This is a genomic window from Flavobacterium sp. AK-301 (genome assembly GCF_058310215.1).
The window spans coordinates 1-57671 of sequence record NZ_JBZEES010000011.1; the positions used below are offsets into that span (position 1 = coordinate 1).

Below are 57671 nucleotides of genomic sequence, written 5' to 3' on the forward strand. Positions count from 1 at the left end.
TGCGTCAGGATTTCCTGATGGATTTCCAGATCAGAATAATTCACTGGTTTGTTATACATAGGGATACGTATAACTACCTTTTTTTCAATATTTTTTTTTAAAGTTGCAATCATACTGTAGTATTATAAATTAAAGAAACAGAACCAGAGATTTATTTTTTGTTTATTCCAGAGACCAGTCTCTTTGATGTGTGGCTCCTGAAAAATCAATATCTTTAGCTGTGATCTTCATTTCTGTTATCATAGGTGTTTCTGTAGTGCTTCTAAAGCTTTCTTTGTAATAAATGCAATAGCCTTTTGTGAATCGTAATTCCTTCATTTTACTCATCGCATCACGTCTAAAGAAAATTACAGTTCCGTCTTTTGTTTCGGAACTGTTGGTCATCCAGTTCATAAAATCGGTTTTACGATCTGATTCGACAACAATTCTGAAATTTCCTCCGCGGGCGATATCATCAGGTTTTTCGATACTGTCTGTTTTTTGAATGAAATCAATGTCAAACTCTAACACATTGAATTCCTGTCCGTCTATTGCTAATTTTGCTAAAAAACTCATGATTTGTAGGTTTAATTATTTAAAAAAAGTAGTTAAAAAGGAGGTATAAAAGTACACCTCCTTTTGTAGTACAAAAAGGATTTGTGATCAAAACGGAATTCTGAACTTACTAGTCTGCTGTCAATAACAACAGATATGAATTAAAATACCGTCTTAAGAGAATAATAATTTTGTTGAATTACACCCAACTGTTTTCGAAATCACCACCACCCATCTGAATCTTTTTAGAAGAGATCGTGAATGTTTCTGTTAAAGGGTTTTTTCCAATGGAGTCAAAAGTTTCTTTGTACTTTACCATGTAAGCTTCTGTGAATTTTAATTCTTTCAGAGTAGCATCGGTATCACGTTTGCTGTAAACAATGGATCCGTCTTTTCTCTCGAAATTGTTGGTCATCCATTCAAACAATTCTGTACCGCCTGTAGATTCTACCTCAATTATAATTCTACCTCCTCTTGTTACAGAAGAAGGTCTTCCTGTAGGGTCTGTTTCCTGTGCTAGGTCATAACTTACATTTAGAATAGTGTAATCTTTACCGCCTACTTTTAATTTTGCTAAAAAACTCATAATTTTATTTATTTAAATATTTATTTATATTCCAATATTATAATATAATTATGATAAAAACAAATATAATTTATGTTTTTTTTGACTAAAAAATCTTTTGTTAGGTTAATAATGTTTAAAAATATAATTTCATTAATGTTTTATTTTGTGTTTTTGATATAAAGTGGTTTTGTTTTATTTTTTAATTAAAAAACATGTTAATAGAGTTTTAAAATCTTAAAAATGTATTGTTTGATGAGAGGGGGGAATTTGGTAGATTTTTATTTTAAATAAAAATTCCTTTCAGATGTCTGAAAGGAATTTTATATACCGTATATAACAAAGATGCCTACAAGGTCAAAAAAGATCTTGCAGAATAAATCGTATATCTGGTGTTATACTTCGTATATTCATACATGTCTTGTTTCTTGACCCTTGTTTCTTTTCTCTAAACCATTTTAGTAATAGGAGATTATGGGTGAATTTGCTGGTTTTCTTTTTTCCAGGAAATAATACCGCCTTCCAGATCATAGATTGTATTAAATCCGGCTTCTGAGAGTATTTTAGAAGCTTTTCCGCTTCTGTTTCCACTTTTACAATAGATATAAACAGGTTTATTTTTATCTAAAGTTTTTATCTTTTCCGTAAAATCGTCTGCCAGAAAGTCTATATTTTCTGCATTACCAATATGACCCTCTTTATATTCTTTAGGTGTTCGTACATCGATTAACTGTACTTCAGTCAGTTTAATACCTTTTTTGAATTCACTGACACCTATTTTATGATCGTTATTACTGTTTTGTGATTTACATCCCAGAATAGCAAACGAAAGAAGCAGAGTTAATAAAATACGTTTCATAAGTGATAATTTTATCTTTGATAAATAATATAGTTATAAGGATTTTAAAGGTATAAAATTTGTTTCTGTCTCGTCCTTAAATATTTTATAAAAAAAATGCAAATCTTAAGAAATTAAGATTTGCATTTTGATATATTGTTATCCATATATAGCTATTTCAAAAGCTCTAAAATGCAGGAAGGGAATAATGCAATGATAATATTAAAAGCAATAGCCAGAACGGCTACTATTGTATATAAATAAGGAACTGCTTGTTTTTCTGTAATAACAGCTTCTTTATTATACATGGCAATTATTACTTTAAAGTAGTACCCTACACTTATAATAGAGTTGATGATACCTACAATTACTAATGATAAATATCCTGCCTGTAAAGTTTGATTCAGTAAGAAAAATTTAGCGAAGAAACCGGAGAATATAGGAATACCTGCCATAGATAATAATGCTCCTGTTAATACAGCCGCCATTAAAGGATTTGTTTTTCCTAATCCGTTAAAGTTTTCGATATTTTCATTGTCTTTATTAGTTGTAACATATAATATTACGGCAAATGCTGCAATCCCGGCAAGAGAATAAGCTGCTGCATAGTATAATAATATTCCTGCAGAATTACATAAACTTAATAAGGTCATTAGCATAAATCCGGCATGAGAAATACCAGAGTAAGCTAACATACGTTTAATGTTATTTTGTCTCAGAGCCATTATATTACCTACTGTCATAGAAAGCATAGAAATGGCTACAATAACCGTTTCATATTCTATTGTCAGTATAGCATTCATACCGCTTAAAAGTTTGTAAAAAGTCGCCATAGCAGCTACTTTGACTAAAGTACTCATTGCCGCAGTAGTCAGAGCAGGAGAACCTTCATAAACATCCGGAGCCCAGAAGTGAAAAGGTACAGCTGCAATTTTAAATAACATACCTATACTTAGTAATGCAATTCCGATGTAAAACCATGAAAGTACAGCAGGAGTAGTGGCGTGAATAATTGCAATATCGAAAGTACCGGTTGCACCATAGATCATGCAGATACCGAATAAAACGATTCCAGAAGCAAAAGCTCCCATTAAGAAGTATTTCATTCCTGCTTCATTACTTTTTACACTGGTGCGGTTACTTGCCGCTAATATATAAAGAGCAATAGATAATATTTCAAGACCAAGGAAGAACATAGAAAGATTCCCAAAAGAAACCATAGCTACAGCTCCTAACAAAAGGAATAATTTTATGGCAACAAAGTCTGATATTTTATTGATTTGTTTTGCATGAAAGTCAGGACTCATCGCAATTAAAAAGATAGTCAGTATAATAAACAGACTTGAGAATGCAGTAGAAAATGAATCTGCAACAATCATATCTTTATAATGTGCTGAACTACTATCAGATTCACATATTGTCAAGGCTAATGTGCCTATTAAACCAGCAATGGTAACAGGAACAATGGCTTTTCTCCAGTTTAATATTTCAGCTAAAAGGCATAAAATACCTAATCCAGCAATCGCTATTAATGTATTCATTTTTTATTTGACTTAATTAAATCTGTTTATGTGAACTACTATATCCTGAAGTGCCGGTGTTACTAAATCAATAATAGGTTTTGGGTATAACCCAAAAAAGATTAGGAATGCAATAATCAGGACAAAAACAAAACCTTCACTGAAGGTAACATCAGAAAATATTTTGGAGTTTGTTTCTCCTAACATTACCTGCTGGAACATTCTAAGCATGTAGAAAGCACCTAAAATAATGGTTGTACCTCCAATGATTGCAAAGGCAAGATTAGTCTGAAACAAACTGTATAATAATGTGAATTCTCCAACAAAGTTAAATGTTGAAGGTAAAGCGACAGAAGCTAAAACCAGTATGATGAACATAGAGGTAAACTTCGGAGCTTGTGAGCGGATACCCCCCATGTCAACAATTAATCTTGTTTCATATCTTCTGTAGATAATTTCAGCAGCAAAGAACAGACCAACAACAACAAAACCGTGAGCGATCATTTGTAATGTAGCACCTGTTAAACCATCTAATGTCAGTGTATAAGCTCCCGCAGCAATTAGACCAACGTGTGCTAATGATGAATAGGCTAGTAATTTTTTAAGATCCTGTTGTTTTAATGCTACAATAGATCCGTAAATAACGCCTGCAATACTTAATCCTACAAAGAAATTAAGATACTCTTTTGCTGCTAGTGGAGCAATAGGTAACTGCCATCTTATGATACTGTATAATCCCATTTTAAGCATGATGCCAGATAAAAGCATAGTACCAACAGTAGGTGCTTTTTGATATACTTTTGCCTGCCAGGTATGAAATGGTATAATTGGAATTTTAATAGCATAAGCCAGGAAGAACGCCAGGAATATCCAGAATTGTTCATCAGCAGTTAAACGTAGTTTATATAAATCTTCTATTTGGAAACTACCCGCTTTTTGGTATAAATAGATAAAAGCAACCAGCATAAATAGAGATCCGGCAAAGGTGTAGATGAAGAATTTAACAACTGCATTTTTTCTTGTTTCCGCATTACCATTACCCCAGATCAATGCAATAAAGTAAATAGGAATAAGAGAAAGTTCCCAGAATATATAGTAAACAAAGCCATTTGTACTTAAAAATGTTCCTGCCATTGCAAAAGTCATAAACAGAACCAGAGCATAAAAGCTTTTCGATTTTTGGTAGGTGTTACCAAAAGAGGAAATAATAATAATAACAGAAAGTGCCGTTGTCAGTAACAACATTGCTAAAGAAAGTCCATCTGCTTTAAATGTTAATGCAATATTAGGCTGTTTAATCCATGTGCTGTAGAAGTCAATATTTTCACCGAGGTTATACTGATTTAACAGATATAAGGAAGCGATCAGAGATACTGCGCTAAAAAGCAAAGCTACCTTAGAAGCTAGTTTATCTCCTGAGAAATAAGTCGCTACTGCTCCAAATAGTAGTATAATTAATATAAAAGATATGTCCATCATGTATAAATTATTGTCCTAAAAATAAATAGATTAATATCGCACTCAGTCCTAATACAAAAGCGAATAAATAGAATCCGACACTTCCGTTCTGTAATTTTTTTCCCTGATCTGCAACTCCCAATATTATAGAAGTTATACCAAATAGTATATTAGCCAGTAAGGGCTCTATAACACCTTTAAAGAAAGTAGAAAGGTAATATAAAGGAAGTACAAATAAAGCGTTGTATATCTGATCTATATAATATTTGTTATAGATTACTTTTGCAACCCCTTGTATTTCGTAATCTTCTTTAGGAATGGAAGATTGTTTGATATATTTTATATAAGCAATGCCAATACCGATAAGTCCACCTATAATAGCTAATCCCATCAACATATATTCCGTTGATCCAAAATGATGTGCTTCCGTCTCACCTCCAATGAAAATCGGAGCCAGATAATTGTTTAACCAGCTATTTCCTGGTAAACTGATTAAACCACCTATTAAAGATAATACAGCCAGAACAATTAAAGGAAAGGTAATTAAACTCGGTGATTCATGTAAGTGTTCTTTTTGCTCTTTAGTTCCTCTGAAATTTTTGAAGAAAGTAAGGTAAAGCAATCTGAACATATAGAAAGCGGTCATTATAGAAGCTAACGAAGCGATGATCCAAAGTGTTTTATTATGTTGGAAAGCGACCATTAAAATTTCATCTTTTGAGAAAAAACCGGAGAAAGGAGGGATTCCGGAAATCGCTAATGATGCGATTAAGAAAGTGATAAATGTTATTTTCATAACATTTTTAAGCCCACCCATTCTGCGCATATCCTGTTCTCCGTGTAAAGCATGGATAACAGATCCTGAACCAAGGAATAGACAGGCTTTAAAGAAAGCATGTGTAATAACATGGAATACAGCAATATTATAAGCCCCTAATCCAAGAGCTAAGAACATTAGTCCCAACTGAGATACGGTTGAATAAGCTAATACTTTTTTAATATCATTCTGAACTAATCCGATTGTAGCAGCAAACAGAGAAGTGACAGCTCCTATGATTGCAATAATATTCTGAACATCCGGAGTCAGATCAAACATATAATTTAAACGGGTAATCATAAAGATACCTGCTGTTACCATTGTTGCAGCGTGGATCAATGCCGAAACAGGAGTAGGTCCTGCCATAGCATCCGGTAACCAGGTGTATAAAGGTATTTGTGCACTTTTACCGGCAGCACCAATAAATAAACTGAATGTGGCAATACCTAACCAGTATAACGTATCATCAGATAAACCGCCTGTTATTATTGTTTCTTTTAATGTATTGAAATCTAATGTGTTGAAAACATATCCGATGATGAAGATCCCAACTAAAAAACCTAAATCTCCGATTCTGTTCATGATAAATGCTTTTTTAGCAGCATCATTGAAATCCTGATTCTTATACCAGAATCCGATTAGTAAATAAGAACATAATCCAACACCTTCCCAACCAATGAACATAACTAGCAAGTTGCTGCTCACTACTAATGTTATCATGAAAAAGATGAATAAGTTAAGGTAGGCAAAATATTTGTCTACATTTTCATCATCATGCATATAACTGATAGAATAGATATGGATTAAAGCTCCGATACCGGTTACAAAAAGTAACCATAGTAAGGATAACTGATCCAGTAAAATTCCAAAACTTACATTGAAATTAGATAGTTTTATCCAGTCAAACAGATTTACTTCGATTGGTTGTTTTGAACCCAATATACTTCCAAAGAAATAAAGAGTTATTGCAAATGATATAGTTACAGATACTGTAGCAATAACACTTGCCATTGTTTTACTCACTTTTTTTCCGAAAAAAGCATTGAATAAAAACCCAACTAATGGGGCTAATAATAATAGTAATACTAAGCTTGTCTCCATTAGAAACTATCCTTTTAAATTTTTTAATTTATCTATGTCGATTGAGTTCAGATTTCTAAAAACTGAAACCAGTATGGCAAGACCTATTGCTACCTCTGCAGCAGCTACTGCCATTGAAAAAATCACGAATACTTGTCCTGAGGCATCCTGATGATAGTTTGAAAAAACCACTAATAACAGATTCACTGCATTTAACATAATCTCAATAGACATTAATACAACAATTGCATTTCGTCTGTATATAACTCCAAATATTCCGATGGAGAAAAGAATTGCTGACAGGTAAATATAGGATTCAATACCAATTTCCTGAAGTATATTTTGTATCATATTTGGCTATTTTTTTCTTTTTTAGACAATAATACAGCTCCAATCATTGATAACAATAATAATAGGGAAGCAAACTCGAACGGAACAGCATAATCATTAATTAATACCTGTCCCAGTATACGAATAGATTGAAAATCTTGCCCACTAGATCTGTACTGTTCTATAATTGGTTGCGCTTTTAAGAATACAGCTAGTAGAACGATTGCTATCAGACAAAAAGACAATACTGCGGCAATTTTTGTTACTGCTGATTTATGTGGCTCCTCTTTAGAACTCAGATTCATTAACATCAAAGTAAATAATAAAAGAACCATAATGGCACCTGAATATACGATGATGTGTACAATTGCTAAAAACTGAGCGTTGAACATCAGGTAATGTCCTGCGATAGAGAAAAAACAGATAATTAAATAAATAGCACTATGAATCGCATTTTTGCTGATTATCGTCATAAATGCTGAAGCTAATGTTATCGCAGATAAAATATAAAATAAAATCGTTATCATAGTTTAATTAGCTGTTTGTGTTTTACTGTTTTTTAATGCCATTTCTAAAGGCATTACCAATTTGTCTTTACCAAATATGAAACTTTCTCTTTCATAACCGGCTTGAGATATTACTTTTGATTTTGTTAAGTAAATTGCTTCTTTTGGACAGGCTTCTTCGCATAGTCCGCAGAAGATACAACGCAACATATTAATCTCATAGATCGATGCATATTTTTCTTCACGATAAAGATGTTCTTCTCCTTTTTGACGTTCGCTTGCTTTCATTGTGATTGCTTCAGCAGGACAGGAAAGGGCACAAAGTCCACAGGCAGTACATCTTTCTCTTCCTTCGTCGTCACGCATTAACATATGCTGACCACGATAAGCAGGAGGGATATAGGCTCTTACCTGTTCCGGGAATTGAAGGGTCACTTTCTTTTTGAATAAGTGTTTAAATGTAATTCTTAATCCTTTAGCAATTGCTACAAGATATATACTCTCCAAAAAAGTCATTTTTTTATTGGAAACTTCTTTCTTTTTTCCAGATAATGATATCGTTTCTATTGCCATTTTATTTTATTTTATTGGAAAACTAAAATCATAATTCCAGTGATAATAATATTTGCTATAGAAAGTGGAATTAAAACTTTCCAGCCTAAGGTCATTAATTGGTCATATCTAAATCGAGGCAGTGTCCATCTTACCCACATATAGAAGAAAATAAAGAAACAAAGTTTAGCAAAAAGAACAAATATGCTAATTACGTTTGCGATATTAACTCCCCAGTTTTCTACAGCCCATTCCATTCCTGGATAATTATAGCCTCCAAAATATAAAACAGCTAATAATGTAGATGAAATGAATAAACTGGCATATTCGGCAAATAAATAGAACCCCATTTTCATAGAAGAATATTCTACGTGATATCCTCCAATAAGTTCCGTTTCACATTCCGCTAAATCGAAAGGTGCACGATTGGTCTCAGCAAAAGAACAGATCAGGAATATTAAAAACCCAAGAGGTTGATAAAATACATTCCAGTTCATTCCGGATTGCGCTGCTGATATTTCTTTTAAGCTCAGTGTTCCTGTTACCATTACTAATGCGATCATCGAAAGTCCCATTGCAACCTCATAAGAAATCATCTGTGATGAAGCACGAACAGCACTCATCAAAGAGAATTTATTGTTAGAAGCCCATGCTCCGATAATAATACCGTATACACCACAGGAAACAACTGCAAAAACATATAGTAAAGCAACATCAATATCAGTTGCTTGTAATATAATATCTCTTCCAAAAAGATGAAGTTTATCACCCCATGGAATAACAGCACTGGTAATCAATGCCATGCTCATTGCAATAATAGGACCGAGAACGAATAAAAACTTATTTGGGGTATTAGGCAAAAATTCCTCTTTCGAAAATAATTTCATACCATCCGCGAGAGGTTGCAGTATACCATATTTACCGGCTCTGTTAGGTCCGATACGATCTTGTAAAAAAGCAGCTATTTTTCTTTCCGCAAGCGTACAATACATTGCCATAACCATTGTGATCGCAAATACAACCAAAATAATGACTCCTTTTTCTATAATAAATGTAGTGTCCATTTCGCCACTTAAGATTTAAGATTATTGTTTGTATGTATTTCTTCGTCCAGTGGAATCGCAGACATACTTATTTTTTTGCGATCTTCATCTCTACCAAGTAAAATGTTTTTTTCAGTATTGATTACTACTGGTTTTAATTCTTCGGTGTAATTGTTCTGATTGATTACAGAGAATTTCTCGAATTTTCTTGGTCCTTCAATTACCCAGTCAGCAGTATCTTTATGGTCAAAACGACATTCGTTGCAGATAAATTCATCTACTTCATGATATTCGTCTTTTCTTCCTGTTACTCTTTGTATTTCGTCTCCAAACATCCAAACCGTAGTTTTCCCAGAACATTTAGTACAGTTTCTATGAGCATTGTATGGTTTACTGAACCATACTCTTGATTTAAATCGGAATGTTTTATCTGTTAATGCTCCTACAGGACATACATCGATCATATTTCCTGAGAATTCATTGTCTATTGCTTTAGAGATACAGGTAGAGATTTGAGAATGATCTCCACGATTCATTACTCCGTGAACTCTGTTGTCGGTTAACTGATCTGCAACCAAAACACAACGATAGCATAAAATACAACGGTTCATGTGTAACTGAATCTTATCACCAATATTTTCAGGCTCAAAAGTTCTTTTTTCTTCAATAAAACGAGTTTTAGCAGTTCCATTATTAAAACTCAGGTTTTGTAAGTCACATTCACCAGCCTGATCACATACCGGACAATCCAGAGGGTGATTGATTAATAAGAATTCTGTTACTGCTTGTCTTGCTTCTATAGCTCTTTCAGAAGTAATACTTTTTATTTCCATACCATCCATACACCCTGTAAGGCAGGAAGGCATTAATTTTGGCATTGGTCTCGGATCAGCTTCACTTCCTTTAGAAACTTCCACTAAGCAGGCACGACATTTTCCACCACTTCCTTTTAATTTAGAATAATAGCACATGGCAGGAGGAACAGATTCCCCGCCTATTAGTCTGGCAGCCTGTAGGATAGTTGTTCCCGGCTCTACTTCTATATCTTGTCCGTCGATTGTTACTTTCATTATCTAATACTACTTGACGTTATACGATTACTTTAGAAACCAGATGTTTTACCTTTTCAAAAGGTTCTGCAACATAATGATCTCTGTTTTTTATTTTTTCAGGGAAACGAATATGATATTCAAACTCATCTCTAAAGTGACGAATAGCGGCAGCAACAGGCCAGGCAGCAGCGTCACCTAATGGACAAATGGTATTTCCTTCGATTTTACTCTGAATACTCCAAAGTAAATCAATATCTTCTTCACGACCCTGTCCGTTTTCAATACGGTATAATACTTTTTCAAGCCATCCTGTACCTTCACGACAAGGAGAACATTGTCCACAACTTTCATGATGGTAAAAACGGGAAAAATTCCAAGTATTTCTAACAATACAGGAAGTGTCATTGTATACAATAAACCCACCGGAACCTAAAGAAGATCCTGTAGCAAATCCACCGTCTGCTAATGATTCATATGTCATTAAACGGTCTTCATTATTGGCTGTTTTATAAATTAGGTTCGTTGGTAATATCGGAACAGAAGAGCCTCCAGGAATAAATGCTTTAAGAGGTCGGTCATCTATCATACCACCTAAATATTCATCTGAGTTCATGAATTCATAAACCGTAAGTCCCATTTCGATTTCATAAACTCCCGGATTTTTAATATGTCCCGAAGCAGAAATTAATTTTGTTCCTGTTGATCTTCCTACGCCTATTTTAGCGTATTCTTCTCCTGTGTTATTAATGATCCATGGCACTGTAGCAATAGATTCAACATTATTTACAACCGTTGGATTCGCCCATAAACCACTAACCGCAGGGAATGGTGGTTTAATACGAGGGTTTCCTCTTTTTCCTTCTAATGATTCTATTAATGCTGTTTCTTCTCCGCAAATATAAGCTCCCGCACCGCAGTGTACATATAAATCCAGATCAAAACCGGAACCTAATATATTTTTGCCCAGCCATCCATTAGCGTAGGCTTCTTTAATAGCATGTTCAAGGATTTTATAGATCCACATATATTCCCCTCTAATATAGATATAGGATAAATTCGCACCCAACGCAAAACTGGAAGCGATCATTCCTTCGATCAATAGGTGAGGGATGTATTCCATCAGGAAACGGTCTTTAAAAGTACCCGGTTCTGATTCATCGGCATTACAAACCAAATGTCTTGGTTTTCCTGATTTTTTATCAATAAAACTCCACTTCATTCCCACAGGGAAACCAGCGCCACCTCTTCCTCGTAATCCGGACGTTTTAACGTCTTCTACGATCTCATCAGGAGTCATTGTTTTTATCGCTTTTTCTACAGATCGGTAGCCACCATTTGCACGGTATACTTCATAGGTTTTAATTCCCGGAATATGTGCGTTCTCTAATAATATTTTTCTACTCATGATTTCCTATTATTAGTGTAAACTAATTTTATTATCCTTGCAATCAGCAATGAGCTGATTGATCTTTTCTTTATTAAGATGTTCGTGATAAAAATCACCAATTTGCATCATCGGAGCATAACCACATGCACCTAAACATTCAACACCGGCAACGGTAAACATTCCGTCAGCAGTAGTTTCACCTTCTTTGATTCCTAGTTTTTCACAGGTATAGTCAACAAGATCTTCTGTTCCTTTTAAACAACATGGGGAAGTTTTACAAAACTCAAACATGTATTTTCCAACTGGTTTTTGATTGAACATGGTATAAAAAGAGACTACTTCATATACTTCAATTGGTTTGATCTCCAGTATTTCGGCAACTTTATCCATTAATTCAATGCTCAGCCAGTTTTCGTGAGCATCCTGTACTTCATGAAGTACGGGTAATAGAGCTGATTTTCTTTTATCAGCCGGATAATGACTTATTAACTCGTTGATGCGCTCCATCAGAGTAGCATCTATATTGATTTGTTGTTTTATATTGGTATGTTCCATAATCCTTTAGGCGTCTAATTCGCCCGCTATAACATTAAGACTAGACAAAGTAATGATTGCATCAGAAAGCATTTGCCCTCTTACCATTTCGTTAAATGCTTGATAGTAAATAAAACAAGGTCTTCTGAAATGTAATCGGTAAGGTGTTCTGCTTCCGTCAGTGATAAGGTAAAATCCTAATTCTCCGTTAGCTCCTTCTACTGCATGGTATACTTCTGTTACCGGAACAGGAATTTCACCCATTACGATTTTGAAATGATAAATTAATGCTTCCATATTATGATACACTTCATCTTTTGGAGGGAGGTAATAATCAGGAACATCAGCATGGAAAGGACCTTCAGGTAATTTAGCAAGAGCTTGTCTGATGATGCTTAAACTTTCCCATACTTCTCCGTTTCTTACACAGAAACGATCATAAGTATCTCCAGATTTTCCAACAGGAATACTAAATTCAAAATCTTCATAAGAGGAGTAAGGTTGCATGATTCGGACATCATAATCAACACCGGTAGCACGTAGATTAGGACCTGTAAATCCGTAGCTAATTGCTCTTTCTGCAGAGATAGAACCGATATTTATGGTTCTGTCCATAAAAATTCTGTTTCTGGATAATAAGTCTTCGAATTCTCTCCAAATATCAGGGAATTCATTCAGAAAATCATTTATTTTTTTGAAAGCAGTAGGACTCCATTCTCTTTCGAATCCGCCTATTCTGCCCATATTGGTTGTTAAACGAGCTCCGCAAATTTCTTCGTAGATTTCGTATATTTTTTCTCTATACTGAAAAACATATAAGAATCCGGTAAGCGCTCCGGTATCAACACCCATTACTGAGTTACAAATGATGTGGTCAGCAATACGTGCCAATTCCATTATAATAACACGTAAATATTGTACTCTTTTTGGTATTTCAATACCCAATGCTTTCTCTATTGTCATCCACCATCCCATATTATTAATAGGAGCAGAGCAGTAGTTCATTCTGTCTGTTAAAGGTGTAATTTGATAGAAAGGTCTGTTTTCCGATATTTTTTCAAATGCACGGTGGATGTATCCAACAGTTCCTTCTCCATCAATAATTTTCTCTCCATCCATTAGCAGAACATTCTGGAAAATACCATGTGTTGCCGGATGCGTAGGTCCTAAATTCAAAACTGAGTATTCGTGTCCTTCTCCGTTTTCATTTTGTCCGCTACGTTCTATTAATTTAGCATATCTATGCTCTGGTGTTAATAACAGGTCTGACATTTTAATCGAAATTATTTCAGGTTCATTATTAGCAATTTTCTGGAGTTCTTCCAAAAAATCTATCATCTTTATCTGTTCTTCCGCCGTCTTCTAAAGGATATTCTTTTCGCATAGGGAAAGAAACCATTTCATCCATGTTGAGAATTCTCTTCAGTTGTGGATGTCCTTTAAATATAATACCGAAAAAATCGTATGTTTCTCTTTCCTGCCAGTTAGCACTTAAAAACAGATTGGATACAGTGCTGATTTCAGGTTTGTTACCATTCAGGTAACATTTGATTCGTATACGAACATTATCATACCAGTTGTGCATATGATACACAACGGCAAATTGTCGGTTGACTTCTGAATCTGGATAATGAACGCCACATACATCGGTAAGGAAATTGAAACGTAGTGTTTCATCTTCTTTAAGGAACTGCATTACTTTTTCTATTGATTCCGAAGAAACTTCAAAAGTGAATATATCTTTATGCTGAGCAAAATCGGATACTTTTGAACCGAAGGTCTCAGTTAATTTGTTTTCTATTACAAGGTTTTCTAAAGCCATTTTATTACTTTAAGAAAGGTTATAAGAAGCCAGTAAATCTTTATAGACTTCAGAACCTCTTCTTTTAACAGATTCCGATTTTACCAGTTCTTGCAATTTTAAAATTCCGTCTAAAATTTGTTCTGGACGGGGAGGGCATCCCGGTACATAGACATCAACAGGGATTACTTTGTCAATTCCCTGAAGAACAGAGTAAGTATCGAATATACCACCTGAGGAAGCACATGCACCAACAGCGATAACCCATTTAGGCTCTGCCATTTGCTCATATACCTGACGTAAAACAGGAGCTAATTTCTTAGAAATAGTTCCCATTACTAAAAGCATATCTGCCTGACGAGGAGAGAAACTCATACGTTCTGATCCAAAACGGGCTACATCATAATTAGCAGCCATAGTTGCCATAAATTCAATACCACAACATGAAGTGGCAAAAGGTAATGGCCATAATGAATTGGCACGAGCAAGCCCTACTACAGTATCTAGTTTTGTAGCAAAAAATCCGGCACCTTCAAATCCTTCAGGTGCATCTACCATATTTATTTTTGATGAATCGCTCATAAATTACTTAATAATTAATTTTCCCATTCTAATCCTTTTTTCTTGATAATATAGAAGAATCCAACTAAAAGTATCATCATAAATATTACCATTTTGATCATTCCTTCAACCCCAAGAGCTCTGAAATTAACAGCCCAAGGATACATGAAAATAACTTCAACATCAAACAGAACGAATAATATAGCGATAAGGAAATATTTAACAGAAAACGGAATGCGGGTTTTTCCAATGGATTCGACTCCACATTCAAAGTTTTTATCTTTATTTGGGTAGGATACTTTTGGTCCTAATAAACCTGATATAATAACGGTTAGAGCAACAAAACCAAATGCAAAAACAACTTGCATTATAATTGGTATCAGGTCTGTTTGAGTTGACTGCATGACTAAAATATTTATTAAATAATAAAGACTACGAAGATATAAATATTAGCTCAGAATACAGGTGTTAAAATTTAATTTAGAATCATTTTACTTAAATTATGTAAAATAGAATTTTGTTTTCTCGAAAATTAGATTATATGGTATAAAAAAACCGCACAACAGAATGTTGTGCGGTTAGTCTTTTTAGGTGGACTAAAAATATAGGCTATTTTTAGTCTTCAAGAACTGCTACCTGAGCAGCTACTTTACCTTTTCTTCCTTCCTCTTCTTCATAACTTACTCTGTCACCTTCGCGTAATTCTTCCGCTCTGATTCCTGAAGCATGAACAAAAATGTCTTTTCCTGTTTCTTCGTCTGTAATAAATCCGTAACCTTTAGATTCATTGAAAAATTTAACTGTGCCTGTTCGCATTGTAATAATAAAAATAATTAATAATAAACAAATGTACTCTTTATTATTATACCAAAGACAGATTTTATGTTTTTTTTTAGTAAATAAGATTGATTTTCAGAGTTTTGGTCTGTTTCATAGGTGTTTAATCGGTTTTAATATTAACACTTTTTAGCCTTTATTTTGTAAATTTAGTTGAATATGTAATTCTTTTAGCTGTATTTCATCTATAATTGCAGGTGCATCGATCATTACATCTCTTCCTGAATTGTTTTTTGGAAAAGCAATAAAATCTCTGATGGTTTCTTGTCCGCCCAAAATAGCAACCAGTCTATCCAGACCAAAAGCTAAACCTCCGTGTGGTGGAGCTCCGAACTGGAAAGCATCCATTAAGAAACCAAACTGTGCTTTTGCCTGTTCTTCTGTGAAGCCAAGATATTTGAACATTAACTGTTGTGTTTCTTTATCATGTATACGGATAGAACCGCCTCCGATCTCATTTCCGTTTAAAACCATATCATAGGCATTTGCTCTTACTTCTGCCGGATTGGTCTCTAATAGAGAGATGTCTTCCGGTTTAGGAGATGTAAACGGGTGGTGCATGGCGTGGAAACGTTCTGATTCTTCGTCCCATTCCAGTAAAGGGAAATCTACAACCCATAATGGAGCGAAGACTTTAGGGTCACGTAATCCTAAACGAGTTGCCAGTTCCATACGTAAAGCACTTAACTGAGCACGTGTTTTATTTGCTGTTCCGGATAAAACAAAAATCATATCGCCTGCTTTTGCTCCTGTTTTATCTGCCCATTTTGCCAAGTCATCCTGATCGTAAAATTTATCTACAGAAGATTTAAAAGTACCATCTTCATTACATTTTACATATACCATTCCGCTGGCGCCTACTTGTGGACGTTTTACCCATTCGATTAAAGCGTCTATTTCTTTTCTAGTGTATTCTCCAGCTCCCGGAACGGCAATCCCGACTACTAATTCTGAATTGTTAAATACAGAGAATTCTTTATGTTGGGCAATTTCATTCAGCTCGCCAAATTCCATTCCGAAACGAATATCCGGTTTGTCATTACCATATTTTCTCATCGCATCCGCATAGGTCATTCTCGGGAACTTATCTACTTCAACTCCGTTGATCTCTTTTAACAGATGACGTGTCAGTCCCTCAAAAACATTCAGAATATCTTCTTGCTCTACAAAAGCCATTTCACAGTCAATTTGTGTAAATTCAGGCTGACGGTCTGCTCTCAGATCTTCATCACGGAAACATTTTACGATTTGGAAGTATTTATCCATACCACCAACCATAAGTAGTTGTTTGAAGGTTTGAGGAGACTGTGGTAAAGCATAGAATTGTCCTTCATTCATACGGGAAGGGACTACAAAGTCACGAGCTCCTTCGGGAGTGGATTTGATTAAATAAGGAGTTTCTATTTCTACAAATTCTTGTGCAGAGAGATAGTTTCTTACTGCCATTGCTACTTTATGACGGAACAGTAAGCTATTTTTTACCGGATTTCTACGAATATCCAGATAACGGTATTTCATTCTGATATCTTCACCACCATCTGTTTCATCCTCAATAGTGAAAGGGGGAGTTAAAGAACCGTTTAGAATATTTAATTCTGATACTAGAATTTCAATATCGCCAGTTAACATATTAGGATTTTTGGAAACTCTTTCGATAACAGTTCCTTTAATTTGAATTACAAATTCACGTCCCAGTGTTTTAGCTAGTTCAAAAACATTTGATTTTGTTCTTTCAGAGTCAAAAATAAGCTGAGTGATTCCATATCGATCTCTTAGGTCTACCCAGGTCATAAAACCTTTATCGCGGGATTTTTGTACCCAGCCTGATAATGTAACTTCTTTATTGATGTGTGAAATTCTTAGTTCTCCACAATTATGACTTCTATACATTGTATCAAAATTTTAGGTTGCAAATTTAATAACTAATTACGAAATAAGGACTTTAAAAAATGAAAAGGAAAATTTTCTTTTGAAGTTGCAGAGATACAAAGGTTTAAAAGGGTTTTCTTGTAAGCTTTTTTTGATTTTAAGGGTTTTTGTAACGCAGGGTTAGGGGACGTCTTGTCGATTAAATCAAATAGTTTTTAAATCTGTTAGATCTTGTAGATTTATATTTATTTTTTATTATAGAATGAAGGAAAACAACCTTATTTATATTTAATCAAGGTTGTAATCCTTATTTTTTATTTTTACTGATCTCTTTAAAGGAGAGAAGTATTGCATCCATTTGTCCATTATGTTTTTCTTTCTGATCCTTGAGTGTCCATGTGATAACCTGATAAAAAGTACTATTACCTTCAATAAATGCAAACTTCCAGTAAAAATCATTATTGTTTACCGGTGCTGAAAGTGAGATTGTTCTTGTATTCAGACCGTTTATAGTTTTTTCTTCAAATGCGGATAGTACAGTAACCGGAATAGTTGCTTTAAAATTTTCTATTAAAAAATCAGAATAGTTTTTTAGATTGGCATCACCCATATTGCTTTTCTCCATTGCTTCTTTAAAGCCGGCTTTACTTTCTTTAATAACAACAACATAGAATTCTTCGTTTGTATTCTGATATTGTAAAGAAGCATTTTTGTTCAGTTGATTTGTTTTAGATAAAAATGCAGGCAAATCAATAGTGTACTGATTGTCTGTTCGTACCGTTTCCGTTTTAGTATCTGATTTGCATGAACTGATAAGGAGAGAAAGAACAAGTATGGATATTATTTTTTTCATTTTTTTAGAATTGGAAATTAATCATACAAAATAAGGAATAAAAATAGATTTAACTTCTCTTTTTGGTTTTCTTTTTACGTCCCCACCAGATAATAAAACCGGTTATGGGTAAACTGGCTGCAATAAGGCTGACCGTAAAAGCAATTATCTTTCCGGGTAAATTTAATATTTGCCCTGTATGGATACCATAACTCATTTCGACCAGTTGCATTCCTGTGCTTTTCTCATCATTTGATTCGCTTTTTATAAGTGCTCCGCTGGATGGGTGAAAATAATAATTACTCTGATGATCGTAACGAAGGGAATATAGATAAGCTCCCGAAAGAATAGGTTGGCTTTTGTCAAAAGAAGCTCTGACAAAGAACATTTCTGCTTCGGGTTCTTTCTTTAAGGTTTCAAATAAGGCGATATCCAGTGCTTTATCAGAACTGGATTGAAACAGTGTGGTGTCAATAGTCGGTTCTATAGCTTCTTTTTCTCTGTCACCTCCCAGATTAGCAGTATAATAAATAGAATCTTTGACCCATTCATATGAAAAAGTTAATCCGGTGATGGCAATAATTATTGCGATTAATCCAATATAAAAACCAAGAATATTATGCAAATCATAATTTTTCCTTTTCCATTGTGTTGTTTTTTTCCACTGAAAAGAAAAACGTTGTTGTCTGGCGTTTTTGTTTTTAGGCCACCAGAGAATTATTCCACTGATTGTCATCAGAATAAATATAATAGTTGAAATACCCACTACATGTCTGCCTATTTCTGGAGGTAATAGTAAATAAAGATGGATGTTTTCTACAATTAAGAAGAAATCTTCTGTGAGGCTTTCCGTTTGCAAATAATCTCCCGAATAAGGGTTAAAATGAACATAATAATAATGTTCTTTATCTACAGGGGTATATACATAGGCAGAACGATCACGTCCGGAATAGATAACCATAGAAGGGCTACCTTTTGGTATTTTTTCTTTTGCTTTTTCTAGTAAAAGAGTTGGGGAAACATAAGTTTTGTTCTGATATTCTACTTTCCTCCAACTACGGGTCACATCTTTTATTTCATCATGGAAACAAAAGATGCAGCCTGTAATACTGACTATGAAAACGATGATTCCGGAAGTAAATCCCAGCCAACGGTGTATGCTTTTTATAGGTTTTCTAAAATTCATTTTTAGAATTTATAAGAAAAATTGGCACTGATAGTTCTTGGTCTTTGCGGATTGATCGTAGACCATCCTGTATAGTATTCTTTGTTGGTTATATTGTCTAATTTTAAGGATAAAATATATTTTTCTGTGCTGTAAAATACAGAAGAATTGATTACAGTATATGAAGGAAGGGTGAATGTTCCTGCAAGATTTCTATTCATGATATAGTTTTCACTGGCATAATTTCCTCCAAAACCAAGACCAAAACCATTCAGAGTGCCTGTGCTAAATTTATAACTTGCCCATAAATTAAACAGATTTCTCGGTCCCGCATTTTCCGGTCTTCTGCCGAGGAAATCAGTTGCATCAGATTTGGTTAGTCTGCTGTCATTATAGCTATATCCTGCAATAATATTTAAACCTTCGATAGGACTAGTAGTAATTTCTGCTTCAAAGCCTTTACTGGTGCTTTTTCCATCTTGCACAAAATAATAATTATTGGCATCTGTGTCAATTCGTATTGTTTTATCAGAAACTTTAATGTCATAGTAGCTGAAAGTTGCAGCTAGTTTATTGTTCAGTAAGTTGAGTTTGATACCGGTTTCAAATTGGTTTGCCTGTTCCGGTTTAAAAGTTTTAATGGATGGCGCGCCATTCGTGCGTATTTCAGAAGGAGCCACATTTGTAAAGCCATTCATGTAGTTGGCAAAAAGAGAAACTTTATCGAGTATAGGTTGGTAGATCAAGCCGAATTTTGGAGAAACAGCTGTTTGATTATAGTCATCACTTTTTGTAGTAATATCTCCATCATTAATGAAACGGTCTATACGCACACTCATCATAGCGGATAAAGCTGGTGTGAAATTTAAAACATCAGAAATATAAGCACTATATACTTCTTCTTTGGTTTTGATATTGCTTGTTGGGGCATTTGCCAGTAATGTGTTTGCGGCAGGAAGAGACAGATTACCACTGTCATAAACATTTGCAGGGATATATTTTGTAGGGTCTGTGATTCCGAAAACAGTTTCGTTTACATTTTGTAAACTTGCATTACCAATATATATTGAGCCATTAGGTACATAACCGCTACCATTGTTGGTTGTAGTTCTGTTGAAGTAATCCACACCAGCTACAACGCGGTTTCTCATGCTTCCGATCTTAAAATCTCCAATAAAATTTTGTTGAATATCAGTTGTTAAAGTGTTGGTGTTCTGACGATTCATATAACGCGTAAAAACGACTCCTTCTGTTAGGTTTTTATAACTATCAGAATTAGTGCTTTCATATAAATAGGTGTAAATGCCTCTTGATTTAGATGAACTTCTTGAAATAACGGTTTGTGAAGTCCATTCTTTTGACAATTTATAATTCATCTGACCCTGGAGGTTAAAGGTAGGTGTTTCTAGAGCAAGATCGTTACTAGTATAGGAACGTTTGTTGTTATAACTCAGTTGACCAATAGTGTTGACTCTCAGTTTGGAACTACGATCTAAAAACAGCATGGTGGGATTTGTACTTTCTGCATTCATGATCTCTGTATTAATAAGGAAAGATAATTGATCATTTACTTCATAGGATAAGGAAGGGGCTATAAAAAAGGATTTTTTAAAGCCGGCATCCTGAAAACTGTCTTCTGAGTGATAAGCAGTATTCACTCTGAAATTAATAGTGTTTTCTTTGTTCAGAGAAGTATTAACGTCAGCGGTTACTCGGTTTAATCCGTAACTTCCTGTTATGTAGGATAATTCACCGCCAAATCCCCGATAAGGTCTTTTTGTCGTTATATTAATCAGTCCTCCGTAAGAGATTAGACTACTTCCAAATAAAGTTCCGGAAGGTCCTTTGATTACTTCTATTCTTTCAATATTTGCAGGGTCTAATCCTCCGTTGGTTAATCCCGGAAGACCATTAATCATTGTGGGCTGTACCGCAAATCCTCTTAGAGAAAAATAGCCTGCTCCATCGCTACCACGTCCGGTCGATTCCCATAATTTCACAAGTCCCGGAGCATTTTTTAAAGCATCATCGATATTGGTAACGATTTGTTCTTTTAGAAGATCACTTGTGATAGTGGTATAAACTTGTGCGTTTTCAATATTTTTAAGAGGCATTTTTGAGACTTGTGTGCTTTCTGGTCGAATATATTTACTATGTTGGTTATGAATAATTATTTCTTCAAGTTGTTCCAGTTCTTCTGTTAAAGTAAAATTGATACTAAGAATTTCACTATCAGTAATAATTATTTTTTTTTCCTGTGTGACAAATCCAATTCCGGATGCTTTCAGAGTGTAGTTTCCGGCTTTTAAATTCTTAAATTGATAAATACCGAAATTATTTGTTGTGGTTAATTTGTTTTGGTTTTTTAATTTTATTGTGATGTTTTCTATAGGATTTCCGTTTGCAGATTTCACTTTTCCTGTGATTTCTGAGTTTTCCTGTGCCCATAGATTAATGTTGCTAAATAGTAGCATAGGGGTAACTACCATTAGTATTAGATACTTTTTCATGTTTGGGATTTTTAGATTTTTAGCAAAAGTATTACAAGGGAATTTCACACACAAGTTATTTTTAATTATTCTAAATAAAATTAAAAAGATTATTAAATTATTAAAAATGGAGATCCGGTTCTTTTTGTAGTTTGTAAAATGGGACTATTGGCGTATTTTAGCCGAAATTTTATTTTTATGCATTCAATTGATCAGTATCAGGAATTATTTTCTTCCTATTTAGAGTCTCTTTCTCTTCACAAAGAACCTAAAAATCTATATGACCCGATTCGTTATATTTTATCTTTGGGGGGTAAACGTATTCGCCCTGTATTGACTCTGATGGCAGCGGAAGTGTTTAATTCAGATTATAAAAAAGCATTGTCTGCAGCTATGGCAGTTGAGGTTTTTCATAATTTTTCATTAGTACATGATGATATAATGGATGCAGCTCCTTTGAGGAGAGGAAATGAAACGGTTCATGAAAAATGGAATACCAATACTGGAATTCTTGCTGGAGATGCGATGTTGATAATAGCGTATCAGTATTTTGAACAATATCAACCGAGTGTTTTTCTGCAACTAGCAAAATTGTTTAGTAAAACAGCTCTTGAAGTTTGTGAAGGACAGCAATGGGATATTGATTTTGAGAGCCGTGATAATGTTACTATTCCGGAATATATTAAGATGATCGAATATAAAACAGCCGTTTTAGTGGGGGCAGCTATGCAGATGGGGGCTATTGTTGCGGAAACGTCTAAAGAGAATGGTCAGCTGATCTATGATTTCGGGTTGAATTTAGGAATTGCTTTTCAGTTGCAAGATGATTATTTAGATGCTTTTGGTAATCCGGAAACTTTTGGAAAACAGATAGGAGGAGATATTATTGAAAATAAAAAAACGTATCTGTATCTGATCGCCTTACAGAATGCGGATAAGGAAGATAGAACACAGTTAATGCATTTGTATTCCATTCAGCCAAGCGATAATACAGATAAAATTAACTCAATAAAAGAACTTTTTAATACTACAGGGGCTTCAGATGCCACACAAAAAACGATTCAGGAATATACTTTTAAAGCTTTTGATACTTTAGAGAAAATGGACATTGAAAAGGATAAAAAAGAATTATTAAGAACTTTTGGTAAAAACTTAATGAGCAGAGATGTATAGAACATATGTAGCTCCGTTAACAACAGATTTGTTGCTAACGGAGGCGGAACAGGAAAATTTGTATGAGAAACTGATTGAGCAGATCAATAAGGACTTTGGTCTTGCCAATGAATCTGTAGATTTTCCACAGACGATAACTCCGTTGGAGTTAAAGATCCAGATTCATGAAAAAATATATCAGCTAATACAGTATAAGTTTGCTGAATATTTAAACCTGCTTTATATTATTGATGTTTCGGAAGAACAGGTTAAAAGTCTGGATGGTTCAGATCTTCTTGAGCTTTCTGAACAGGTTAGTTTTCTTGTCTTAAAAAGGGAGTGGCAGAAAGTTTGGTTTAGAAATAAACTCTGATAAAAGGCATTATAGCGTCATCATAAACATTCTTTTTATTGTCATGTAACACATTGTATTTTGCACCAACGGTTACATTCTGAGTTCTGAAACCGGCTCCTAAGAATAATGCTGTTGTCCAGAAATTATCTGTTACCTGACTAAAACCGGGTATACGTTCATAATCTACATTGACATTTAATTGTTCTAATTCAGCAGAAAGCTGGATTTCATTTATAGGGTTTACAAGTAATATGGCACTTCCTCCATATATATAGGAGGTGTATTCATTTTTTTGGCTTACATAACTTCCTTGAAGACCTAATCCTACTGAAAAAATTTGATCAATATCATAAATTGCACTTGGAGATATTGTACCACTAAAGTACCCTGAATTGAATCCCAGACCTAGTCCTCCTCCAAATCTCACTTTTTGCCAAAAATCAGTTTGTTCTTGTGCAATTCCATTATTTGTTGACAATAAAATAAACATGGCAACAAAAAATTTTGTTAAAAAATTAAAAAGACTTGATTTCATGATTGGTTTTATAAATAAATTGTGATATAAATGTATGAAAAACATTAATAGATTATGACAATTATTGTACTTTTGTAAAAAATTATTTAACAAAATCGGTCAGTAGACAGTATTTATGGATAGGTTTTCATTTTTAAACGCGGCACATACTGCATTTTTTGCAGATTTATATGATCAATATTTAGAAAATCCGGACAGCGTAGAGCCAAGCTGGAGAAGTTTTTTTCAAGGCTTTGACTTTGGTAGCGCTAGTTACGGAGAAGAAGGGTCGATAGCTCAGTATGCATCTGGAGATGTAGATGTAAGTAAGATTTCTGAGAAACTGCAGAAAGAATTTAATGTCCTGAATTTAATTGAAGGTTATCGTACTAGAGGGCACTTGTTTACAAAAACAAACCCTGTTCGAGAGAGAAGGATATTTGCACCACCCTTAAAATTAGAGAATTTTGGATTGACAGATGCAGATTTAAATACTGTTTTTGATGCTGCCAAAGTTATTAATTTACAACCCACAACTTTACAGAATATAGTAAACCATTTACGTACGGTATACTGTCAGCATATCGGGGTAGAATATATGTATATTCGGGATCCGGAAGTAAGAACCTGGATTCAGAAAAGACTAGGAGTAAATCAGAATCTTCCCTCTTTTTCAAATGAACAGAAAAAAAATATTCTTTCTAAACTGAATGAGGCTGTTTCTTTTGAAAGTTTTCTACATACAAAATATGTAGGTCAGAAACGATTTTCATTAGAAGGAGGAGAGTCTATCATTCCGGGACTTGATGCACTGATTGAATCAGCAGCTGAAAAAGGAGTCGAGCAATTTGTGATGGGAATGGCACATAGGGGGCGTCTGAATGTATTAGCAAATATCTTTGGAAAATCGACTCAGGATATTTTCTCTGAATTTGATGGTAAAGATTATGATGATGATGTTCTTTTTGATGGTGACGTAAAATATCACTTAGGATTAACTTCTGAAAGAAAAACAAGCTCTGGTAAAAGTATTAATATCAACTTAGCACCAAACCCTTCACACCTTGAAACGGTAGGTCCTGTTGTAGAAGGTATTACAAGAGCAAAACAAGATAAACATTTTGCTGACGATTTCTCAAAAGTATTACCGATCATTGTTCATGGTGATGCTGCAATTTCCGGACAGGGAGTTGTATATGAAGTAGTTCAGATGGCACAGTTGGACGGATATAAAACAGGTGGTACAATCCATTTGGTTATTAATAATCAGGTAGGTTTTACAACAAACTATCTTGATGGACGTTCTTCTACATATTGTACAGATGTAGCTAAAGTTACTTTATCTCCGGTATTACATGTAAATGCAGATGATACGGAAGCTGTTGTTCATGCAATGCTATTTGCTTTAGATTACAGAATGCAGTTTGGAAGTGATGTTTTTGTTGATTTGTTAGGATATAGAAAATATGGTCATAATGAAGGTGATGAGCCTCGTTTTACACAACCGAAATTATATAAAATTATTGCAAAACATGAGAACCCAAGAGATCTTTATGCTAATAAATTATTAGCAGAAGGTATTATTGATAATCAGTATGTAAAGCAATTAGAACAAAAATATAAAGCAGGTCTAGAAGAAAATCTGGAAGCTTCACGTAAAAAAGATCTTACTATAATTACTCCTTTCATGCAGAATGAATGGGAAGGATTTGTTCAGGTTGATGATGTTGAAATGCTTCAGAAAGTAGATACTACTTTCCCTAAAGATAAATTAACAGATATTGCCAACGTAATTACGCAATTACCGTCAGATAAAAAGTTCATTAATAAAATAGTGAAACTGATTAATGATCGTAAGAATATGTTCTTTGAAACAGATAAGTTAGACTGGGCTATGGCTGAATTATTAGCTTATGGCTCTTTATTAACAGAAGGGTATGATGTTAGAATGTCAGGTCAGGATGTAGAAAGAGGAACATTCTCTCATCGTCATGCTGTAATTAAAGTGGAGGATTCTGAAGAAGAAGTAATTCTTTTACAACATCTGAAAGATCAGAAAGGAAAATTCAATATCTTCAACTCTTTATTGTCTGAATACGGAGTAGTAGGATTTGATTACGGTTATGCTTTAGCGAATCCGAAAACATTAACGATTTGGGAAGCACAGTTTGGAGATTTCAGTAATGGAGCGCAAATTATGATTGACCAGTATATTTCTGCGGCAGAAGATAAATGGAATAATCAAAACGGTTTGGTAATGTTATTACCTCACGGTTATGAAGGACAGGGAGCAGAACATTCTTCTGCAAGAATGGAAAGATACTTACAAATGTGTGCAAGTCACAATATGTATGTGGCAGACTGTACTACGCCTGCTAACTTCTTTCACTTATTGAGAAGACAGATGAAAACAACGTTTAGAAAACCTCTGATCGTGTTTACTCCAAAAAGTTTATTACGTCATCCGTTAGTGGTTTCTTCTGTTGAAGAATTTGCAAATGGAAGTTTTCAGGAAACAATAGATGATACTACAGTAGATAAAAAGGATGTTAAATCGTTAGTATTCTGTACTGGTAAATTCTATTATGACCTGTTAGCCGAAAGAGAGAACCTAGGAAGAAAAGATGTTGCTCTGGTAAGAATAGAACAATTGTTCCCTCTTCCAGTAGAGCAATTAAAAGCTATTATAGCTCAATATCCAAATGCAAAAGATTATGTTTGGGCACAGGAAGAACCTAGAAATATGGGAGCTTATAGTTATATGCTGATGAACTTTACTGAAGTGAAATTTAGGGTAGCATCATTAAAAGCATATAGTGCTCCTGCAGCAGGAAGTAGTACCCGTGCTAAAAAACGTCATGCGGTAGCAATTGCAATGGTCTTTGATAAGAATTTATTCAATTAATATTGTATTTTTGGTAATCATATAAATAAACAACACATCATTAAAATTATATACGGATGATCTTAGAAATGAAAGTCCCTTCACCAGGGGAATCAATTACCGAAGTTGAAATTGCAACTTGGTTAGTAAAAGACGGAGATTATGTTGAAAAAGACCAGGCAATTGCTGAGGTTGATTCAGATAAAGCAACATTAGAATTGCCAGCTGAAGCTAGTGGTGTAATTACACTAAAAGCAGAAGAAGGTGATGCCGTTGCTGTAGGTCAGGTAGTTTGTTTGATTGATACAGATGCAGCAAAACCTAGCGGAAGTGCTAGTGCTCCTGGTGCAGAAGCTACTAAAAAAGAAGAAGTTAAGAAAACAGAAGCTCCAAAAGCAGCTCCTGCTCCTGTAGTTGAGAAAACATACGCTTCAGGAACACCTTCTCCTGCAGCGAAAAAGATATTAGATGAGAAAAACATCAATCCGGCTGAAATTTCAGGAACCGGTAAAGGTGGAAGAGTAACAAAAGATGATGCTGTAAATGCAGTACCGTCAATGGGAACACCAACAGGTGGTAACCGTGGTTCTGAGCGTACAAAATTATCTATGTTACGCAGAAAAGTAGCAGAGCGTTTAGTAGCTGCTAAAAATGAAACAGCGATGTTGACTACCTTTAATGAGGTAAATATGACGCCTATCAATCTTTTGCGTAATGAATATAAAGAGGCTTTCAAAGCAAAACATGGTGGTCTTGGTTTAGGTTACATGTCTTTCTTTACAAAAGCAGTAACAAGAGCATTACAATTGTATCCGGATGTAAATTCAATGATTGACGGAGATTATAAGATAGCTTATGATTTTTGTGATATATCAGTTGCCGTTTCAGGACCAAAAGGATTAATGGTTCCTGTTGTTCGTAATGCTGAAAATCTTACTTTCCGTGGTGTTGAAGCTGAAATTAAACGTCTTGCAATTCGTGCACGTGACGGGCAGATCACAGTTGATGATATGACAGGAGGAACATTTACGATTTCTAATGGGGGTGTTTTTGGAAGTATGTTATCTACTCCGATTATTAACCCTCCGCAATCTGGTATTCTTGGAATGCACAATATTATTGAGCGTCCGATTGCTGTAAACGGAAAAGTAGAAATTCACCCGATGATGTATGTTGCGTTATCATATGACCACAGAATCATCGATGGACGTGAATCAGTTGGTTTCTTAGTAGCGATTAAAGAAGCTCTGGAGAACCCTGCAGAATTATTAATGGATAATAACCCTAAAAAAGCTTTAGAGCTTTAATATAGGGGATTTATATAGATAAAAAAGCGGTTCAACAATAAGTCGAATCGCTTTTTTATTGTTCTTTTAAATAAAGATAACAATCTGAATAATCAATGATGGCTTTTCCTTTTAAAAGAGTGTCTGCACCAATAATGCCATGAACAGGTTTTGCTTTATACTGTTCCAGAGCGAGATTAACATGGGAGAGGTCAAAAATCACTAAGGAAAACTTTTTATCTGTCCAGTGACCCAATTTCAGAATATTGTTTTCGGATAATTTTGTTTCCATTCCGGTGGCTCCTGCTCCTGCAGCTTTCGTTTTAGAATGATTTGCGGTCAGCAGAAAATAATCTATACTTTCAAAACTTACACAACTATTAGAAGCTCCGGTGTCTAAAATGAAATCTCCCTGAATTCCGTTAATTTTGGCTTTAACAAGTAAATGTTGTGTTTTAGATACTTTGAATTTTATTTTTTTATATTTTTTCCCCTTTAGGAATTGCTGTAAGTCTTTCATATGTTTTTGATAGAGTAACAAATTTAAACTATTTTTTTAGTCTAAAGTTATTTTAACTGCTAAGACCGCAAAGGTTATAATAGTTGATAGTTTTTAATTGATAGTTGATAGTTTGTGTATCGCTGAGAACTGAGACTGAAAACTGTTTACTAATCATCACGTTAAGACTTTTGACTAAGTTACTGGAAACTGAATATTTTGAACTGAATACTTTTTACATTTTACAAATAACATTTTGCAAAACTACCAACTACTATTCTAAACTTTGTAACTTTGTTTTTTGAAATTGATATACATGATAATTACAGATACACATACCCATCTTTATAGTGAAGAATTTGATCAGGACAGAGCTGAAATGATGCAGCGGGCAATGAATAACGGCGTGACTCGTTTTTTTGTTCCTGCGATTGATTCAAAAGCTGTTCCGTCAATGTATGATCTGGAACAGCAATATCCTGATAATGTATTTTTAATGAGCGGACTACATCCCACTTATGTAAAAGAGAATTATTTGGAAGAACTGGCTTATGTTAAACAACAGCTAACAGAACGAAAATTTGTTGCTATAGGAGAAATAGGAATTGATTTGTATTGGGATAAAACATATTTAAAAGAGCAGCAGATAGCTTTTAAAATACAAATTCAGTTGGCAAAACAATATCAGTTGCCAATTGTAATTCACTGTCGTGAAGCATTTGATGAGATATTTGAAGTTCTGGAATCTGAAAAAGGGGAAGATTTGTTTGGGATCTTTCATTGTTTTTCCGGAAACTACGAGCAGGCTTTACAAGCTATTTCATACAATATGAAACTGGGAATTGGAGGAGTAGTTACCTTTAAAAACGGAAAAATAGATCAGTTTTTAAATCAGATTGATATAAAACATATTGTTCTTGAAACAGATTCGCCTTATCTTGCACCAGTACCTTTTAGAGGAAAGCGCAATGAAAGCAGTTATATTGTAAACGTTGTTGATAAACTGGCGGAAATATATGCCGTTTCGGCAACAGAAATAGCAGAAATAACAACTGAGAATTCTAAAATGATTTTTTTGGTTTAACAAATAATGAACATTGATTTCAATAAATTTTTGTTCATTTGTACTTTTAAAATAAAAATATATATTTAAATGTCAAAATTTGATCATATTAGGCCATTTTATGATAGTGAAGTAAATGAGGCGATTTGTGGAGTTGCTCATAATCCTATGATGAAAGCATTGATGAGTTTTGCTTTTCCTGATGTTGAAGAGGCAATCTGGTTAGAGCAATTGAAGAAAACACATTCCATTCGTGATTTTCAGGTGAACTTTATTTATGATTCTATGCTAAAGATTCTGGAAAAAAGTTCAGATGGATTAACTACTTCCGGGTTTGAAAAACTAGATAACCACACTCCTTATCTTTTTGTGTCAAATCACAGAGATATTATATTAGATACTTCTTTGCTGAATGTTTGTTTATATGAGCATGGATTAATCATGACTGCATCAGCAATTGGAGATAATCTGGTAAAAAAATCATTTTTATATACTTTATCAAAGCTGAACAGAAATTTTCTGGTACAGAGAGGTTTGTCTCCTAGAGAATTACTTCAGAGTTCAAAACTAATGTCTGAATATATTTATCAGTTACTTTCAAAAGAGAATCGTTCTGTTTGGATTGCTCAGAGAGAAGGAAGAACAAAAGATGGTAATGATGCTACACATCCGGGTGTTTTGAAAATGCTTGCAATGGCTTCGGATGAAGAAAACCTGATGCATTATTTTAAGAAATTAAAGATCGTTCCGGTTTCTATTTCCTATGAGTATGATCCTACAGATGCTTTAAAGATGCCACAGTTACTAGCAGAAGCAAAAGATTTGACCTATATTAAAGATAAAAATGAAGATTTTGTTACTTTATTAAGTGGAATAATGGGACAGAAAAAACGTATCCATATTCATGTGGGAGATGTTTTGGATCAGGAATTGGATGAGATAGCAGGTGAGTTTGATAACTCGAATAAACAGATTCAGGCATTAGCACAAACAATTGACAGAGCTGTTTTGTCGAATTACAGATTGTGGCCAACGAATTATATCGCACTTGATCTTTTAAATAAAACGGATGAATATGCTTCTTTTTATACCGAGAAAGAGAAAATGTTATTTGAGAGAAGAATGGATAAAAGAATAGATAAAAATGACGGAGTCAGCTATAAGGGTTTTCTTTCTATGTATGCTAATCCGGTTCTGAATAAATTAAAATTTGAAGATGCAATCTAGAGCAAAGATATTGCTGATCTATACAGGAGGCACTATCGGTATGATCAAAGATTTTGATACAGGGGCTTTAAAAGCATTTAATTTTAAGAAACTTTTACAGAGAATTCCGGAATTAAAACAACTGGATTGTGATATAGAGACTTTCTCTTTTGAAGTGCCTATAGATTCTTCTAATATGAATCCGGAAGAGTGGGTTAATATTGCTACAGTTATTGAGGAAAAATATGATCAGTTTGACGGGTTTGTACTTTTACATGGTTCAGACACCATGTCTTACAGTGCTTCTGCGTTGAGTTTTATGTTGGAAAACTTATCAAAACCGGTAATTTTTACAGGTTCACAGTTACCGATTGGTGATCTGAGAACAGATGCCAAAGAAAATCTGATCACAGCAATACAAATTGCTTCTTTACAGGAAAAAGGACAGCCGGTCGTTCAGGAAGTCTGTCTTTATTTTGAATATAAATTGTACAGAGGAAACAGAACTACCAAGATTAATGCGGAACATTTCAATGCTTTTAATTCACTGAATTATCCTGCATTAGCTGAATCCGGTGTGCATCTGAAAGTAGAAAAAGAGCTGTTACTGCTAAAGGTAGGTAAGAAAGAATTTAAAGTAAATAAAGTATTAGATAATAATGTTGTAATCATTAAAATCTTTCCGGGGATTAATGAAGCGGTACTATCTGCTGTTTTATCTATTCCTACTTTAAAAGGAGTTGTTTTAGAGACGTACGGATCCGGAAATGCACCAACAGATGAATGGTTTGTAGAACTGCTTAAAAACGCAGTAAAAAGAGGTCTTCCGATTGTTAATGTTACCCAGTGTTCAGGAGGTAGCGTTAATATGGGGCAGTATGAAACCAGTACGATGCTAAAAGAGATAGGAATTATTTCAGGAAAAGATTGTACTACGGAAGCTGCCATTACAAAACTAATGTATTTATTAGGTCAGAAAGTAGCGCCAAAAGTGTTTAAAACTGTTTTTGAAACTTCGATAAGAGGGGAACTGACATAAAATTCTATTTTAATTTTTTTAATACTATTTTTTTTGTTTCTTTGCAACCTTAATAAAATAAGGAGAGTTGTCCGAGTGGTTTAAGGAGCACGCCTGGAAAGTGTGTATAGGTCAAAAGCTTATCGAGGGTTCGAATCCCTCACTCTCCGCTGAGAGGGACTTCATTATGAAGTCCCTCTTTTTTGTATAGTAAGTGTTAGAGTATCCCATTAGCAATTTGCCAATTTAGCTCTGTTATTAAATATTCATACACCGCCTTTATGTAATTATGTTCAGCAGTAATTAAAGATTTTTCTGTATCCAGTAAGTCACTGTATTGAAAAGCACCAATTGTAATCTGTTTGTTTTGATTGTCATATATCTTTAAGGAAAGTTCATAATTGCTTTTTGTGATCCGTGTATTATCCCAGGCATTTTCAAACTCGGTACGAGTAGTTAAAATTTCATTTTTTATATTTGCTTCTATCTGCTTTTCCTGTAATTCATTTTGTGTGATTTTAAGCTTATTTTCTTTTATGTTTACATGGTTTGTAAAGAGAGAAGATAAAGGCATGTTTAGGTTTATACTAACATAACTGAAAGGAGTCCACCAATCTCCTTTTGAATAATTATAATTGTCATACAAAAATTGTTGGGAGTAGTTACCAATAAGGGTTACAGTTGGTATGCTATTCTGTTTGGCTTTTCTTAAGGACAATTTGTCAAATTCTTGTTGTAATTTCAATTGTTTTATTTCTGTTCTGTTTTTTCCGTCTCCCTGAAAAAATATGGCTTCTGCATTGTTAAAATCCAGTGAATCTGTAAGTTTAATAACAGTAGTAATAGGAATATTCATCTCATGTTTTAGAGAACTGAAAGCAAGTTCCATATTTTGCATCGCTGTTTTAGTTTGTACCTTTTTATTTTCTAAATCAAGTTTTACTCGTAAATAGTCATTTTCAATCAATTGTCCATGTTGGTATTTACCTTCAGCAATAGCATGATAAGAATTATAACGTAATTCTTCATTTTTGGAAAATTGATGTTCCAGTTTTTTCAGTAAAACATTTAGATATGCTCTGCTGATTTGTTCTTTTATTTTGATTTCATCGGCGTATTTTTTCTCGTTCTGTAATTTTTTTTCATTTTTGGCTAATTTGATGTCATTGTAAGTAGCCGGATCAATCAGTCTTTGATTTAAATTAAGTCCCACTTTTGTAACATTTTTTGACTCAAAAGCGAATAAAGAAGGATCTGGATTATTATCAAAACCACCCGGAATATACATTGCTTCTAATTGTGAATTATAACGTACACTTCCATCCAGAGTTATTGTAGGCACCCATTTACTTTTAGCTTTTGCTATAGCATTATCTGCTAATAGTACATTATATTGAGAGGTTTGGATATCAAATCTGTTTTTCAGTCCTAATTCTATTGCTTGTTGTTTACTAATAACAATTGTAGTTTCTGTTTGTGCCTTTCCGGAAAGAGAAAACAGCAATAAAATAATAGGTAATATTTCCTTTTTCATTTGAATTAATATTTTAAAATTATTATAGTACAGATAGATCGTAATGAGGTTGTATTTATTATATATCTGTTATCTGTAAGTTATTTTCCTGATGTTGGTTGTTTACGTTTAATCATTAATACTATAGGAATACAACATACTACCAGAATAGAAAAAAGCATAAACCCTTGATTATAACTAATAATTGTCTGTTGTTGAATTAGCGCATTATCTAATATTGTATAGGCTGCTGCTTCTGCATTATTCGTTGCATATCCCACATCAAAAAGTTGTTTTGTTAGACCAGTTATTCTTTCTGAAACCAATGGGTTATATTCAGTAATATGACCGATTATATTTTTTCTTACAAAGGCATTTGTATTTGTAGTATAGATGCTTACTATGGCGACTCCAATTCCTGAACCTAATTGTCGAAACATTGTACTTAATCCTGTTGCCTGAGCAAGGTCTTTACCTCTTAAATCACCAACTGCAAGTGCTGTCATCTGAGGAATTATAACGGATGCTCCGATACTTCGAAGAACATAACCTAATAATAATGTATGTTGATTAGATTCCGGAGAGGATAATGATAACATAAATAAACCCGGAATGACAATTGCTATTCCTCCAAGCATCATCTCTTTTGGGCTTGCTGAAGGAAATAAAGTTTTACTATATTTCATGGCTAATGCTCCCGCTATACCTCCTATAATTAGAAACTCACCTGTTTGAGTAGCTGTCCAGCCTAATGAAATTTGCGCAAGTAATGGAAATATATATTGTGTTCCCATAAGCATCATGCTGATAATGAAACTTATAATGTTTCCAAAACCAAGACTAATATTCTGATATAATCTGATATTAACAGCAGGTTCTTCCACCGTTAGTTCTCGCCATGTAAATGCAATAAATGCACCGATTGAGGTAATTGTAAGAATCAGAATTTCCAGATTCTGAAACCAGTCTTTTATAGAGCCTTCTTCCAGAACATATACTAATGTGCTTAATGCAATTATTATAAAAAAAATACCTGACCAGTCTATTTTTTTTGGTTTTTTTGCGCCGATCAGATCTGGTACATATTTCCATGATAAATAGCTTGCTATAATGCCTATTGGGAAGTTAATAAAGAATACCCAGTGCCAGGAATAATGATCTGTGATATATCCTCCAAGGAAGGGTCCCATTATGGGTCCTAACATTAGGCCCATTGCAAAATAGGTAAATCCGGTTCTTGCTTCTTTTGGTGGGAAAGCGCCTATAACTATAGATCCGGCAGTTGAAAGTAGCCCTCCACCGGCAAGCCCTTGTATAAATCGCCACAATATGAGTCCCCACAGATTTGAAGAAAATCCACACATTAGAGATGCGATTGTAAATAGAACAACGGAACCTGTAAAATATCGTTTACGACCAAAAAGATTGGATAACATCCCGGATAAAGGAATGATAATAGCATTTGCTATACTATATGAGGTAGTTACCCAACTGATTTCTGTAATTGAGGCTCCTATATTTCCACTAATTTCCCTTAGCGATACCGTAACAATGGTAGAATCGATTAATTCCAGAACAGCACAGGCAATTGCAGTGGAAATAAGTATCCACTTCGTTATACCGGTTGGATAGATGGTTTCCTTTTCTGTGTTTTCAGACATATTACTGTGTTTTAACTTTTGCAACTACACTTAAACCGGGGAAAAGCACCTCTGTTTTGCTAGATTTAGTCTGTGTTTGATTTACTGCTATCCGTACAGGTAAACGTTGGACTATTTTAATAAAATTGCCAGTGGCGTTATCTGGTGGGATAATTGAAAACTTCGCTCCGGTTGCACCTCCCCACGAATCTACTATTCCTATGAGTTGTATATCGGGATAGGCATCAACTTCTATTATTACCTCCTGCCCAATCTGGATTTTATCCAGCTGTGTTTCTTTAAAGTTAGCGGTGATCCAGATATTCTCATTATTAATCAGTGCACCTAAAGCCTGACCAGCTGATACAAACTGTCCTTGCTGAATAGAACGTTTAGTGAAAATACCATTAAACGGAGCTATCACAAAAGCCCGACCCAGATGTTCCAGAGCCTGATTTAGTTCTGCTTCTCGTTGTTGTATTAAGGCCATACCTACGGTAATCTGGCTTTTTTCTGCTTTGGCCTGTGTTTTAAATCCTTCTGAACTGCTTAATGATGATTGTTGAACCTGAATTGCTTTGCTATATTCCGCCTCAGCGATTTGTAATTTATTCTGAGCGGCTTCAAGCTGTTCTTGTGTTGCGGCTTTAATAGTAAGTAATTCATTAATCCTGTTGTAGTCTTTCCATGCTTTAGTAAGATTCGATTGGGCGGCGGCAATGAGTTCTTTATTGGTGCTGGAAGTAAGTACAGATGCATTAGCATTTTCAATACTTGCTAATGCTCGTATATCTGAAACCTTTACTGTGGCTTTTGCATTCTCCAATGCTGCTTCTGCTTGTTTTACAGAAGCTAATAGTTCTTCTGTTTTAAAGAGGATAAGGGTATCACCTTTTTTTACCCATTGATTGTCTTTAACATATATAATTTCTACATAGCCTGTAATTCCTGCTCTTAATGAAAGCATATCTCCATCAATCTGAGCATTATCGGTGGTGGTGAAATTGCGGTTGGATAACCAATAATCAATACCAAAAATTATGGTAATAAGGGCTATCAGTCCGATAATAATATATCGAACAGGTTTTTTCTTTTTTACTTCTTTTTCCATATATCTGTTATACTTATTTAACAGTACAAAGTTCTGTCAGAAAGAAAGCATAAAGAATAGCCGGATTTATGGAAACGTTGGACTATTTTCGGGAAGATTTCCTGAATTGGATAGCTGACATCCCTGTAATATTGCTAAAGAGACGGGAAAAATAAGTGTGATCTTCGTATCCTAATGAATAAGCAACTTCTTTAATGGTAAGGTCTGTGTAATATAAAGTGCGTTTTGCTTCTGTAATAATTTGCTGGTGAATCCAGTAGCTGGTAGTAAAGCCACTTATTTGTTTTACCACTTCACTAAGATAAGCAGGAGTGATGTTAAGTATTTCTGCATAGGCTGATGGTCTTTTTATGGTTCTAAAAGAATCCGAAAGAAGGGTTTTAAACTGATGCATAATAATAGATGGTCTACCATTCAGTAATCCTTGTTGTTCTTCACGTTCATAATACGTTGATGCAAAAATGCCAATGCATGAGTCAATCATACCATGAATAATCTGCCTTGAAAAATGATTCTGTTTTAATTTATCATGAAGTCCTTCTAATAGTGACAGGCATTTATTTACCAGTTCTGCTTTATCTGTATTCAAAGGTATAGGGCTTCTTTTTAGTAAGAACGCATCAAAAGTAGGTTTGAATGCGTCATTTAATAAAGCTGCATCAAGAGAAATTACCCAGGTATAAGAATTACTGGCAGACACTGCATGATGTACTTGACCGGGTAGTATATAAAGAATATGGTTTGCTTTCAGAGTAATAGATTCAAAATCAATCATAATATTACATTCTCCTTTCTCCTGGAAAAAGAAGATATAGTGATCATCCCGATGTGCTGTTTTTTGATGTAAGCGAGTAGAATCAATATTGGATAGCTTTATTATCTTTAATCCTAAGTTATTCTTTTGTTGTAAAGAATGTATTGGTATGAAAGTTTTATTTCTGGGCATTTCTTTTTTATCTTTTTAACAAATATATTAATTCCGAAGAGATAGGAATGTGTTCTTGTTTATTATACTTTAAAGCTATCTTTCTAATTTAAAAGAGCAAGGTTTTCATAACCTTATTGTAATTAACAGACAAACTCCATATATAAATACATGCAAATTTGCCTGTTAATTTTCATTTTTTTAATTTAAGATAGAGATTATTTATGAGAACATCGGTTTGTATTTCCCCCAATTACAGATAATGATCCAAATGTTTATAATAAAAAGAGGTAATGCGATCATAAGACCGGATGGTTCAAAAACAATATTATGCGATATGATCCCTACCATTACTGGTAAAATAACAATTGCTCCTAAAGCTCTGGTTTTAGGGATGATAAACAAAAGGCCTCCAATAATTTCTATTGTACCGGTAAGAGGCATGAGCCAAGAGATTTTCATAAAAGCATCCATTAATTTTAGTTGCTCTTCGTTCATTTCAGGCATAGGCATATAGTGTAGAAACTTATTAAGCCCTGCGTTAATAAACATAAGTCCGAAAAGAAGACATACGATGAGTTTTACTGTTTTCATTTTTATTGGTTTTAATAGAGGTTACGTTACTGTGTATTTTTGATTATTAGTCTGTTTAAATAGTGTATTTGCTATATTGTTCTGAGAATTTATATTATAACTGATAATAAAGGTAAGAAAGATATTTTATATTTATAGATTATAATTACTTAAAAATGAGGTTGTTATTTAGTTTTTCGCTTAGATTGATATAAGGTAGGTTCGATAATTTGTAAGAAGTGTCTGGTGATTTTTTCAAACAGTGTTATTTTATAAAGAAATTAAAAAGATACGGTTTAATTAAAAGTATATTTATAATTAAAAAAACAAAACTTTAGAGATAGAGGTGTTATAACTTTTTTAATTTAAATTAGCTCCTTTTTAAATTTAAACGAAATAATTTTGAATCCGATACTACAAAATCAAAAAGAAAGAGTAATTGTACCAGTATCAAGCTATATAGTAGTCTTTATTCTTATTGTATTTGGGAAACAACACAGTTTTGCTCAGATAGATAGTACTTATATTGGAGAGTTTGAGCAGGAGTTTTCTGCAAGAATTTTTCTTGTTCAGAATTTTTCTACGCTGATGGATGAGACAGCAACATCGGATTATGAAACAGAATATAAACCGAATAATCCTTTAGGTATTGGTATAGATTTTTCCTGGAAAGGAATAGGGCTGAGTGTTAGCTACGGCCTTAATTTTTTGAGGGATTCGGATAAAGGAAAAACAAAATCATTTGATTTGCAATATTACTATTATGGAAAAAAAATTGCGTTTGATTTTATTGGACAGAATTATAAAGGTTTTTATTTAGAGAATGAAGCTGAAAATTATACTTTATTTCCAGAGCTGAAACTTATCCAGTATGGACTTTTAGTACAATATATATTTAACGGAAATAAATTTTCTTATCGAGCAGCTTTTGATCAGAGTGAGAGGCAGCTTCGTTCTGCAGGAAGTCTTTTGTTGGGAGGAGGAGTATATTATACTAAAGTTGATTCTGGTGAATCTATTGGATTTAATAAAGCAATGTATCAGGTAGGACCCACTATTGGATATGCTTATACCTGCGTTATCAGAAAAAAGTACTTTGCTACTGGTTCATTTGCTCCGGGGCTTAATCTAAGTTTTAAGAATCTTAGAGATAAAATAGATTTTAATCCAACCTTATCTTTTCGATTTTCTTCAGGATATAATTCAGATACTTGGTCTGTTAATTTTTCTGCTATTTTGAACAAGGTTTATGTTTCTTATACAGATAATAATCAGATGAGTCTTAATTCAGGAAATTTAAAATTTACCTTTATCAAACGATTTGACAGTCAGTCTAAAATATTGAAAAAACTCCCCCAATTTTAAAAAGTAAGAGTGATTTGTTATGCGATTGATGTTTTTTGTTCTTTTTATAGAGGAAAAGCTTTTGTGAATTAATTATTATATTTGAGATATTTCAAAGAATTTTAAATGTTTCAAAAATTATTAGATTTTATCGCTACAAAAGTTACGGTTACTTCTAAAGAAATAGCACTTTGTAATCGCTATTTTGAACCTATTGTATATTCTAAAAATACATTACTTGAAGAAGAAGGGAAGGTTCCTCAGTATCTCTATTATATTATTTCCGGTTATCTGCGGTTGTTCCATTATAATGAAGCAGGAGATCAGGTAACCAGTCAGATTAATTGTCCTCCTGGGTTTTTTACATCCTACAATCATTTTGTAAATCAAACAAAAGCAGTTGAAAATGTTGAATGTATTACAGACTGTGAATTATTGAGAATAACAAAAGAGAATTTGGATTTAATTATGACTAAAAGTCCAGCAATGAAAGATTTTAGTATTGCTGTTTTTCAGCAATCTATAGAATATCATGAAAATCGATCAAGAGAATTGGCTACACTTACAGCAGAACAGCGTTATAAAAAACTCATAGAGGAGCAACCAGATATTTTACGAAATGTACCTATTCGGTATATTGCTTCTTTTTTAGGGATAAAACCCGAAAGTTTAAGCAGAATACGAAAAAATCAAATTAACTAACAAATGTTAACCATTAACAGGTAATTGTTTTTGATTTTTGTAATCAAATTAAATGGATAATTATGATGGATAAAAATTTAGCATTAGTTTCAGGAGCAAATGGACATTTGGGTAATAATCTGGTAAGATTATTAATTAGTAAAGGAATTCCTGTCAGAGCTACCGTAAGAAATAGTAATAATAGAGCTCCTTTTGAAGGATTGGATTGTGAAGTGGTTCAGGCGGATATTACAGATAAAGCTTCCTTTGTAAAAGCGCTACAGGGAGTAGAGACCTTTTATGCCGTTGGAGCTGTTTTTAAGCTTTGGGCTAAAAATCCTAAAAAAGAGATTTATGATGTTAATATGAATGGGACAAAGAATGTAATTGAAGCAGCAGCCGAAGCAGGAGTAAAGCGAATTATATATGTGAGTTCTATTGCCGCTCTGGATTATTCAAAACTTCCGATAAAGGAAAGTTATGGTTACAATCCGGAGCGTAGAGATATGTATTATAACTCTAAAAATGATGGAGAAAAGCTGGCTTTTGAATTAGCAAAAACACACAAAATTGATTTAGTTGCCGTTTTACCGTCTGCAATGATTGGAAGTACTGCTTTTGCTCCGTTAAATGTGTCTTATTCAATATTACGATTAATTTTAAACAAAGAAATCCCGGTTGACACAAAGATTATGTTGAATTGGATTGATGTAAAGGATGTTGCTGAAGGTTGTTATCAGGCAGCTGTTAAAGGGAAAAACGGAGAGCGATATATATTGGCAAATGAGCAGTGTATGTCTATTACAGATACAACCCGAATAGCACAGCAAATGTATCCGGAACTAAAAATTAAAATTCCGGGAGCGATTCCAAAATGGCTTTTGTTTATGATTGCCGGAATAATGGAAACAGGAAGTAAGCTGAGTGGAAAAGCTCCTGTGCTAACAACTAAAGATATTGCGATGTTTTCTGGTTTACAACAAAACTTTGATATATCCAAAGCAAGAAATGAGCTGGGGTTTGCTCCAAAATTACCAGAACAGGCTGTAAGAGTAGCATTGCAATATTTAATGAAAAATAACCATTTATTAACCAAATAATACACTATGATAAAATTTGCATATACCATTCTTTATGTTCAGGAAGTAACTGCTTCTGTTGATTTTTATACAAAGGCCTTTGGGTTTAGCATAAAATTCATTACTCCTGAAAAAGATTATGGTGAAATTGTTTCAGGAGAAACGACTTTGGCTTTTGCTTCCGTTGCACTTGCCAAAACGAATTTAAAAGAAGGCTTTACGCAAAGTACTCTGTTGAATAAACCCTTTGGTATTGAAATTGGTTTCACGTCTGATGACGTTGAACAAACCGTTGCTGACGCGGTAAAAGTAGGAGCTGTGATTGTAGAAGAAATAAAAACAAAACCTTGGGGGCAAAAAGTAGCTTATGTAAGAGATCTGGATGGTTTTTTAATCGAGATATGTTCACCAATGTCATGATAAAAAAACCGGTTACATTTTAAGTAACCGGTTTTTTTATAGATATGCTATTCTCTTTAAGGAACAATGGTTGTAAACAGATACGTAGCAAAAAGAACTAGTAATACAATTCCCTGCAACATATTCGTTTTCCCGGCATTAAGAGCGGAATAAACCGTAAATAATGAAAGAACCAGTAACAAAGTAGATTTTGCATCAATTCCCAGTGTAACCGTTAATCCGGAAAAATAAGAAACCACAGCTACAGCAGGAATGGTTAGCCCAATACTGGCAAGAGCAGAACCTAAAGCAAGATTTAAACTGGTTTGTAGTCGGTTGTTCTGAGCAGCACGTAAAGCCGCTAATCCCTCAGGAAGAAGAATAACCGTCGCAATAATAATTCCCACTAAACTTTTAGGAGCTCCTACGTTCATGACCATACTTTCTACAGTTGGAGAAAGTTTTTTTGATAATAATACAACCGCAACTAATGCTGCAATTAATAATACAGAACTCACAATAGTGGTTAATGTAGTAGGAGGCTTAGCATGAACTTCTTCTTTTTTTGTATCCTTTGTTTCTGGATCAGGTAAAAAGTAATCCCGGTGTCGTATTGTCTGCATGGAGATAAAACCTCCGTAAAGAATCAAAGAAATTATAGCTACAAAAATCAACTGACTGTCAGAATAAATGTTACCTGCCTCTGTAGTCGTATAATTCGGTAGAACTAAAGTTAGAATTGAAATGGCTACCAGAGTAATTAAAGCAGCACTTACACCTTGTTGTGTAAAAGCCTGTTCTTTAAATTTTCGTCCCCCTGCCCATAAACATAAACCGATAATACCAGTAAGCAGAATCATAATAGCGGCAAAAACGGTATCTCTGGCTAAAGTAGAGGGTTTATCATTTCCTTCGGAAATCATTAAAGAAACAATAAGCGATACTTCAATAACGGTGATTGCAAGCGCCAGAATAATGGTTCCGAAAGGTTCGCCTACCTTATGAGCAATTACTTCTGCATGATGTACGGCAGACAGAACAGCGGTAATTAAAATAGCTCCTAATAGGGTCAAAAACCAGCCCGATTCCTGAAAAGAACCTTTTAGAAAGAGTAAAAAAAGTGCTAAAAAAGGGAAAATTACGGTCCAGGTGGGAAGGTTTATTTTTAATTTTTTAGAGAGGAAATTGTTGTATCCCATAAATTTGTTTATTGGTTGTATTTGTGTAAAAAAGATGTATATAACTCCGTTTTTAAATAGTAAACGGTTTAAAAAACGAATAAAAGTGAGTTATGTTTCAAAAATTGCAAGATAATAAAAAAAATAATAGTCAGCACTATTGTGTTTAAAGGGATTTGAAAAATGAATAATTTAAAAAAGAAAAGGCTTGAAATCAAGAATAAAGAAAAATCTCTATTGTGCTTTATTAGATCGTTTTTCTGTTTAATAGATGTAGTTTTTCGGCGTTATAAATAATTATAATTACGTTATAAATTTTAGTAGATTAATAGATTTGACTTTGAACTTCTTAGTTACCTATAGAGGGTAGGTAATTGTAATCTCATAATTTTTTTGAAAAATTATAAATAATAAAAGATTTTTTTATAATAAATAGAATAAAAGCTTGTCTATTCTTTGTTTTAAAGTATGATACTAGTGAAATTGTGTTTAATAAAAAAGCATAAATCTATTTTTTCATCTGCTTGATTTCTTATTTTAAAAATCGAATTTGCAAATTTAATTTGAAATAGCTATCTGTTTCTTCTTTATAAATTATACCGAAATTATGTCTAGTACTACTTGCTGTCTCAAGTTTTGAGTTATTTAGTAAGTAATTTTCAAACTCGTTTCGGTTATAGATATGATAACATAAAATTTCTCCATTTTCTTTCACAACTAAATACCCACCTGTCGCATCTAATTCTCCCGTCCAAACTTTTGAAGGCATCATTCCTAAAGCAACGTCAGTTAAAAATCTTTTTATTTTATATGAGTAAAAAGGGTGGTTGGCACTTAAATCATAATATAATGGATTTTTTTTTGAAATTTCAGTAATTAAATCAGAGAGAGTTGAAAAGTTTGATGTAAAATACAATAATAAACTTTCTGCAATGATTTTAGGTAAAGCGCTATCAATCAAAATCAGATTATTGCTAAAAGTAGAGCTTTCAGTATTTTCAAATTGTAGATTTCCTCCAAATTTGATTATTCTATCAATTCTGTCCTTGATTTTGCTTTTTGTTTTTATTTCGTTTATTTCTGTAATTTGACTTTGCGTCAAATTTATATTTTTTATTTTATAAACAAAGTTTGTGGTTTTTCCTGCATTTAACAGAGTTGAAGCTCCTCCTAATTGTGACTTAATACTAAAACCAAGTTCCGAATTTGTTCCTGTTCGTTGGTCATGAATTACAATTCGAATATCACTTTTAATAGATGATTTTGCTTTTAAAGAATAATTATTAAATAAAATCATGAAATTTTCAATTTCTGGAATTGAAAACGTTCCATTTGTTTTTTCTTGAAGCTTAGTTAATAAAAAATATGCTTGTTTTTCAAATTCAATAACAGAAATTCGGATTTTTTCATCATGATTTTTAATGATTACTAAGTCATGGTCGTAACTAAATTCAAAAGTTCCATCTGATTCATCACGAAGAACCTTGATAATAGGGAAAATTAGCGTTTCTATTTTATTTAGATCACTGTCTCCTGCAAAAAGTTGTTTGTCTGCAATGATTTTCAAAAGAGTGTAAATTTCACTCCATTCTCCTTTGTTTCCCGTTATCATTTTGTTTTTGTAATTTTTATTATTATTTCTTTTGCGGTTGCTTGAATAGCGGGTATAGCAACAGAGTTTCCAAACTGTTTATAAGCAGATGCATCGGCGACCGGGATGATGAAATTATCAGGAAAACCTTGCAGCCTTGCCCATTCTCTGGGGGTCATTTTTCTTATGCCTTGTCGGTTGACTTCTCCTTTTATATGTGTTGTAGGTGTAAAATCTGTAATTCTATGATCTAAAACTAAATTTCGTTCTCTTCCCATTCCACCAACTACAATAGCATTGGTTAATCCTTCATCAGGGATGATTGCATAACCAAACCCGTTTCCTTTACTTTTATGTCTTGCTTTGTGATTTTCTAGTGTTTGAAGGTATTGAGTTGATAAATAATATTTTGTAGGGACTATATTTTTTTCTTTTACATCTGAGAAAGCTACTTTTTTATTTAATACTTTCGGATAAGTAAATTCATTTACGTTAGTTTTGGGATGAAAACCGACAATATAAATTCTTTCCCTATTTTGCGGAACTCCAAAATCTTTTGCGTTTATAATTTGTGGTTCTGGAACAAAATAACCTAAATCGTTTCTCAAGACATTTAAAATTGTTGCTAATGTTTTTCCTCCGTTATGATTACGTAAGCCTTTTACGTTTTCAAGAAAGATTGCTTTCGGCTGTTTCCTTTTAATTATTTCGGCAACATCAAAAAATAATGTTCCCCTTGTGTCTTCAAATCCCCCACGTTTTCCGGCAATAGAGAATGCTTGACAAGGAAAACCAGCACAAAGGATATCAAAATCATCTGGAATATACGATTTTGTTTCCTCTTTTGTAATATCGCCAAAAGGTGTTTCTCCAAAATTTGTTTTATAGGTTCGTTTTGCTTCTTTGTCCCATTCACTTGTGAATATACACTTTCCTCCTAAGTTTTGTAGGGCTAATCTAAATCCACCAATTCCGGCAAATAAATCTATAAACTTAAATTTTGGTTTTTCTATTGGAAGAAATGGGATTTGATAAGTGTTGAAAATACCATATTGTAGTGCTTCTTCAGCAACTTTTAATGTTATGTCTTTATCAGGGTATTTGAATTTTAAAATTTCTTTCGTGTACTTAATCGCATCTTTTTTATAGAATTTTGATACTTCATTTTTGCTATTGTGTAAATAATGAGTTAAAATCGCGTCTTTATTACAATCAGATTCTATAATTTTAATTTCGAATTGCTTACCTTCAACTTCTTCAAGCGATATCTTCTCTTTCAAATCCATTTTCAAATCGTTAATTATATTTTCTATTTCTAACGTGCAAGGTAGTAAATTTTTTTCTATGTCTTTACTCCAAAACCGTAAAACCGACCAACCTTGTTTTGTTAATTCTCGGTTTACTTCCCTATCCCTTTGGATATTTCTTTCTATTTTTTTATACCAAAATTCTTGATTGGTTTTGTGATCATATTTTCGTTGTTCCCAGTTTTTTCCATGCCAAAATTCTCCATCAATAAAGATCGCTAATTTAATTTTTTTGAAAGTTAAATCGGGTCTTCCAAAAATAGTTTTGTTGTTTTTTCGGTAACGATGACCTCGGTTAAAAAGGGTTTTTGCTAACAAAAGTTCAGATTTGGTTCCTGTAGATTTGTTTGCTTGCATATTTTTTCTTCGCTGTTCTTTGGTTAATTTGTCCATGTTGTAAAGTTTATTTTTAATACAGATGTCAAATATAGTTAGTGAAATAAGTTATTAAAGAAGGCTTAATGTTGTATCTCAATTTACAAAAATGTATATTAAAAACAAATTTGTAATAAGTGTTTAGTAATCAGAATAATATTTGGAATTAGTCATACAATAAAAGCGTTATTTTTGTACAGTACCGTAAATTTGAAAAAAAATATTAGATAAGCAGTATTTAACAGATAGATTATGAATCTAAAAAAAACATTTTTCAAACCATTTGTCACTATTCAATTATAAAAACGCAAAATTATTTTCTTCTTACCTTTGCAATAGAAGCTTCGGGTATTTACTTAATTTTTTACTAATTGTGATTTATACCTATTAAAATGTAGATTATAACTTAAAGCGAAATAGTTATGGCAACACAAATTTTCGTAAATCTGGCAGTAAGAGATCTCAAAAAATCAAAAGACTTTTTCGAAAAACTGGGTTTTTCCTTTCATTCTCAGTTTACAAACGAATATGGCGCCTGTATGATCGTAAACAGCGATGGTTTTGTTATGTTGTTGACTAAACCTTTCTTTAATACTTTTACAAAAAAGAAAATCGTTAATGCCACTAAAAGTACTGAGGTGCTTATTGTTCTTTCCAAAGAAAGCAGAAAAGAAGTAGATGAACTGATGACAAAAGCCCTCACGTTGGGAGCCGTTGAGTCCAGAGAAGCACATCAAGATCATGGTTTTATGTACGGTCGCAGTTTTAGTGATTTAGATGGGCATATCTGGGAGATTATCTGGATGGATTCTGTTACAGGCCCTAAATAAAGATAAGAAATATTCTATATTTTATTTTGTCCCGTCATTTTCCGTTCGGATTAATGTTTGTTGTTTTAATAGATGGAGGTATTGTTAAATATTTTTTGCATTGATTTGATTTCCAAATAATTCATATTCTGGAAGTCCTTTGTTGAATTCTTTAATTACAGATGTCTGATCTTTTATTTTTCCTTTTTCATCAATATGTTTTAGGGTAATTTTGTCAATATCAGGAGCTCTGCCGATAAGTTTGCTTCGATGACATTCACAGGGTTTACTTTCGCTACACATTATAATAACGTTGATTATTTCCACTAATGCTACTAATTATAGTCTATCATAATCGAATCCGTATTTTAGATATAGTGCATTTGTATATAAATAGCTGATTATTAGTAAAAAAGAAATCAAGACAGAAAGTAAAAAAGAAGAATTTCTGAACAAATTAATTTAATAGTATAGTTCAAAAAGGCAAGATAATAAATAAATTCCCCGCGAGCACTACTGTACTTTGGGGAATTTAAAAACCCAACTAAAAACCTAAAAATATTATTTACCAAAAATGTAACCAAGAGAAAAGGAAATACCTTTATTATACATTCTCAATTGTCCGTCAGTAGTATCTGTATTTTCAATTAGAGGAACAAATCCTTGTGTAAATTGAGCACCAATAGTAATTCTGTTTTTAAAGACATATTCAATACCGGCAATAATACCGGCGTCTATTTTCTGAGAATAGTTACCTTCCTGAGTGGCATCACCAAAAATACTTTTATCTTTTATCAATTGTCCGTTTTCATTTTTATACTGTATAGAAGAGTTTATTAATATACCCACATAAGGTCCTGCATAAACTTGAAAGCCGTGAAAATAGAATGTTGGACTTATTGGAGCAATATCAAGATATAGATTTTTGTATTTGCTTTCATAACCGGTATTATCTGCTTCATGCGCTCTTATTAAAACGGTGCCTTTCTGAACAATAGCAATATTGTGTTTTAACCGTAAGTATGTATTGAGTTTTGTAGTAACTTCAGCTCCGGCATAAAAACCATTCAGGGTTTTAGTTGCTCCTTCCGGAGATAGTTCAGTTTTATCTTTTCCATAAATAGTAAACTGGCTATAACCAACTTTAAGTCCAAAGGTTACAGTATTGTTTTCCGTTTCTTTTTGTTGTCCAAAGCTGTTTCTGATAAAAGAAAACAGGATTAGTAGCAGAATAATATATTTTTTCATTGCATTCTGATTTTTAGAGTTAGAAATTAATATCCCAGATGCCTACTGCTCTTTCTAATTCTACAAGAGCACCGGCAAAAGCATTCACTATTTCAAGATAGCTTTCCTGCACTTCATTATAAGTACGACGTGCATCGAGAACCTCCAGCAGGGAAGTTTCGCCACGTTGATAACTGTATATTTTTCCGTCAAATATTTTTTGTGCGTTTTCAAGCATACCCGAAGCAAATTGTTGTGCCTGTTTTTTGGTTGCGAGGTAGTTATAATAATGCTGGCTGACTTCCGTCTGGATTTGGAGCTCCGTTTGTTTATAAACCATTTCACTTTGATCGATAGTATATTGAGCCGCTTTTAATTCGCCTTTGTTATTGTTGGAGAATTTTAAAGGAATGCTTAATCCTATAGAAACAGAGGTAAAAGACGGAGTAGGAGCCACACTATTGGACACAACAGAGTTTTGTTCGGCACCTATAGAAATTCCCAGGTCAAGAGCTCTGTTGGCTCGGGCTAATTGCAGTATTTTTTGTGAAACCTCTTTACTTTTTAAAGCAGCAGCCAGATCCGTTCGGTTTTCTTTTGCTTTGGAAATCAGTTCCGGCAGGCTGAATTCTCGTTTTAAATTTTCAAATTCTCCTTTCGGCTGATATAATGTATCCGTTTGTTCTGTTCCGGTTAATAAATTCAGATAAATGAGTGCTGCTTTCCAGTCCGCTTCCTGTTGATATACTTCATTTAACAATGAATGAGCTTCCAGTTGGGTTTGTCGGGCATCAATTTCAGTAATGGCACCCAGTTGCAGACGAATACTATCTGAAGTACTTAGTTTTTTCATAGTCTCATAGGAGCTGATCTTTACTTCCAGTATTTTCTGTTGTTTTATGGCTTCCAGATACTGTAATGTAGCATCTGCTCTGAGATTCCGAAAGTAATCGGCAAGCAACAGTTTTGTAAGTTCCGTTTCGCTGTTAGCAAGACGAATCCTTGCTTTTCGTTTTCCGCCCAGTTCCAGGGTATAGCTTAATTCGGTACTGAAACCATAGCCCATCTGCATACGATGCTGACCGTTATCAGAAGCACCTATGGAGAGTTCCGGATCCGGAAATATTCGTGCGCTCAAAGCATCTGCTTCTGCAATATTGACATTGAATTTTTCGGCAGCATATTCCCTGTTATTTTCACCTATAAGGTGCAGAAAGTCCGAAAAAGGCAGTTCTTTTTTTTTGAAATCGGCATCCGTCTGACCAAAAACCGTAGTGCTGAGCAGGAATAGTATCCCATAAACCGCTCTGAAAGTGTTTGTATAGAAGTTCATTTCTTTTTTAGTTGATAGTTGATAATGAATAGTTGATAGTTTGTGAAATGTTATCTGTAAAATGTGAGAGGTGAAATGTTATTTGTAGCTCTGCTAATTAGCGGAGCTAACCTTAACCTTACTTCATCAGTTCGCTCTTTCAGGCTCGGGTTTCAAATTTTCAAATCCTCTTGGTTCTTGACTCTTTCTTCTTTTCTCTCCAGCAGGTAATACAGTGCGGGTAAAGCAAACAATGTAATAATGGTAGAGAATAATAATCCGTAAACAATTACTGTTGCTAGTGGTCGTTGTACGTCAGAACCAATTCCGGTTGCCATTGATGCGGGGAATAATCCGAGAACGGCTACTGTTGCGGTCATTAAAATCGGTCTGAAACGATGTTGTGAACCTTCAATTACTGCATTTTTTAATAATTTTCCTTTTTTTCGCAGCTCATTGATATGGGAGATCATAATTACTCCGTTTTGTATGGCTACACCAAACAGAGCAATGAACCCGACAGCTGAAGAAACATTCAAAGTCATTCCTCTTATATTCAACGCCAGTATTCCGCCAAAAAGAGCCAAAGGAACAATAGTTAGTAATAATCCTGCCTGACGGAACTTGCCAAAAGCACCATATAACATCAGAAACATAATAGATAATGCCAGTGGAACAATAACCATTAGTCGAGAGTAAGCACGATTTTGATTTTCAAATTGACCACCCCATTGTATACTGTATTGGTTATGATCATATTGCACTTCCTTTTCGATTTTTTCCTGTGCTGTTTTCAGTAAGGTTGACAGGTCGGTTCCTCTCATATTCAGTTTTACGGTAAGATGTCTTTTATTCGCCTCACGAGTGATCGTACTTTCACCTGTACTCAGTTTAATATCAGCTACCTGTGATAGTGGGATTTTTATTCCATCATGATTGGTTAGCATCAGATTACCGATTTTTTCCGGCGTATTGCGACTTTCTTCATTATAACGGCAGATGATATCATAAACTCGATTACCGGAAAAGATTTGTGAAACTGCTTTTCCTCCAATAGCGATTTCGATCAGATTGCCCACATCGGAAACATTTAAACCATATTGTGCGATTTTTTCACGATTTGCATGAATCTGCAGTTGAGGTAAAGGGGGTTCCTGGTCGATAGCAATATCCACTGCTCCTTTTACAGTTTTTAATGTTTTCTCAATTGCTTCCGCAATACGACGGGTTTCTTTAAAATTATCACCGTATATTTTTACAACCAGTTCACTGTGTGCTCCTGAAATTTTATCCATTACACCGTCAATCATAGGTTGAGCAAAGCCAACGGTATATCCGGGCATGCTTTCATATTCTCTTGCCAGTTCTTCGATCAGGTCGTTTTTTGTCTTTCCTCTTGGCCATTCGCTGTAGGGAAGTATTCCGATAGAACATTCAAAGTGAGAAGGGGTAAAAGGATCTGTTCCGTCATCATTTCGTCCTGCTTGAACCATAATATAGGTTACTTCCTTGTATTTCATGGTATGGTGGCGCAGACTGTCACTCATTTCTTTTGATTTTTCTACGGTTATTCCCGGTGGTAATTGTACTTGTAGCCAGATAGAGCCTTCGTCCAGAGGAGGCAAAAAGTCTTTTCCTACGGTTATACTTAATGAAATAGCAGCGGTTAACAGCAGAGCTAATGGCAGAAATACTTTTTTAGGAGCTTCCATTATTTTGGTAATGCGGCTGTGGTATGCATTCGTTAATTTTTCAAGCCATCGGTTATGGTATAGTTTTTTTGGTTTTCTGTATGTGATATAGGCTAATCCCGGAATTAATAGTAAAGCTACTGCCAGCGCACCTAATAAAGCATATCCTACTGTAAATGCCATTGGTGTAAATAGCTTTTTTTCCACTCGTTCAAAGGCAAATAAAGGCAGATAAGCGGTAATGATGATTAGCGTAGCAAAGAAAATCGGTTTTGCCACTTCAGTGGCACGTTGTGCAATGGTTTGTTCCTTTAATTCTTCTTTGGGATTATCTTCCCGTTTCTTTAAGATCGTTTCCATCATTACAATGGCGCCATCCACAATAATCCCAAAATCAATTGCTCCTAATGATAACAGATTTGCCGGAATATTGGTTAATTTCATTAATATAAAAGCAATCAGCAATGAAATAGGGATCGTGATAGCAACCAGTAATGCGCCTCTCCAGCTACCCAGAAAAACAATAAGCACTACAATTACAAGAGCCATTCCTTCCAGTAGAGTATGAGAAACAGTAGTAAGCGTAGTATCTACTAAATCCGTTCGATCCAGAAAAGTATGGATTTTGACACCTTCCGGCAGAATTCCGTTATTTAATTCTTCAACCTTTTGGTTGATACCTGCCAGTACATCCGATGGATTTTCTCCTTTTAAAAGTAAAACAATTCCTTCCAGACTCTCGCTGTAATCTCTTTTTCTGTCGGTATAGCCCAGAACTCCTTTACGTTCCAGATTTCCGTATTTTAAAGCCCCCAAATCATTTAAAAGTACAGGTACCCCTTTTTCGGTTTTTACAACAATCTTTCCAATATCTTCCAGATTTTTTACCAGTCCGATACCCCGTATTACATACCCCAGATCACCCCGGTTCAGAACACTTCCTCCGGCATTGGTATTGTTTTTTTCAATGGTCTCGATCACTTCATCCAGTGAGAGATGGTATTGTTCTAATTTTTTAGGATTCAGTTCGATCTGATATTGTGTGGTAATACCTCCAAAGTTTGTTACTTCAGCAACACCCGGAACCTGTGTTAGTTTTGGAATTACCACCCAGTTTTGCAGATCGGTCAGCTCTCGAAGATCATAACGGTCGCTTTCAATAATATAACGGTAGATTTCTCCTGTTGGCGAAGTTAACGGATCCAGACCCGGAACAGCATCATAAGGAAGTTCGACATCATTCAGTCGCTCCTGAATGCGTTGTCTAGCCCAGTAATCATCAATACCATCATTAAAAACAATAGTAATCATTGATAATCCAAAGGTGCTTTTACTTCGCATAACATGCATTCCCGGCATTCCGTTCAGAGCCCGTTCCACAGGAATGGTAATTTGTTGTTCGACTTCCTCAGCAGCCAGTCCCGGAACCTGAGTAACCACCTGAGAAGTTACATCAGCAATATCCGGATAAGCTTCTACAGCCAGTTTGGTCCAGGAATAATAACCAAAAACACCCAGTAGCAGGAATAAAGCCACCATGAGCCAGCGTTTTTGTATAGCGGTAAGTATACTATTTTTCATTTTAATTTTTTTAAAGGATGAGTTGGAATTATTAAATACTCATATTATCTTGCTTCCAGCAAATAAAAACCGCCTTCACTTACAATGGTTTCACCCGCTTTTAGACCTTCTGTGATAATAATTCTTCCATTTTCCGATATTCCTGTTTTTACTTTTCGTTTTATGTATGTATTAGGTTGAGTCTGAACAAACAAAAAATTGTTCTCATCCATCTGAAAAACAGATTTAGAAGGCACAAGCAATACCTTTTCCGGATGATCGATAAAGTTGACAGTAACGTACATTCCAGGTTTTAGAGTAAGGTCTTTGTTTTTACATTCGATTAAAACACGGACACTTCGTGTATCCTCATCTACCATTTCATCTACATGGTATACTTTACCTGTTATTTTCCGATCCGGATAGGCTGCGATCTGTATTTCGGCGCCATCCAGTTCATGGATAAAGCGAATATCTTTTTCTTTTACCTGTCCCACAACCCATACCTTGTCCAGTTGGGCGATAATAGCATGAGCCGGATCGTCTTCTCTAATATAATGTCCGTTTACAATCTCGTTATCAATTACTTCTCCTTTGATAGGTGAAGTAATTATCAGCGGTTGCCCTAAGATTAGTTTTTCCGGATTAACATTAAATACTTTTAATCCCGAATGGTTGTTTTCATATTCTTTTAAAGCAATTTCATATTCCGCTTCCGCCTCTTCCAGATCTTTAAGAGAACCTACTCCGTTTCTTTTCAGGTCTTTCTGGCGTTTCAGGTTTAATTCTGTTTTTTTGAGTTCCGATTTGGAAGCAAAATAATTTTTTTGCATTTCAGTAAAATCAGGAGAGATCATTTCAAATAAAGGAGTGCCCGGATTTACTTTCATGCCTAGTTTTAAATGTACTTTGGTTACTCTTCCGGCATAAGGTGGAGCAATTTCAGCATAGAAATTTGGAATCGCTTTTACCGTTCCGGCACTTACTAGCTGCAAACGGAAAGCTTCTTCCCGGGACGTGAAAAGTTTTAAATGGTTTTTTATCGTTGATTTTTCAGATAAAGTAATAATCGTATCATTGGTAACCATGTAATTTTGCTGATGTTCAACATCTGTTTTCTTTTTACAAGAAATGAACAGTACCGAGATCACTAAACTTAGCGTTGCTGTTGTTCGTGTATGTTGTTTGATTTTCATTTTTTGTTGTATTTGAGGATTAACGGTATTTAGAATAGTACTATCAAAAAGCGAAATAGATGAAGTGCCGATGGCAACAAAAGGGATGGCTTCGGCTCCTAACGGGAACTCGTAATTTTCGGCAGAAAGCATTGTGTTTTTAGTAAGCCTGTAACCTTTTATAAGCTTTAGAAAAGGAAATAGAATTTTCATGATTGCTGTTTTTGCTCACTAAAGAACAAAAAGCATCCTGTTCTATAGTGAAGATTTATGATTTATTGAGGGATAATCATCCATAATTGTTGTTGTTCTTATTTGTGGTGCAAAAGTAAAACAGTCCTTAAGAAAGGACTGTTAGAGATGTTTTAGAAAATTATTAGAAAGCTATTAGAAAAATATCATATATAGGATTTTAAATTATCTGTTTGCTTTTTGTTTGTTTTTTAGATAATACTATTTATGTTTGTAATTGCTTTAAATATAGATTAGTAGAAATGAGAAATCCAACATGGAATAGGAATAAATTAATTCTGACATTAGATCTGTTTTTTGATGAAAATAGGGGGGAGTATTGATAGAAAGAACCCGAAAGTTATAGAACTATCCAAGATACTTAACAGGTTTTCTAGTCATAGTGATACTACTTAAAATACGATAAGCAGTGTTTTATTTATCTTTAAAGTTTTAAAATAGTTATTATGGTATTCCGAAATGTTTTGTATGTAGTGGTGTTGTTCTTTTGCAATGCTGTCTTTGCTCAGAATGATTTAGCAAAAGTAAAGCTTACTACCACCGCTTATAATAGTGGAAAAATTGTAGTTTATGATAATGCTTTTGGCGGATATGGTACTGTAGGAACCAGTACAATTACCCTGAGCAGTTTGTTGGAGACTCAAAAAGAACTATTGACCCGGGTGTCGAAACAGGAAAAGAGTGCAGCAGAGCAGGAAAAGAGAATAAAAGAATTAGAGAATACGATTACTAAACTGATAAAATCACTGGAAAATTCAGAACGTACTTTAAAAAAAGTAGAGTTGGATCTTAAGGACTTACAAAGAAAAGTAAAATAAAGTATTCCTTTGTTATAGTGCCGAAATAGAAATGCGGTAATTTTTTAAACATGCACTAATTCAACTGTAAAAATAGTTCCTTTATTCGGTTCAGAAGTTACATCAATTGTTCCATTATGAAGGGTAATGATCTTTTTTGTTAAGGATAATCCAATACCGTTTCCTTCTGTAAAAGAGGTGTTAGTACCACGATAAAAAGGAGTAAAGATATGGGGTAAATCCTCTTTTTGTATTCCGATTCCGTTATCCTCAAACCGAATACTGGTTTTTTCAGTAGTACAGTGAATGGTAATAGTTGTTGTGTGGTCTTTAGAGAATTTACATCCGTTTTCGATCAGATTGATAAAGGCAACTTTTAGCAGATATTCATTTCCGTAAACTGAGATCAGATTATCATAGTCGATCTCTTTTTCAAATAATATACGAACTTTAAATTTCGGATGATTGTGTAACACATCATTCTGAGCATCGATCAGCACTTCATCCGGGCGAATGACTTTAAATCCGATTTCGGATGGATCGTAATTCGCTTTTGCCAGATCCAGAAGACTGTTCGATAAATGCACTACCTTTTTAGCATCATTAATGGCATGAGTAATCGATTTTTTATACGTCTCATTCGTTCTTTCATGTTGAACAGAAAGCTGTAATTCAGTAAGCATTGCCGTAATGGGTGTACGTAATTCATGCGAAATATTCGAAACAAAGTCTTTTTGTGCGCCAAAGGATTGTTCCAGTCGGTTCAGCATTTCGTTAAAAGTAGTTGCCAGTTCTGCGATTTCATCCTTACTGTTTGGAATAGTAACGCGTAAATCCAGATGGGTTGCCGATATTTCTTTTACTTTTGTTACCATCTGAGAAACAGGAGACAAGGCACGTTTTGAAAAAACACGTCCCATATTATAAATCAGAAATATTGAACAGAAAAAAACAATAAGAAGTGTATTTTGCAGGTTTTCCGAGTTGTGATAGCCGTTCTGGTCATAAGCTGCAGCTGTAATGATATAATCGGTGTTATTGTGTTTGTATTTTAATCCTACCACCTGCCATTGGTTCAGATAGAATTTGATCACATCGTTTTGTAAAACGGAATCGATCATTCCTTTCGTTTCTTTTACAACATCAATATCTACCGCATCATGATACAAAAGATGAAAGTCTTTATCATAAATAGCCACTTCGACCTCATTGATAATAGAACGGTTGTTACTGTAAATAGCTTGTAAGGTTGCGGTATCAATTTTAGCATTAAAGTAAAGATTTGCCTTGGTTAAAGCTTCTTTGCTTAGACTGTTGTAAAAAGCGGCTTCTCTGCTTTTTTCTCCGGATATATAGATAATAACCGCAAATAACAACAAGACCGATGCGGTCAGAAAAGTAAAAAGAAGACTGAGTCGGTTCTGGATTGTCATAGGTTATTTTCCTCCGTTTTTTAATATAAATCCCATGCCTGATTTGGTATGAATCAGTTTGATATTAAAATCCTTATCTATTTTTTTACGCAGATAATTAATATAAACATCGATGAAATTAGTTCCGGTATCAAAATGGGTATTCCATACTTTTTCTGCAATTTCGGCGCGTGTGAGTACCCGTTCAGGATTCTGTATCATATATTCCATCAGTTTGAATTCCTTTGGCGTAAGTTGTATTTCCTGTCCGGCACGTTTTATTGTTTTGGTATTGTGATCTACCTCTAGATCCAGATAGCTCGATTTTTCAGCATAATTAAAATTTACGGCGCTCCTCTTTAATAAAGCCCTTATTCTGGCAAGCAGTTCTCTAAAATCAAATGGTTTTACTAAATAATCGTCTGCTCCGGCATCAAATCCGTCTACTTTATCATTGGTAGTACCCAGCGCAGTCAGCATGATGACCGGAAGTTGTGGATTGCTGTTCTTGATACTCTGACACAGTTCCAGTCCACTGATTTTGGGCAGAATAATATCCGTTATCATCAGATCATAGGTGTTACTCAGACAAAGTTTTTTGCCCATTTCTCCGTCATAAGCGATCTGGGTTTCAAAACCTTCTTCATCCAGACCTCTTTTTAGTAGTTCCGCTACTCTGGTATCATCTTCAACTATTAAAATTTTAGGCATATTCGGATTAGAATAGGTGTTTGTAAAACGCAAAAATAGAGAATATTTAATTATGGCTTATAAGAGCACGGAAGAAATGAAATCTGAATTTAGTCTTGTTGATGGATAAGGTTACCTTATTCTGTTCTTTTATTATCTTTGATATATGAATTTAGTGATGTTTATTTATTGGTAAATCATATTGATTTATAACTTAAAAACGAAATAGTTATGGGAACACAAATTTTCGTAAATCTGGCAGTAAGAGATCTCAAAAAATCAAAAAACTTTTTTGAAAAACTAGGTTTTCCATTTAACCCTAAGTTTACAAACAATGATGGAGCCTGTATGATTATTAACGATAAAGGTTTCGTTATGTTACTGGCAGAACCTTTCTTTAAAACCTTTACCAAAAAGAAAATCGTTAATGCCACTAAAAGTACCGAAGTGCTTATTGCTCTTTCGAAAGAAAGCAGAAAAGCGGTCGATGAACTAATGGCAAAAGCCCTGACGTTGGGAGCCGTTGAGTCCAGAGAAGCACATCAGGATCATGGCTTTATGTACGGTCGCAGTTTTAGTGATTTAGATGGGCATATCTGGGAGATTATCTGGATGGACCCTGTGGCGGGACCTAAATAAAGACAAGAAATATTCTATATCCTGTTTTACCTCGTTATTTTCATTTGGGTTCGTTATTTTGATAATCTGATGGGTTGTTAAATTTGTTTTGTATGGCGTTGATTTGTAGATAAATGAAGTAAACGTCTTTAAAAACAAGACTAAAGTGTACTTTTATATGCGTTATACTGTTATCTTTAGCGATTTATTTTGAAAAATAAAACGATTATGGAGAAAAAGTTCTGTAATTATAAGATCGTTGTTTTTAGTAATTAACACTATCAGTACAATATGAATAAAATTATTTTTCCGGTGTTGTTGTTGGTAATATGGGGTAGTAATGCTCAGGAGACTGTTTCGGGGTCTTCTCCGTCGGATATACTGTCTAAAACTTTAGCAGAGAAATTTAGTATAGCACGAATTGTCAATTTTCAGTATGAAAGACTGACTTCTCATAATTTTGATACTAAATTTTTAGGAGAGAATCTGAAAGAAAGAAGGATTACTGGTAATGATCGTTTAAAAGTAAATTTTAATATTCCCGTTATTACAAACCGAAAAAGTAAGCTGACCTATTCGCTGTTTTATAACTATGAAGGTTTCAGTATGCAAGATGTGGGAGACAAAAGTATTTCCAGAGATATGAATCTGCATTATATTAGTTC

The 57671-nt window shown here is 34.1% G+C and carries 54 protein-coding genes and 1 tRNA gene (1 of these 55 running past the window's edge); 16 read left to right on the forward strand and 39 right to left on the reverse strand.

The annotated features are described in order from the left end of the window. Nucleotides 1–162: 162 nt before the first annotated feature. The 22 genes from tssD (AC4FQX_RS12620) to AC4FQX_RS12725 all read right to left on the reverse strand — a co-directional run bounded on the left by tssD (AC4FQX_RS12620) (nt 163) and on the right by AC4FQX_RS12725 (nt 21791). On the reverse strand, nt 163–555 hold the full coding sequence (tssD, locus tag AC4FQX_RS12620; protein WP_491168069.1) for a type VI secretion system tube protein TssD: 393 nt from the start codon (nt 553–555) through the stop codon (nt 163–165). Between the two features lie 178 nt (nt 556–733). Next, entirely contained in the window at nt 734–1120 is a 387-nt protein-coding gene (gene tssD / locus AC4FQX_RS12625; RefSeq protein WP_491168070.1) for a type VI secretion system tube protein TssD, read from the reverse strand. Between the two features lie 451 nt (nt 1121–1571). Continuing rightward, nucleotides 1572–1958 (reverse strand): rhodanese-like domain-containing protein, encoded by a 387-nt coding sequence (locus tag AC4FQX_RS12630; protein WP_491168071.1) that lies wholly within the window; start codon nt 1956–1958, stop codon nt 1572–1574. 152 nt (nt 1959–2110) lie between these two features. Then, entirely contained in the window at nt 2111–3478 is a 1368-nt protein-coding gene (locus AC4FQX_RS12635) for an NADH-quinone oxidoreductase subunit N (RefSeq protein WP_491168072.1), read from the reverse strand. Nucleotides 3479–3490: 12 nt separating this feature from the next. Then, nucleotides 3491–4933: a complex I subunit 4 family protein gene (locus AC4FQX_RS12640; protein ID WP_491168152.1), complete on the reverse strand. Its 1443-nt coding sequence runs from the start codon at nt 4931–4933 to the stop codon at nt 3491–3493. A 10-nt stretch (nt 4934–4943) separates the two neighbouring features. Beyond that, complete coding sequence (gene nuoL / locus AC4FQX_RS12645) at nt 4944–6833, reverse strand: NADH-quinone oxidoreductase subunit L (protein ID WP_491168073.1); 1890 nt, start codon at nt 6831–6833, stop codon at nt 4944–4946. Nucleotides 6834–6839: 6 nt separating this feature from the next. Beyond that, a complete protein-coding gene (gene nuoK, locus AC4FQX_RS12650; RefSeq protein WP_491168153.1) occupies nt 6840–7160 on the reverse strand; it encodes an NADH-quinone oxidoreductase subunit NuoK in 321 nt (106 codons plus the stop codon). Next, nucleotides 7160–7669: an NADH-quinone oxidoreductase subunit J family protein gene (locus AC4FQX_RS12655; RefSeq protein WP_491168074.1), complete on the reverse strand. Its 510-nt coding sequence runs from the start codon at nt 7667–7669 to the stop codon at nt 7160–7162. Before AC4FQX_RS12655 ends, nuoK begins: the two co-directional genes overlap by 1 nt. Nucleotides 7670–7672: 3 nt before the next feature. Then, the gene (locus AC4FQX_RS12660; protein ID WP_491168075.1) at nt 7673–8221 is read right to left on the reverse strand and encodes a NuoI/complex I 23 kDa subunit family protein; all 549 of its coding nucleotides are present in this window, start codon (nt 8219–8221) and stop codon (nt 7673–7675) included. A gap of 11 nt (nt 8222–8232) precedes the next feature. Beyond that, a complete protein-coding gene (gene nuoH / locus AC4FQX_RS12665; RefSeq protein WP_491168076.1) occupies nt 8233–9264 on the reverse strand; it encodes an NADH-quinone oxidoreductase subunit NuoH in 1032 nt (343 codons plus the stop codon). An 8-nt stretch (nt 9265–9272) separates the two neighbouring features. After that, nucleotides 9273–10313, reverse strand: coding sequence for an NADH-quinone oxidoreductase subunit G (locus AC4FQX_RS12670; RefSeq protein ID WP_491168077.1), 1041 nt, complete (start codon nt 10311–10313; stop codon nt 9273–9275). Nucleotides 10314–10332: 19 nt separating this feature from the next. Then, nucleotides 10333–11700 carry an NADH-quinone oxidoreductase subunit NuoF gene (nuoF, locus tag AC4FQX_RS12675; RefSeq protein ID WP_491168078.1) on the reverse strand — a complete coding sequence of 456 codons (1368 nt, stop codon included), beginning with the start codon at nt 11698–11700 and terminating at the stop codon, nt 10333–10335. A 12-nt stretch (nt 11701–11712) separates the two neighbouring features. Next, on the reverse strand, nt 11713–12237 hold the full coding sequence (locus AC4FQX_RS12680; protein WP_491168079.1) for a complex I 24 kDa subunit family protein: 525 nt from the start codon (nt 12235–12237) through the stop codon (nt 11713–11715). 6 nt (nt 12238–12243) lie between these two features. Beyond that, nucleotides 12244–13488, reverse strand: coding sequence for an NADH-quinone oxidoreductase subunit D (locus AC4FQX_RS12685; RefSeq protein ID WP_491168154.1), 1245 nt, complete (start codon nt 13486–13488; stop codon nt 12244–12246). 28 nt (nt 13489–13516) lie between these two features. After that, nucleotides 13517–14038 (reverse strand): NADH-quinone oxidoreductase subunit C, encoded by a 522-nt coding sequence (locus AC4FQX_RS12690; protein WP_491168080.1) that lies wholly within the window; start codon nt 14036–14038, stop codon nt 13517–13519. A gap of 9 nt (nt 14039–14047) precedes the next feature. Continuing rightward, nucleotides 14048–14599, reverse strand: coding sequence for an NADH-quinone oxidoreductase subunit B (locus AC4FQX_RS12695; protein ID WP_491168081.1), 552 nt, complete (start codon nt 14597–14599; stop codon nt 14048–14050). Nucleotides 14600–14613: 14 nt separating this feature from the next. Then, the gene (locus tag AC4FQX_RS12700; RefSeq protein ID WP_491168082.1) at nt 14614–14982 is read right to left on the reverse strand and encodes an NADH-quinone oxidoreductase subunit A; all 369 of its coding nucleotides are present in this window, start codon (nt 14980–14982) and stop codon (nt 14614–14616) included. 211 nt (nt 14983–15193) lie between these two features. Further along, nucleotides 15194–15394 (reverse strand): cold-shock protein, encoded by a 201-nt coding sequence (locus AC4FQX_RS12705; RefSeq protein WP_027310289.1) that lies wholly within the window; start codon nt 15392–15394, stop codon nt 15194–15196. A 150-nt stretch (nt 15395–15544) separates the two neighbouring features. Continuing rightward, on the reverse strand, nt 15545–17305 hold the full coding sequence (aspS, locus tag AC4FQX_RS12710; RefSeq protein WP_491168083.1) for an aspartate--tRNA ligase: 1761 nt from the start codon (nt 17303–17305) through the stop codon (nt 15545–15547). A 286-nt stretch (nt 17306–17591) separates the two neighbouring features. Further along, nucleotides 17592–18137, reverse strand: coding sequence for a hypothetical protein (locus AC4FQX_RS12715; protein WP_491168084.1), 546 nt, complete (start codon nt 18135–18137; stop codon nt 17592–17594). 49 nt (nt 18138–18186) lie between these two features. Further along, nucleotides 18187–19302, reverse strand: a complete 1116-nt coding sequence (locus AC4FQX_RS12720; RefSeq protein WP_491168085.1) for a PepSY-associated TM helix domain-containing protein — start codon at nt 19300–19302, stop codon at nt 18187–18189. Nucleotides 19303–19304: 2 nt separating this feature from the next. Continuing rightward, nucleotides 19305–21791 carry a TonB-dependent siderophore receptor gene (locus AC4FQX_RS12725; RefSeq protein WP_491168086.1) on the reverse strand — a complete coding sequence of 829 codons (2487 nt, stop codon included), beginning with the start codon at nt 21789–21791 and terminating at the stop codon, nt 19305–19307. A 177-nt stretch (nt 21792–21968) separates the two neighbouring features. Between AC4FQX_RS12725 and AC4FQX_RS12730 the strand changes: the two genes are divergently transcribed. After that, nucleotides 21969–22943, forward strand: a complete 975-nt coding sequence (locus AC4FQX_RS12730; protein ID WP_491168087.1) for a polyprenyl synthetase family protein — start codon at nt 21969–21971, stop codon at nt 22941–22943. Beyond that, a complete protein-coding gene (locus tag AC4FQX_RS12735) occupies nt 22936–23295 on the forward strand; it encodes a hypothetical protein (RefSeq protein WP_491168088.1) in 360 nt (119 codons plus the stop codon). The genes AC4FQX_RS12730 and AC4FQX_RS12735 overlap by 8 nt, the downstream gene beginning before the upstream one ends. On the opposite strand, the gene AC4FQX_RS12740 is transcribed toward AC4FQX_RS12735, so the two are convergent. After that, a complete protein-coding gene (locus AC4FQX_RS12740; protein WP_491168089.1) occupies nt 23279–23767 on the reverse strand; it encodes a hypothetical protein in 489 nt (162 codons plus the stop codon). The two genes, AC4FQX_RS12735 and AC4FQX_RS12740, sit on opposite strands and share 17 nt — an antisense overlap. Nucleotides 23768–23927: 160 nt before the next feature. On the opposite strand from AC4FQX_RS12740, the gene AC4FQX_RS12745 reads away from it, so the two are divergent. Together AC4FQX_RS12745 and odhB are read left to right on the forward strand one after the other, a co-directional pair. Further along, nucleotides 23928–26696: a 2-oxoglutarate dehydrogenase E1 component gene (locus AC4FQX_RS12745; RefSeq protein WP_491168090.1), complete on the forward strand. Its 2769-nt coding sequence runs from the start codon at nt 23928–23930 to the stop codon at nt 26694–26696. Between the two features lie 56 nt (nt 26697–26752). Beyond that, nucleotides 26753–27982: a 2-oxoglutarate dehydrogenase complex dihydrolipoyllysine-residue succinyltransferase gene (gene odhB, locus AC4FQX_RS12750; RefSeq protein WP_491168091.1), complete on the forward strand. Its 1230-nt coding sequence runs from the start codon at nt 26753–26755 to the stop codon at nt 27980–27982. Between the two features lie 55 nt (nt 27983–28037). Here odhB and AC4FQX_RS12755 read toward each other — a convergent pair whose 3' ends face one another. Further along, a complete protein-coding gene (locus tag AC4FQX_RS12755) occupies nt 28038–28481 on the reverse strand; it encodes a retropepsin-like aspartic protease (protein WP_491168092.1) in 444 nt (147 codons plus the stop codon). 295 nt (nt 28482–28776) lie between these two features. Here AC4FQX_RS12755 and AC4FQX_RS12760 point away from each other — a divergent pair, with 295 nt between their 5' ends. From AC4FQX_RS12760 to AC4FQX_RS12775, 4 genes are all read left to right on the forward strand, one after another. Beyond that, nucleotides 28777–29544: a TatD family hydrolase gene (locus AC4FQX_RS12760; RefSeq protein WP_491168093.1), complete on the forward strand. Its 768-nt coding sequence runs from the start codon at nt 28777–28779 to the stop codon at nt 29542–29544. 69 nt (nt 29545–29613) lie between these two features. Beyond that, nucleotides 29614–30750, forward strand: a complete 1137-nt coding sequence (locus AC4FQX_RS12765; RefSeq protein ID WP_491168094.1) for a 1-acyl-sn-glycerol-3-phosphate acyltransferase — start codon at nt 29614–29616, stop codon at nt 30748–30750. Next, nucleotides 30740–31768 (forward strand): asparaginase, encoded by a 1029-nt coding sequence (locus AC4FQX_RS12770; protein WP_491168095.1) that lies wholly within the window; start codon nt 30740–30742, stop codon nt 31766–31768. The genes AC4FQX_RS12765 and AC4FQX_RS12770 overlap by 11 nt, the downstream gene beginning before the upstream one ends. A gap of 61 nt (nt 31769–31829) precedes the next feature. After that, nucleotides 31830–31917, forward strand: a tRNA-Ser gene (locus tag AC4FQX_RS12775). A 47-nt stretch (nt 31918–31964) separates the two neighbouring features. Here the strand turns inward: AC4FQX_RS12775 and AC4FQX_RS12780 are convergent. From AC4FQX_RS12780 to AC4FQX_RS12800, 5 genes are all read right to left on the reverse strand, one after another. Beyond that, on the reverse strand, nt 31965–33281 hold the full coding sequence (locus tag AC4FQX_RS12780; protein WP_491168096.1) for a TolC family protein: 1317 nt from the start codon (nt 33279–33281) through the stop codon (nt 31965–31967). A gap of 80 nt (nt 33282–33361) precedes the next feature. After that, nucleotides 33362–34921, reverse strand: coding sequence for a DHA2 family efflux MFS transporter permease subunit (locus AC4FQX_RS12785; protein ID WP_491168097.1), 1560 nt, complete (start codon nt 34919–34921; stop codon nt 33362–33364). A gap of 1 nt (nt 34922) precedes the next feature. Then, nucleotides 34923–36011 (reverse strand): HlyD family secretion protein, encoded by a 1089-nt coding sequence (locus tag AC4FQX_RS12790; RefSeq protein WP_491168098.1) that lies wholly within the window; start codon nt 36009–36011, stop codon nt 34923–34925. Between the two features lie 82 nt (nt 36012–36093). Beyond that, complete coding sequence (locus tag AC4FQX_RS12795) at nt 36094–36957, reverse strand: AraC family transcriptional regulator (RefSeq protein ID WP_491168099.1); 864 nt, start codon at nt 36955–36957, stop codon at nt 36094–36096. Nucleotides 36958–37158: 201 nt separating this feature from the next. Continuing rightward, complete coding sequence (locus AC4FQX_RS12800; protein ID WP_491168100.1) at nt 37159–37530, reverse strand: DoxX family membrane protein; 372 nt, start codon at nt 37528–37530, stop codon at nt 37159–37161. A gap of 381 nt (nt 37531–37911) precedes the next feature. Between AC4FQX_RS12800 and AC4FQX_RS12805 the strand changes: the two genes are divergently transcribed. The 4 genes from AC4FQX_RS12805 (at nt 37912) to AC4FQX_RS12820 (ending at nt 41033) form a co-directional block, all read left to right on the forward strand. Next, nucleotides 37912–38874: a DUF4421 family protein gene (locus AC4FQX_RS12805; RefSeq protein ID WP_491168101.1), complete on the forward strand. Its 963-nt coding sequence runs from the start codon at nt 37912–37914 to the stop codon at nt 38872–38874. 105 nt (nt 38875–38979) lie between these two features. After that, nucleotides 38980–39555, forward strand: coding sequence for a Crp/Fnr family transcriptional regulator (locus AC4FQX_RS12810; RefSeq protein WP_491168102.1), 576 nt, complete (start codon nt 38980–38982; stop codon nt 39553–39555). A 62-nt stretch (nt 39556–39617) separates the two neighbouring features. Beyond that, entirely contained in the window at nt 39618–40634 is a 1017-nt protein-coding gene (locus AC4FQX_RS12815) for an NAD-dependent epimerase/dehydratase family protein (RefSeq protein WP_491168103.1), read from the forward strand. Between the two features lie 6 nt (nt 40635–40640). Next, nucleotides 40641–41033, forward strand: coding sequence for a VOC family protein (locus tag AC4FQX_RS12820; protein ID WP_491168104.1), 393 nt, complete (start codon nt 40641–40643; stop codon nt 41031–41033). A 56-nt stretch (nt 41034–41089) separates the two neighbouring features. Here the strand turns inward: AC4FQX_RS12820 and AC4FQX_RS12825 are convergent, their stop codons facing one another. The 3 genes from AC4FQX_RS12825 to vsr all read right to left on the reverse strand — a co-directional run bounded on the left by AC4FQX_RS12825 (nt 41090) and on the right by vsr (nt 45481). Then, nucleotides 41090–42211 (reverse strand): calcium:cation antiporter, encoded by a 1122-nt coding sequence (locus AC4FQX_RS12825; protein WP_491168105.1) that lies wholly within the window; start codon nt 42209–42211, stop codon nt 41090–41092. Nucleotides 42212–42722: 511 nt separating this feature from the next. Next, nucleotides 42723–43802, reverse strand: a complete 1080-nt coding sequence (locus tag AC4FQX_RS12830; RefSeq protein ID WP_491168106.1) for an HpaII family restriction endonuclease — start codon at nt 43800–43802, stop codon at nt 42723–42725. Further along, nucleotides 43799–45481: a DNA mismatch endonuclease Vsr gene (gene vsr, locus AC4FQX_RS12835; RefSeq protein WP_491168107.1), complete on the reverse strand. Its 1683-nt coding sequence runs from the start codon at nt 45479–45481 to the stop codon at nt 43799–43801. Before vsr ends, AC4FQX_RS12830 begins: the two co-directional genes overlap by 4 nt. Nucleotides 45482–45885: 404 nt before the next feature. On the opposite strand from vsr, the gene AC4FQX_RS12840 reads away from it, so the two are divergent. Further along, entirely contained in the window at nt 45886–46293 is a 408-nt protein-coding gene (locus tag AC4FQX_RS12840) for a VOC family protein (RefSeq protein WP_491168108.1), read from the forward strand. 84 nt (nt 46294–46377) lie between these two features. Here the strand turns inward: AC4FQX_RS12840 and AC4FQX_RS12845 are convergent, their stop codons facing one another. The 5 genes from AC4FQX_RS12845 to AC4FQX_RS12865 all read right to left on the reverse strand — a co-directional run bounded on the left by AC4FQX_RS12845 (nt 46378) and on the right by AC4FQX_RS12865 (nt 53450). Then, nucleotides 46378–46599, reverse strand: a complete 222-nt coding sequence (locus AC4FQX_RS12845; protein ID WP_491168109.1) for a hypothetical protein — start codon at nt 46597–46599, stop codon at nt 46378–46380. Between the two features lie 234 nt (nt 46600–46833). Beyond that, a complete protein-coding gene (locus AC4FQX_RS12850; RefSeq protein ID WP_491168110.1) occupies nt 46834–47520 on the reverse strand; it encodes an outer membrane beta-barrel protein in 687 nt (228 codons plus the stop codon). 19 nt (nt 47521–47539) lie between these two features. Beyond that, nucleotides 47540–48832, reverse strand: a complete 1293-nt coding sequence (locus AC4FQX_RS12855) for a TolC family protein (protein WP_491168111.1) — start codon at nt 48830–48832, stop codon at nt 47540–47542. Nucleotides 48833–48984: 152 nt separating this feature from the next. Beyond that, on the reverse strand, nt 48985–52083 hold the full coding sequence (locus tag AC4FQX_RS12860; protein WP_491168112.1) for an efflux RND transporter permease subunit: 3099 nt from the start codon (nt 52081–52083) through the stop codon (nt 48985–48987). Between the two features lie 44 nt (nt 52084–52127). Then, nucleotides 52128–53450: an efflux RND transporter periplasmic adaptor subunit gene (locus AC4FQX_RS12865; RefSeq protein ID WP_491168113.1), complete on the reverse strand. Its 1323-nt coding sequence runs from the start codon at nt 53448–53450 to the stop codon at nt 52128–52130. Between the two features lie 485 nt (nt 53451–53935). Here AC4FQX_RS12865 and AC4FQX_RS12870 point away from each other — a divergent pair, with 485 nt between their 5' ends. After that, nucleotides 53936–54307, forward strand: coding sequence for a hypothetical protein (locus tag AC4FQX_RS12870; protein WP_491168114.1), 372 nt, complete (start codon nt 53936–53938; stop codon nt 54305–54307). Nucleotides 54308–54351: 44 nt separating this feature from the next. Here the strand turns inward: AC4FQX_RS12870 and AC4FQX_RS12875 are convergent, their stop codons facing one another. Further along, nucleotides 54352–55719, reverse strand: a complete 1368-nt coding sequence (locus AC4FQX_RS12875) for an ATP-binding protein (RefSeq protein WP_491168115.1) — start codon at nt 55717–55719, stop codon at nt 54352–54354. Between the two features lie 3 nt (nt 55720–55722). Beyond that, nucleotides 55723–56409 (reverse strand): response regulator transcription factor, encoded by a 687-nt coding sequence (locus AC4FQX_RS12880; RefSeq protein WP_491168155.1) that lies wholly within the window; start codon nt 56407–56409, stop codon nt 55723–55725. 210 nt (nt 56410–56619) lie between these two features. Here AC4FQX_RS12880 and AC4FQX_RS12885 point away from each other — a divergent pair, with 210 nt between their 5' ends. Beyond that, entirely contained in the window at nt 56620–57027 is a 408-nt protein-coding gene (locus tag AC4FQX_RS12885; RefSeq protein ID WP_491168116.1) for a VOC family protein, read from the forward strand. A gap of 270 nt (nt 57028–57297) precedes the next feature. Next, on the forward strand, nt 57298–57671 hold the 5' portion of the coding sequence (locus AC4FQX_RS12890) for a DUF6268 family outer membrane beta-barrel protein (protein WP_491168117.1). 598 nt of this gene lie beyond the right edge of the window; the window shows 374 of its 972 coding nt (coding positions 1–374); the start codon lies at nt 57298–57300; its stop codon lies beyond the right edge, outside the window.

Coding starts and splice junctions, on each gene's coding strand:
- AC4FQX_RS12875 (WP_491168115.1), bottom strand. CDS start 55,719: ATGACAATCCAGAACCGACTCAGTCTTCTTTTTACTTTTCTGACCGCA.
- AC4FQX_RS12810 (WP_491168102.1), top strand. CDS start 38,980: ATGTTTCAAAAATTATTAGATTTTATCGCTACAAAAGTTACGGTTACT.
- AC4FQX_RS12825 (WP_491168105.1), bottom strand. CDS start 42,211: ATGGGATACAACAATTTCCTCTCTAAAAAATTAAAAATAAACCTTCCC.
- AC4FQX_RS12850 (WP_491168110.1), bottom strand. CDS start 47,520: ATGAAAAAATATATTATTCTGCTACTAATCCTGTTTTCTTTTATCAGA.
- AC4FQX_RS12855 (WP_491168111.1), bottom strand. CDS start 48,832: ATGAACTTCTATACAAACACTTTCAGAGCGGTTTATGGGATACTATTC.
- AC4FQX_RS12880 (WP_491168155.1), bottom strand. CDS start 56,409: ATGCCTAAAATTTTAATAGTTGAAGATGATACCAGAGTAGCGGAACTA.
- AC4FQX_RS12670 (WP_491168077.1), bottom strand. CDS start 10,313: ATGAAAGTAACAATCGACGGACAAGATATAGAAGTAGAGCCGGGAACA.
- odhB (WP_491168091.1), top strand. CDS start 26,753: ATGATCTTAGAAATGAAAGTCCCTTCACCAGGGGAATCAATTACCGAA.
- nuoH (WP_491168076.1), bottom strand. CDS start 9,264: ATGGACACTACATTTATTATAGAAAAAGGAGTCATTATTTTGGTTGTA.
- nuoF (WP_491168078.1), bottom strand. CDS start 11,700: ATGAGTAGAAAAATATTATTAGAGAACGCACATATTCCGGGAATTAAA.
- AC4FQX_RS12815 (WP_491168103.1), top strand. CDS start 39,618: ATGATGGATAAAAATTTAGCATTAGTTTCAGGAGCAAATGGACATTTG.
- AC4FQX_RS12695 (WP_491168081.1), bottom strand. CDS start 14,599: ATGAGCGATTCATCAAAAATAAATATGGTAGATGCACCTGAAGGATTT.
- nuoL (WP_491168073.1), bottom strand. CDS start 6,833: ATGGAGACAAGCTTAGTATTACTATTATTATTAGCCCCATTAGTTGGG.
- AC4FQX_RS12690 (WP_491168080.1), bottom strand. CDS start 14,038: ATGGCTTTAGAAAACCTTGTAATAGAAAACAAATTAACTGAGACCTTC.
- AC4FQX_RS12765 (WP_491168094.1), top strand. CDS start 29,614: ATGTCAAAATTTGATCATATTAGGCCATTTTATGATAGTGAAGTAAAT.
- AC4FQX_RS12680 (WP_491168079.1), bottom strand. CDS start 12,237: ATGGAACATACCAATATAAAACAACAAATCAATATAGATGCTACTCTG.
- AC4FQX_RS12865 (WP_491168113.1), bottom strand. CDS start 53,450: ATGAAAATTCTATTTCCTTTTCTAAAGCTTATAAAAGGTTACAGGCTT.
- AC4FQX_RS12745 (WP_491168090.1), top strand. CDS start 23,928: ATGGATAGGTTTTCATTTTTAAACGCGGCACATACTGCATTTTTTGCA.
- AC4FQX_RS12640 (WP_491168152.1), bottom strand. CDS start 4,933: ATGGACATATCTTTTATATTAATTATACTACTATTTGGAGCAGTAGCG.
- AC4FQX_RS12635 (WP_491168072.1), bottom strand. CDS start 3,478: ATGAATACATTAATAGCGATTGCTGGATTAGGTATTTTATGCCTTTTA.
- AC4FQX_RS12770 (WP_491168095.1), top strand. CDS start 30,740: ATGCAATCTAGAGCAAAGATATTGCTGATCTATACAGGAGGCACTATC.
- AC4FQX_RS12785 (WP_491168097.1), bottom strand. CDS start 34,921: ATGTCTGAAAACACAGAAAAGGAAACCATCTATCCAACCGGTATAACG.
- AC4FQX_RS12755 (WP_491168092.1), bottom strand. CDS start 28,481: ATGAAAGACTTACAGCAATTCCTAAAGGGGAAAAAATATAAAAAAATA.
- AC4FQX_RS12840 (WP_491168108.1), top strand. CDS start 45,886: ATGGCAACACAAATTTTCGTAAATCTGGCAGTAAGAGATCTCAAAAAA.
- AC4FQX_RS12795 (WP_491168099.1), bottom strand. CDS start 36,957: ATGCCCAGAAATAAAACTTTCATACCAATACATTCTTTACAACAAAAG.
- AC4FQX_RS12685 (WP_491168154.1), bottom strand. CDS start 13,488: ATGTCAGACCTGTTATTAACACCAGAGCATAGATATGCTAAATTAATA.
- AC4FQX_RS12870 (WP_491168114.1), top strand. CDS start 53,936: ATGGTATTCCGAAATGTTTTGTATGTAGTGGTGTTGTTCTTTTGCAAT.
- AC4FQX_RS12820 (WP_491168104.1), top strand. CDS start 40,641: ATGATAAAATTTGCATATACCATTCTTTATGTTCAGGAAGTAACTGCT.
- AC4FQX_RS12700 (WP_491168082.1), bottom strand. CDS start 14,982: ATGCAGTCAACTCAAACAGACCTGATACCAATTATAATGCAAGTTGTT.
- AC4FQX_RS12660 (WP_491168075.1), bottom strand. CDS start 8,221: ATGGCAATAGAAACGATATCATTATCTGGAAAAAAGAAAGAAGTTTCC.
- AC4FQX_RS12735 (WP_491168088.1), top strand. CDS start 22,936: ATGTATAGAACATATGTAGCTCCGTTAACAACAGATTTGTTGCTAACG.
- AC4FQX_RS12740 (WP_491168089.1), bottom strand. CDS start 23,767: ATGTTTATTTTATTGTCAACAAATAATGGAATTGCACAAGAACAAACT.
- tssD (WP_491168069.1), bottom strand. CDS start 555: ATGAGTTTTTTAGCAAAATTAGCAATAGACGGACAGGAATTCAATGTG.
- AC4FQX_RS12790 (WP_491168098.1), bottom strand. CDS start 36,011: ATGGAAAAAGAAGTAAAAAAGAAAAAACCTGTTCGATATATTATTATC.
- AC4FQX_RS12725 (WP_491168086.1), bottom strand. CDS start 21,791: ATGAAAAAGTATCTAATACTAATGGTAGTTACCCCTATGCTACTATTT.
- AC4FQX_RS12860 (WP_491168112.1), bottom strand. CDS start 52,083: ATGAAAAATAGTATACTTACCGCTATACAAAAACGCTGGCTCATGGTG.
- AC4FQX_RS12730 (WP_491168087.1), top strand. CDS start 21,969: ATGCATTCAATTGATCAGTATCAGGAATTATTTTCTTCCTATTTAGAG.
- AC4FQX_RS12630 (WP_491168071.1), bottom strand. CDS start 1,958: ATGAAACGTATTTTATTAACTCTGCTTCTTTCGTTTGCTATTCTGGGA.
- AC4FQX_RS12800 (WP_491168100.1), bottom strand. CDS start 37,530: ATGAAAACAGTAAAACTCATCGTATGTCTTCTTTTCGGACTTATGTTT.
- aspS (WP_491168083.1), bottom strand. CDS start 17,305: ATGTATAGAAGTCATAATTGTGGAGAACTAAGAATTTCACACATCAAT.
- AC4FQX_RS12760 (WP_491168093.1), top strand. CDS start 28,777: ATGATAATTACAGATACACATACCCATCTTTATAGTGAAGAATTTGAT.
- AC4FQX_RS12715 (WP_491168084.1), bottom strand. CDS start 18,137: ATGAAAAAAATAATATCCATACTTGTTCTTTCTCTCCTTATCAGTTCA.
- AC4FQX_RS12705 (WP_027310289.1), bottom strand. CDS start 15,394: ATGCGAACAGGCACAGTTAAATTTTTCAATGAATCTAAAGGTTACGGA.
- AC4FQX_RS12655 (WP_491168074.1), bottom strand. CDS start 7,669: ATGATAACGATTTTATTTTATATTTTATCTGCGATAACATTAGCTTCA.
- vsr (WP_491168107.1), bottom strand. CDS start 45,481: ATGGACAAATTAACCAAAGAACAGCGAAGAAAAAATATGCAAGCAAAC.
- AC4FQX_RS12885 (WP_491168116.1), top strand. CDS start 56,620: ATGGGAACACAAATTTTCGTAAATCTGGCAGTAAGAGATCTCAAAAAA.
- AC4FQX_RS12830 (WP_491168106.1), bottom strand. CDS start 43,802: ATGATAACGGGAAACAAAGGAGAATGGAGTGAAATTTACACTCTTTTG.
- AC4FQX_RS12720 (WP_491168085.1), bottom strand. CDS start 19,302: ATGAATTTTAGAAAACCTATAAAAAGCATACACCGTTGGCTGGGATTT.
- AC4FQX_RS12780 (WP_491168096.1), bottom strand. CDS start 33,281: ATGAAAAAGGAAATATTACCTATTATTTTATTGCTGTTTTCTCTTTCC.
- tssD (WP_491168070.1), bottom strand. CDS start 1,120: ATGAGTTTTTTAGCAAAATTAAAAGTAGGCGGTAAAGATTACACTATT.